Source organism: Bailinhaonella thermotolerans (assembly GCF_003594875.1).
GTDB classification, from domain to species: Bacteria; Actinomycetota; Actinomycetes; order Streptosporangiales; family Streptosporangiaceae; genus Bailinhaonella; species Bailinhaonella thermotolerans.
Genome location: NZ_QZEY01000013.1, coordinates 124,534 through 182,204 on the forward strand (window position 1 = coordinate 124,534; position 57,671 = coordinate 182,204).

The 57,671-nt window shown below is 73.0% G+C and carries 47 protein-coding genes (1 of these 47 running past the window's edge); 24 read left to right on the forward strand and 23 right to left on the reverse strand.

What is annotated here, in order from left to right; genetic code table 11:
* The 6 genes from D5H75_RS27655 to D5H75_RS27680 all read right to left on the reverse strand — a co-directional run.
* A protein-coding gene (locus tag D5H75_RS27655) for an alpha/beta fold hydrolase (RefSeq protein ID WP_119929476.1) crosses the window boundary here: on the reverse strand, positions 1–561 show its 5' portion. 216 nt of this gene lie to the left of the window's left edge; only the first 561 of its 777 coding nucleotides appear in the window; it begins with the start codon at positions 559–561; the stop codon falls past the left edge of the window.
* Between the two features lie 242 nt (positions 562–803).
* Entirely contained in the window at positions 804–1,385 is a 582-nt protein-coding gene (locus tag D5H75_RS27660; RefSeq protein WP_119929477.1) for a DUF3995 domain-containing protein, read from the reverse strand.
* Between the two features lie 57 nt (positions 1,386–1,442).
* Positions 1,443–3,677, reverse strand: coding sequence for a 1,4-alpha-glucan branching protein GlgB (gene glgB / locus D5H75_RS27665; RefSeq protein ID WP_242454553.1), 2,235 nt, complete (start codon positions 3,675–3,677; stop codon positions 1,443–1,445).
* A gap of 87 nt (positions 3,678–3,764) precedes the next feature.
* A complete protein-coding gene (locus tag D5H75_RS27670) occupies positions 3,765–5,135 on the reverse strand; it encodes a maltokinase N-terminal cap-like domain-containing protein (protein WP_119929479.1) in 1,371 nt (456 codons plus the stop codon).
* Positions 5,132–6,841 (reverse strand): maltose alpha-D-glucosyltransferase, encoded by a 1,710-nt coding sequence (gene treS / locus D5H75_RS27675; RefSeq protein ID WP_119929480.1) that lies wholly within the window; start codon positions 6,839–6,841, stop codon positions 5,132–5,134. The genes D5H75_RS27670 and treS overlap by 4 nt, the downstream gene beginning before the upstream one ends.
* Before the next feature lie 76 nt (positions 6,842–6,917).
* Positions 6,918–9,011 (reverse strand): alpha-1,4-glucan--maltose-1-phosphate maltosyltransferase, encoded by a 2,094-nt coding sequence (locus D5H75_RS27680; protein WP_119929481.1) that lies wholly within the window; start codon positions 9,009–9,011, stop codon positions 6,918–6,920.
* 557 nt (positions 9,012–9,568) lie between these two features.
* On the opposite strand from D5H75_RS27680, the gene glgP reads away from it, so the two are divergent.
* The 3 genes from glgP (at position 9,569) to D5H75_RS27695 (ending at position 14,718) form a co-directional block, all read left to right on the forward strand.
* Positions 9,569–12,163 (forward strand): alpha-glucan family phosphorylase, encoded by a 2,595-nt coding sequence (gene glgP / locus D5H75_RS27685; RefSeq protein WP_119929482.1) that lies wholly within the window; start codon positions 9,569–9,571, stop codon positions 12,161–12,163.
* A 297-nt stretch (positions 12,164–12,460) separates the two neighbouring features.
* Positions 12,461–14,152 carry a signal peptide peptidase SppA gene (gene sppA / locus D5H75_RS27690; protein WP_119929483.1) on the forward strand — a complete coding sequence of 564 codons (1,692 nt, stop codon included), beginning with the start codon at positions 12,461–12,463 and terminating at the stop codon, positions 14,150–14,152.
* Positions 14,137–14,718: a flavin reductase family protein gene (locus D5H75_RS27695; protein WP_340137778.1), complete on the forward strand. Its 582-nt coding sequence runs from the start codon at positions 14,137–14,139 to the stop codon at positions 14,716–14,718. Before sppA ends, D5H75_RS27695 begins: the two co-directional genes overlap by 16 nt.
* A gap of 117 nt (positions 14,719–14,835) precedes the next feature.
* Here the strand turns inward: D5H75_RS27695 and D5H75_RS27700 are convergent, their stop codons facing one another.
* Genes D5H75_RS27700 through D5H75_RS27715 form a run of 4 tightly spaced genes read right to left on the reverse strand, consistent with a single transcriptional unit; the run spans position 14,836 to position 18,354 of the window.
* Complete coding sequence (locus D5H75_RS27700) at positions 14,836–15,744, reverse strand: ABC transporter substrate-binding protein (RefSeq protein WP_119929584.1); 909 nt, start codon at positions 15,742–15,744, stop codon at positions 14,836–14,838.
* Between the two features lie 39 nt (positions 15,745–15,783).
* Entirely contained in the window at positions 15,784–16,461 is a 678-nt protein-coding gene (locus D5H75_RS27705) for an ABC transporter permease (protein WP_119929484.1), read from the reverse strand.
* Positions 16,458–17,117 carry an ABC transporter permease gene (locus D5H75_RS27710; protein WP_242454554.1) on the reverse strand — a complete coding sequence of 220 codons (660 nt, stop codon included), beginning with the start codon at positions 17,115–17,117 and terminating at the stop codon, positions 16,458–16,460. Before D5H75_RS27710 ends, D5H75_RS27705 begins: the two co-directional genes overlap by 4 nt.
* A complete protein-coding gene (locus D5H75_RS27715) occupies positions 17,110–18,354 on the reverse strand; it encodes an ABC transporter ATP-binding protein (protein ID WP_119929485.1) in 1,245 nt (414 codons plus the stop codon). The genes D5H75_RS27710 and D5H75_RS27715 overlap by 8 nt, the downstream gene beginning before the upstream one ends.
* Positions 18,355–18,742: 388 nt before the next feature.
* Between D5H75_RS27715 and D5H75_RS27720 the strand changes: the two genes are divergently transcribed.
* A complete protein-coding gene (locus tag D5H75_RS27720; protein ID WP_119929486.1) occupies positions 18,743–20,728 on the forward strand; it encodes a sigma factor-like helix-turn-helix DNA-binding protein in 1,986 nt (661 codons plus the stop codon).
* Positions 20,729–20,776: 48 nt separating this feature from the next.
* On the opposite strand, the gene D5H75_RS27725 is transcribed toward D5H75_RS27720, so the two are convergent.
* The 6 genes from D5H75_RS27725 to D5H75_RS27750 form a co-directional block, all read right to left on the reverse strand.
* Complete coding sequence (locus D5H75_RS27725; protein WP_119929487.1) at positions 20,777–21,946, reverse strand: lipid-transfer protein; 1,170 nt, start codon at positions 21,944–21,946, stop codon at positions 20,777–20,779.
* Entirely contained in the window at positions 21,943–22,365 is a 423-nt protein-coding gene (locus D5H75_RS27730) for a MaoC family dehydratase (RefSeq protein ID WP_242454555.1), read from the reverse strand. The genes D5H75_RS27725 and D5H75_RS27730 overlap by 4 nt, the downstream gene beginning before the upstream one ends.
* Positions 22,362–23,459, reverse strand: a complete 1,098-nt coding sequence (locus D5H75_RS27735) for a bifunctional MaoC family dehydratase N-terminal/OB-fold nucleic acid binding domain-containing protein (RefSeq protein WP_119929488.1) — start codon at positions 23,457–23,459, stop codon at positions 22,362–22,364. The genes D5H75_RS27730 and D5H75_RS27735 overlap by 4 nt, the downstream gene beginning before the upstream one ends.
* A 118-nt stretch (positions 23,460–23,577) precedes the next feature.
* Entirely contained in the window at positions 23,578–24,750 is a 1,173-nt protein-coding gene (locus D5H75_RS27740) for an acyl-CoA dehydrogenase family protein (protein WP_119929489.1), read from the reverse strand.
* A complete protein-coding gene (locus tag D5H75_RS27745; RefSeq protein WP_119929490.1) occupies positions 24,750–25,811 on the reverse strand; it encodes an acyl-CoA dehydrogenase family protein in 1,062 nt (353 codons plus the stop codon). Before D5H75_RS27745 ends, D5H75_RS27740 begins: the two co-directional genes overlap by 1 nt.
* 1 nt (position 25,812) lies before the next feature.
* Entirely contained in the window at positions 25,813–27,522 is a 1,710-nt protein-coding gene (locus D5H75_RS27750) for an AMP-binding protein (RefSeq protein ID WP_119929491.1), read from the reverse strand.
* A gap of 256 nt (positions 27,523–27,778) precedes the next feature.
* Here D5H75_RS27750 and D5H75_RS27755 point away from each other — a divergent pair, with 256 nt between their 5' ends.
* The 4 genes from D5H75_RS27755 to D5H75_RS27770 all read left to right on the forward strand — a co-directional run bounded on the left by D5H75_RS27755 (position 27,779) and on the right by D5H75_RS27770 (position 32,136).
* Entirely contained in the window at positions 27,779–28,378 is a 600-nt protein-coding gene (locus D5H75_RS27755) for a TetR family transcriptional regulator (protein WP_119929492.1), read from the forward strand.
* A 205-nt stretch (positions 28,379–28,583) separates the two neighbouring features.
* Positions 28,584–29,744: a steroid 3-ketoacyl-CoA thiolase gene (locus D5H75_RS27760; RefSeq protein WP_119929493.1), complete on the forward strand. Its 1,161-nt coding sequence runs from the start codon at positions 28,584–28,586 to the stop codon at positions 29,742–29,744.
* An 86-nt stretch (positions 29,745–29,830) separates the two neighbouring features.
* Positions 29,831–30,778, forward strand: a complete 948-nt coding sequence (locus D5H75_RS27765; protein ID WP_242454556.1) for an MBL fold metallo-hydrolase — start codon at positions 29,831–29,833, stop codon at positions 30,776–30,778.
* A gap of 161 nt (positions 30,779–30,939) precedes the next feature.
* The gene (locus D5H75_RS27770; RefSeq protein ID WP_202638570.1) at positions 30,940–32,136 is read left to right on the forward strand and encodes a cytochrome P450; all 1,197 of its coding nucleotides are present in this window, start codon (positions 30,940–30,942) and stop codon (positions 32,134–32,136) included.
* A gap of 214 nt (positions 32,137–32,350) precedes the next feature.
* On the opposite strand, the gene D5H75_RS27775 is transcribed toward D5H75_RS27770, so the two are convergent.
* Complete coding sequence (locus tag D5H75_RS27775) at positions 32,351–33,220, reverse strand: sigma-70 family RNA polymerase sigma factor (protein ID WP_119929495.1); 870 nt, start codon at positions 33,218–33,220, stop codon at positions 32,351–32,353.
* Between the two features lie 70 nt (positions 33,221–33,290).
* On the opposite strand from D5H75_RS27775, the gene D5H75_RS27780 reads away from it, so the two are divergent.
* Complete coding sequence (locus D5H75_RS27780) at positions 33,291–33,590, forward strand: hypothetical protein (RefSeq protein ID WP_119929496.1); 300 nt, start codon at positions 33,291–33,293, stop codon at positions 33,588–33,590.
* A 204-nt stretch (positions 33,591–33,794) separates the two neighbouring features.
* Positions 33,795–34,784, forward strand: a complete 990-nt coding sequence (locus tag D5H75_RS27785; protein ID WP_119929497.1) for a DUF559 domain-containing protein — start codon at positions 33,795–33,797, stop codon at positions 34,782–34,784.
* 32 nt (positions 34,785–34,816) lie between these two features.
* Here D5H75_RS27785 and D5H75_RS27790 read toward each other — a convergent pair whose 3' ends face one another.
* Complete coding sequence (locus D5H75_RS27790; RefSeq protein ID WP_119929498.1) at positions 34,817–35,839, reverse strand: GDP-mannose 4,6-dehydratase; 1,023 nt, start codon at positions 35,837–35,839, stop codon at positions 34,817–34,819.
* 288 nt (positions 35,840–36,127) lie between these two features.
* Here D5H75_RS27790 and D5H75_RS27795 point away from each other — a divergent pair, with 288 nt between their 5' ends.
* From D5H75_RS27795 to D5H75_RS27805, 3 genes are read left to right on the forward strand one after another with little or no spacing between them, the layout of a single operon-like run.
* Entirely contained in the window at positions 36,128–37,366 is a 1,239-nt protein-coding gene (locus D5H75_RS27795) for a glycosyltransferase family 4 protein (protein WP_242454557.1), read from the forward strand.
* A complete protein-coding gene (locus tag D5H75_RS27800) occupies positions 37,367–38,080 on the forward strand; it encodes a class I SAM-dependent methyltransferase (protein ID WP_119929500.1) in 714 nt (237 codons plus the stop codon).
* Positions 38,077–39,153, forward strand: coding sequence for a prenyltransferase (locus D5H75_RS27805; RefSeq protein ID WP_119929501.1), 1,077 nt, complete (start codon positions 38,077–38,079; stop codon positions 39,151–39,153). Before D5H75_RS27800 ends, D5H75_RS27805 begins: the two co-directional genes overlap by 4 nt.
* Positions 39,154–39,284: 131 nt before the next feature.
* On the opposite strand, the gene D5H75_RS27810 is transcribed toward D5H75_RS27805, so the two are convergent.
* Positions 39,285–39,917 carry a class I SAM-dependent methyltransferase gene (locus D5H75_RS27810; protein ID WP_242454558.1) on the reverse strand — a complete coding sequence of 211 codons (633 nt, stop codon included), beginning with the start codon at positions 39,915–39,917 and terminating at the stop codon, positions 39,285–39,287.
* A 77-nt stretch (positions 39,918–39,994) separates the two neighbouring features.
* On the opposite strand from D5H75_RS27810, the gene D5H75_RS27815 reads away from it, so the two are divergent.
* From D5H75_RS27815 to D5H75_RS27830, 4 genes are all read left to right on the forward strand, one after another.
* Positions 39,995–40,453, forward strand: coding sequence for a pyridoxamine 5'-phosphate oxidase family protein (locus D5H75_RS27815; protein WP_119929503.1), 459 nt, complete (start codon positions 39,995–39,997; stop codon positions 40,451–40,453).
* Between the two features lie 22 nt (positions 40,454–40,475).
* Positions 40,476–40,667, forward strand: a complete 192-nt coding sequence (locus tag D5H75_RS27820) for a ferredoxin (protein ID WP_119929504.1) — start codon at positions 40,476–40,478, stop codon at positions 40,665–40,667.
* A 27-nt stretch (positions 40,668–40,694) separates the two neighbouring features.
* A complete protein-coding gene (locus D5H75_RS27825) occupies positions 40,695–41,783 on the forward strand; it encodes a Zn-dependent alcohol dehydrogenase (RefSeq protein WP_202638571.1) in 1,089 nt (362 codons plus the stop codon).
* A gap of 259 nt (positions 41,784–42,042) precedes the next feature.
* On the forward strand, positions 42,043–42,231 hold the full coding sequence (locus tag D5H75_RS27830) for a hypothetical protein (RefSeq protein ID WP_119929505.1): 189 nt from the start codon (positions 42,043–42,045) through the stop codon (positions 42,229–42,231).
* Between the two features lie 111 nt (positions 42,232–42,342).
* Here the strand turns inward: D5H75_RS27830 and D5H75_RS27835 are convergent, their stop codons facing one another.
* On the reverse strand, positions 42,343–43,239 hold the full coding sequence (locus tag D5H75_RS27835; RefSeq protein ID WP_119929506.1) for an SDR family oxidoreductase: 897 nt from the start codon (positions 43,237–43,239) through the stop codon (positions 42,343–42,345).
* A 271-nt stretch (positions 43,240–43,510) separates the two neighbouring features.
* On the opposite strand from D5H75_RS27835, the gene D5H75_RS27840 reads away from it, so the two are divergent.
* A complete protein-coding gene (locus D5H75_RS27840) occupies positions 43,511–44,569 on the forward strand; it encodes an NAD(P)H-dependent amine dehydrogenase family protein (RefSeq protein ID WP_119929507.1) in 1,059 nt (352 codons plus the stop codon).
* A gap of 109 nt (positions 44,570–44,678) precedes the next feature.
* Here the strand turns inward: D5H75_RS27840 and D5H75_RS27845 are convergent, their stop codons facing one another.
* Positions 44,679–45,728 (reverse strand): MBL fold metallo-hydrolase, encoded by a 1,050-nt coding sequence (locus D5H75_RS27845; RefSeq protein WP_242454559.1) that lies wholly within the window; start codon positions 45,726–45,728, stop codon positions 44,679–44,681.
* A gap of 103 nt (positions 45,729–45,831) precedes the next feature.
* Between D5H75_RS27845 and D5H75_RS27850 the strand changes: the two genes are divergently transcribed.
* The gene (locus D5H75_RS27850; RefSeq protein WP_119929509.1) at positions 45,832–46,716 is read left to right on the forward strand and encodes a glutathione S-transferase family protein; all 885 of its coding nucleotides are present in this window, start codon (positions 45,832–45,834) and stop codon (positions 46,714–46,716) included.
* Between the two features lie 73 nt (positions 46,717–46,789).
* Here the strand turns inward: D5H75_RS27850 and D5H75_RS27855 are convergent, their stop codons facing one another.
* Positions 46,790–48,367 carry an MFS transporter gene (locus D5H75_RS27855; RefSeq protein ID WP_119929510.1) on the reverse strand — a complete coding sequence of 526 codons (1,578 nt, stop codon included), beginning with the start codon at positions 48,365–48,367 and terminating at the stop codon, positions 46,790–46,792.
* Positions 48,367–49,008 (reverse strand): helix-turn-helix domain-containing protein, encoded by a 642-nt coding sequence (locus tag D5H75_RS27860; protein WP_119929511.1) that lies wholly within the window; start codon positions 49,006–49,008, stop codon positions 48,367–48,369. Before D5H75_RS27860 ends, D5H75_RS27855 begins: the two co-directional genes overlap by 1 nt.
* 106 nt (positions 49,009–49,114) lie before the next feature.
* Between D5H75_RS27860 and D5H75_RS41960 the strand changes: the two genes are divergently transcribed.
* From D5H75_RS41960 to D5H75_RS27885, 5 genes are all read left to right on the forward strand, one after another.
* Complete coding sequence (locus D5H75_RS41960) at positions 49,115–51,235, forward strand: GAF domain-containing protein (protein WP_202638572.1); 2,121 nt, start codon at positions 49,115–49,117, stop codon at positions 51,233–51,235.
* Positions 51,236–51,560: 325 nt separating this feature from the next.
* Positions 51,561–52,229 carry a B3/B4 domain-containing protein gene (locus D5H75_RS27870; protein ID WP_206781968.1) on the forward strand — a complete coding sequence of 223 codons (669 nt, stop codon included), beginning with the start codon at positions 51,561–51,563 and terminating at the stop codon, positions 52,227–52,229.
* Between the two features lie 392 nt (positions 52,230–52,621).
* On the forward strand, positions 52,622–56,281 hold the full coding sequence (locus D5H75_RS27875) for a multifunctional oxoglutarate decarboxylase/oxoglutarate dehydrogenase thiamine pyrophosphate-binding subunit/dihydrolipoyllysine-residue succinyltransferase subunit (protein WP_119929513.1): 3,660 nt from the start codon (positions 52,622–52,624) through the stop codon (positions 56,279–56,281).
* Between the two features lie 276 nt (positions 56,282–56,557).
* The gene (locus D5H75_RS27880) at positions 56,558–56,737 is read left to right on the forward strand and encodes a DUF6104 family protein (RefSeq protein WP_119929514.1); all 180 of its coding nucleotides are present in this window, start codon (positions 56,558–56,560) and stop codon (positions 56,735–56,737) included.
* A gap of 150 nt (positions 56,738–56,887) precedes the next feature.
* Positions 56,888–57,565 (forward strand): PadR family transcriptional regulator, encoded by a 678-nt coding sequence (locus D5H75_RS27885; protein ID WP_119929515.1) that lies wholly within the window; start codon positions 56,888–56,890, stop codon positions 57,563–57,565.
* Positions 57,566–57,671 lie beyond the last annotated feature (106 nt).

Genomic DNA, 57,671 nt, shown 5'->3' on the forward strand with positions numbered 1-57,671 from the left:
GTCGCCCATGACCGCCGAGTCGTGCGCGAGCGCCGGGCCCATCCGCTCCATGGCCGGGGAGCGCATGCCCTCGATGGCGTGGTCCGGCATGCCCACGCCCTTCATGAACAGGGCGACGGCGTCCCAGTCGCGCCCCTCGGCCAGGATCCGCGTCAGCTCGGCGTGGTAGGCGAGCGTGTCGCGGACCATCGCGGCGTCGTCGGGGTTGTAGGGCGGCTCGTAGGCCGCGACCTTGGCCACCCCGACGCCGGCGGCGGCCGCCTCCAGGGCCAGCCCGCCGCCGGAGGAGATCCCGTAGACGAAGGCCGTGCCGCCGGCCTCCCGGACCAGCGCCGCGATGTCCTCGACCTCGGCCTCCCGGGAGACCGGCGCGGGGGCGGTGCTCTCGCCGCGCCCCCGGCGGTCGTGGTTGTAGACCGTGAAGTCGGCGGCCAGCCGCTCGGCCAGCGGCGTCTGGTAGTGCCGGTCGCACAGCGCCCCGCTCACCAGGATCAGCGGCGGCCCGTCCCCGGCCCTGTCGTAGACGATCCGCGTGCCGTCCCGCGACGTCACCTCACCCATAAGGGCCTCCTCATCGTGGCCGTGCCGTGGCCGTCTCGTCGCCGTGCCGTGGCCGTGTCGCCGTGAGGTCCCCCGCCAGGGCCTCGCGACCCCACCGCGCGCCACTCTGCCACCCGCCACCGACATTTCCGCCCCGCCTTCCCGCGGGGGCGCCGGCCATTCGGCTCCGTCCCCGCGACGGCCGATCCCGCGCCGCGGGCGACGCCCCCGTGTCGCGGGATCGACCGATCACACCGGCGAGGTCAGCCGATGCCGAGGACGAGCATGGAGGCGGAGACGACGGCCGCCCCCAGGGCGCCCAGGAGGGCGGCGTGGCGCGCGGCCCGCGGGTCGGGGAGCAGGGGGCGGTGGGCCCGTGCGGCGAGGGCCAGGAGGACGCCGCCGAGGATGAACCAGGGGCCCCAGAGGAAGGTGTACCAGCGGACGACGGAGTCGATCTCCGGCGGCACCTCGCTCACGCCCGCCGCGATCAGCGCGCCCTGCCCGATGAACTGCAGTCCGTGCCAGGCCAGGAGGACGGCCGCGCCCCAGGAGGCCAGTTCCAGCAGGAGACTGGCCAGGCGGCCCCAGCGGCGGAGCAGGGCCAGCCCCAGCAGGCCGCCCGCGACCTTGAGCGCCGCCGTGACCCACAGGGTCGCCACGAACCAGGGCACGCGCCGTTCGGCCAGGTCCACCAGGGCCGGCGAGATCGTGGAGGTGATCCCGGACGTGCCGCCCAAGGCCCAGTAGACGCTGGGGGCGGCGAAGAGGAAGCCCCAGGCCGCCGCGCCGTACCCGGGCCAGCGCCGCGTCCGTCCCGCACTCGTGTCAGTCGCCTCGTTCACCCCGTCATCGTCCCGGGACCCCCTGCCCGCGGGCCTCCCCCACGGGCAGGGACCGGCTCACCCGGAAGGGGGAACCGGTGGCGGGACCGGGACGACCGGCGGCGGGACCTGGGCGATCGGCTCGGCCTCGACGGCCGCGCCCGGGGTCCCGGCGGCGGCGCCCGGCTCCGGGCGGAGCCAGACCGCGCCCAGCGGCGGCACCCGCATCGTCACGGAGTACGGCAGGCCGTGGCACTCCTCCTCGACCGCCTCGACCGCGCCCAGGTTGCCCACGCCGCTGCCGCCGTAGTCGTAGGCGTCGGTGTTGAGCACCTCGCGCCAGACCCCCGGCAGCGGCAGCCCCAGCCGGTACCCCTCGTGCGGCCCGCCGGCGAGGTTCACCACGCAGGCCAGCGGGTTCCCGGCCGCGTCCAGCCGGAGGAAGGAGATCACGTTGCCCCGGGCGTCGTCGGCGTCGATCCAGCGGAACCCCTCGGGGCGGTTGTCCACCTCGTAGAGGCTGGGCGTCTCGCCGTACAGCCGGTTGAGGTCGCGCACGAGCCGCCGCACGCCCTGGTGGTAGTCGAAGTCCAGCACCCACCAGTCGAGCCCGCGCTCCTCGGACCACTCGTTGCCCTGCCCGAACTCCGAGCCCATGAACAGGAGCTGCTTGCCCGGATGCGCCCACATGAACGCGTACAGCGCCCGGAGCTGGGCGAACCGCTGCCACTCGTCGCCGGGCATCTTGCCCAGCAGCGACCCCTTGCCGTGCACCACCTCGTCGTGCGACAGCGGCAGCACGTAGTTCTCGGAGAAGGCGTAGAGCAGCGAGAACGTCAGCTCGTGGTGGTGGTACTGGCGGAAGATCGGCTCGTGCCGGAGGTACGACAGGGTGTCGTGCATCCAGCCCATGTTCCACTTGAACCCGAACCCGAGCCCGCCCAGGTGGACCGGCCGCGTCACCCCGGGCCAGGCGGTGGACTCCTCCGCCACCGTGATGATCCCCGGCGCGCGCCGGTAGCAGACCGAGTTCATCTCCTGCAGGAACGACACCGCGTCCAGGTTCTCGCGCCCGCCGTACACGTTGGGGGTCCACTCCCCCTCGCGGCGCGAGTAGTCCAGGTAGAGCATCGAGGCCACGGCGTCCACGCGCAGCCCGTCGATGTGGAACTCCTCCAGCCAGAACACCGCGTTCGCGACCAGGAAGTTGCGCACCTCGCGCCGCCCGTAGTCGAAGACGAACGTGCCCCAGTCCGGGTGCTCGCCCCGCGCCGGGTCCGCGTGCTCGTACAGCGGCGTCCCGTCGAACCGCGCCAGCGCCCAGTCGTCCATCGGGAAGTGCGCGGGCACCCAGTCCAGCAGCACCCCCACGCCCGCCTGGTGCAGGCGGTCCACCAGGTGCCGGAACTCGTCGGGGTTCCCGAAGCGCGACGTCGGCGCGTAGTACGACGTGACCTGGTACCCCCACGATCCGCCGAACGGGTGCTCGGCCACCGGCAGCAGCTCCACGTGCGTGAAGCCCATGTCGCGGACGTACTCCACGAGCTGGTCCGCCAGTTCCAGGTAGGACAGCCCCGGCCGCCACGACCCCAGGTGCACCTCGTAGACGCTCATCGGCTCGCTGATCGGGGTACGGCTCGCGCGCCGGTCCATCCACGCGCCGTCGCCCCAGGCGTACGACGAGGTGAAGACCACCGACGCGGTCGCCGGGGGGTGCTCGGTGGCCTGCGCCATCGGGTCGGCCTTGGTCCGCCACGTGCCGTCGGGCCCGAGGATCTGGAACTTGTACCGCGCGCCGTCCCCGACGCCGGGGACGTACAGCTCCCACACGCCGCTGGAGCCGAGCGAGCGCATCGGGAACCCGGTCCCGTCCCAGTGGTTGAAGTCGCCCACGACCCGCACGCCGCGCGCGTTGGGGGCCCACACCGCGAAGGCCGTGCCGCCCTCGTGCGCGTGCGCGCCGAGCACCTTCCACAGCTCCTCGTGGCGGCCCTCCCCGATCAGGTGCAGGTCCACCTCGCCCAGGGTCGGCCAGTGCCGGTAGGGGTCGTCGGTCTCGTGGGGCTCCGCGCCCTCGTAGGTCACGCGCAGCCGGTAGTCCGGCACCTTCTCGCCGGGGACCGTGGCCTCGAACACGCCGTTGTGCACGTGCTTCATGGGATACGCGTGCTCGCCGACGATCACCTCGACGGAGGTGGCCAGGGGGCGCAGCGCGCGGACGACGATCCCGCCGGGGCCCGGGTGGGCGCCGAGGATCGAGTGGGGGTCGTGGTGGGCGCCGCCGACTAGGCGGTCGATCTCCTCAGTGTTCACACCGGCGTTCACGGTCGAACGGATCCTCCCTGCCGCAGAGTCCGACGTTCTTACCCTCTCCGATAAGTGCCGTTACATGCGGACTGATCACGGCTGGCGGTATTCCTCCAGGGAGCCCAGCGGGATGCGCAGCCAGGAGGGCCGGTTGCGCGCCTCGTAGAGCACCTCGTAGACCGCCTTGTCCAGTTCCAGCGCGCGCAGCAGGACCGCGTGGTCGCGCGGGTCGGTGCCGCCCGTGGCGTACCCGTTCATGAAGGCCGCCCGGTTGTGCGCCGCCCACTCGGCGGCGCGGGCCTCCTCCAGCGCCTGGTCCGAGCCCGCCGCCGGCTCGGCCGCGCCCGCCTCGGGGACGAGCAGGTGCCGGGCGGCGTACTCGAACGAGCGCAGCATGCCCGCCACGTCGCGCAGCGGCGAGGACAGCGCGCGCCGCTCGGCCAGGGGCTGCCCCGGCTCGCCCTCGAAGTCGAGCACGACCCACCGGTCGGTGGTGCGCATGACCTGCCCGAGGTGGTAGTCGCCGTGCACCCGCTGCACCGTCTCGGCGCGCCCGAGCATCGCGAGCGCGTCGAACACCCGCATGATCCCCTCGGCGTACGGAGCCATCTCCGCGACCTCCGAGAGCGCGTGCTCCAGGCGCTTGTGCATGCCGGTGGCCAGCAGCACCAGGTCGTCGCGGTCGAGCTCCCCGGTGGGGAACGCGGCCGCGAGCTCCTGGTGCACCTCGGCGGTCGCCGCGCCCAGCCGCTCGGCCTCGGCCGCGAAGTCGCCGCCCACGTCCGCCGCCCCCAGCCCCTCGGGGGAGGCGTAGAAGTCGCGCACGCTGGTGGTGGCCAGCGACCATCCGTCGCTGGCCCCCGCCAGGAACTCCTGCAGGATCGCGCAGGTCGTCCCCTCCAGCTCGATGTGGCCGTACGGCCTGGCGACGTGCGGCGAGCCCCGCTCCGCCAGCGCCGAGACGATCTCCAGCTCGGGGTTCAGCCCCGCGTTGAGGCGGCGGAACAGCTTAAGTATGTAGATGTCCCCGAACACCAGCGAGGTGTTGGACTGCTCGGCGGTGACCACCAGGCTGCGCAGGTCGGTCCGGAGCCCGGCGTCGCCCCGGAACCGCAGGCCGCCGAAGTCCTCGCCACCGGACATGGCCCGCAGCAGCAGCCGCGTGAGCGCCGTGTCGTGCAGCCCGTCGTACGCCACGGCGGTCCGGCCGGCGAACTCCACCGGCCCGATCTCCACGTGGCGCAGCCGATCCGGCAGTTCCGCGCGCAGCCCCACCAGGAGCTGGTAGTGGTCGACGTTCTCGCCCTGGCGTACGGCCAGCACGAGGTGCCGCATCCCCGGGTCATCGTCGGTGAGCTCGATGTCGGAGATGACGGTGAGTTCGTCGATCGCGCGTCCCTTGCCCGCGAACCACCGTTGTCCCGAGATCCATCCGGCCAGGAGCGCTTGAAGGGAAGTCGTCACGTCTCCTCTGCACTGTGCTTGGTCTGCGGCAGGGTGAACCAGTAGAAGCCATGCCCCGGCAAAGTGAGCAGATACGGCAATTCACCAATTGCCGGGAACTGAACTCCGCCCATGCATTCCACCGGTGTCACCCCCTCAAACCGCCGCAGATCGAGTTCGACGGGCTGCGGGAACCGCGAGAGGTTGTTCACGCAGAGCACGCGGTCGCCGTCCATCTCCCGGACGTAGGCCAGAATGCTCGGGTTGGAGCAGGTCAGCTCCGTGAAGTCGCCCAGCCCGAAGACCGGGTGGCGCTTGCGGATCTGGATCATCTTCCGGGTGAAGTGCAGCAGCGATCCCGAGTGCTTCTGCTGCGCCTCGACGTTGATCGCCTGGTACCCGTAGATCGGATCCATGATCACCGGCAGGTAGAGGCGGCCGGGGTCGCAGTCGGAGAACCCGGCGTTGCGGTCCGGGGTCCACTGCATCGGCGTGCGCACGCCGTCCCGGTCCCCCAGCCAGATGTTGTCGCCCATCCCGATCTCGTCGCCGTAGTAGAGCACCGGCGAGCCCGGGAGCGACAGCAGCAGCGCGGTGAACAGCTCGATCTGATCGCGGTCGTTGTCCAGGAGCGGCGCCAGCCGCCGCCGGATGCCGACGTTGGCGCGCATGCGCGGGTCCTTGGCGTACTCCGCGTACATGTAGTCGCGCTCCTCGTCGGTGACCATCTCCAGGGTCAGCTCGTCGTGGTTGCGCAGGAAGATGCCCCACTGGCAGTGCTCGGGGATCTTCGGGGTCTGGGCGAGGATCTCGGAGATGGGGTACCGCTGCTCCCGCCGCACGGCCATGAAGATGCGCGGCATGAGCGGGAAGTGGAACGCCATGTGGCACTCGTTCCCGCCGGTCACCGGGTCGCCGAAGTACTCCACGACGTCCGCCGGCCACTGGTTGGCCTCGGCCAGCAGCACCCGGTCGGGGTAGAGCCGGTCCACCTCGGCCCGGACCCGGCGGAGGTACTCGTGCGTCTCCTTGAGGTTCTCGCAGTTGGTGCCCTCCCGTTCGTACAGGTACGGGATGGCGTCCATGCGGAACCCGTCGATGCCCAGGTCCAGCCAGAACCGCAGGACCTCCAGCATCGCGTCCTGAACGGCTGGATTGTCGTAGTTCAGGTCGGGCTGGTGGGAGAAGAACCGGTGCCAGTAGTACTGCCCGCGCACCGGATCGTGCGTCCAGTTCGACGTCTCCGTGTCCACGAAGATGATCCGGGCGTCCTTGTACGGCTCGTCGGTGTCCGACCAGACGTAGAAGTCGCCGTACGGGCCCGTCGGGTCGTGGCGCGAGGCCTGGAACCACGGGTGCTGGTCGCTGGTGTGGTTCATGACCAGGTCCGCGATGACCCGCATGCCGCGCTTGTGGGCCTCCTCGACCAGTTTCACGAAGTCGCCGAGGTCCCCGAACTCCGGAAGGATCTTCAGGTAGTCCGAGATGTCGTAGCCGCCGTCGCGCAGCGGGGACTCGTAGATGGGCAGCAGCCAGAGGCAGTCCACCCCGAGCCACTTCAGGTAGTCGAGCTTCTGGATCAGGCCGCGGATGTCCCCGGTCCCGTCTCCGCTGGAGTCGTAGAACCCGCGGATCAGGACCTCGTAGAAGACGGCGCGCTTGTACCAGTACGGGTCTCGGGGCTGCTCCTCGTCGAAGGTGTCCGGGACCGGTCCAGAGTCGGGCACTGTCGGATTCGCCACTGCGTCTCGCTCCGCTGGGTGAGTGGGCTTCTCAGCTCGCTCAGAGGCTCGCTGTCCGAGGTCAACGATGGTTCGAGAAGGGCGCTCGAACGGTGAACACGTGGGCGGGATGGGCCCTCGGGTCCAGGCGCACGTAATTCGACTGACGCCAGCGGTAGGACTCCCCCGACATCTCGTCGTCCACGACGAACTCCGAGTGCCAGTCGAGCCCCAGGGCCGGCATGTCCAGCGACACTGTCGCCTCGCGGACGTTGTGCGGGTCCAGGTTCACGACCACCAGGACCACGTCCCCGGGGGCCCGCCGCCGGGTCGCGGCGTCGTAGGCGCCCGGCAGCCGTTTGGAGTAACAGATGATCTCCGGCTGGTCGGAGCCGTGGAAACGTAGGTTACGCAGTTCCTGGAGGGCGGGGTGGGCCCTGCGGAAAAGATTGAGGTGGGTGATGAAGGGGGCGAGACTGCGGCCCTCGCGTTCGGCCGCCACCCAGTCCCGGGGTTTGTACTGATACTTCTCGCTGTCGAGGTACTCCTCGCTGCCGGGGCGAACCGGGACGTTCTCACACAGTTCATAGCCCGCGTAGACGCCCCAGGTGGGGGACATGGTGGCGGCGAGGACGGCCCTGATCTTGAAGGCCGGGGCGCCGCCGTGCTGAAGATACTCGTGCAGGATGTCGGGCGTGTTGACGAACAGGTTCGGCCGCATGAAATGCGCGGTGCCGTGCGCCAGCTCGCCGAGGTACTCCTCCAGCTCCTGCCGGGAGTTCCGCCAGGTGAAGTAGGTGTAGGACTGCTGGAAACCGATCTTGGCCAGCGTGTGCATCATCGCCGGGCGGGTGAACGCCTCGGCCAGGAAGATCGCGTCCGGGTCGGTGGTCCGGATCTCGCCGATCAGCCGCTCCCAGAAGGCCACCGGCTTGGTGTGCGGGTTGTCCACGCGGAAGATCCGCACGCCGTGGTCCATCCAGTGCCGCACGACCCGCAGGACCTCGGCGTAGATGCCCTCGGGGTCCCGGTCGAAGTTCACCGGGTAGATGTCCTGGTACTTCTTCGGCGGGTTCTCGGCGTAGGCGATCGAGCCGTCCGCCCGCTCGGTGAACCACTCGGGGTGCTCCTTGACCCACGGGTGGTCCGGGGAGCACTGCAGCGCCAGGTCCAGCGCCACCTCCAGGCCCAGTTCCCGCGCGCGGCCCACGAACGCGTCGAAGTCCTCGATCGTGCCCAGGTCCGGGTGGATCGCGTCGTGCCCGCCGTCCCGCGACCCGATCGCCCAGGGCGACCCCGGGTCGTACGGCTCGGCGTGCAGCGTGTTGTTGCGCCCCTTGCGGTTGGTCGTGCCGATCGGGTGGATGGGCGGCAGGTAGACGACGTCGAACCCCATCCGCGCGACCGCCGGCAGCCGGTGCGCGGCCGTGCGGAAGGTCCCGGACCTGGGCGGCGCGTCCTCCTCGACGATCGCGCCCTCCGACCGGGGGAAGAACTCGTACCACGAGCCGTAGAGCGCGCGGCGGCGCTCGACCAGCACGGGGAACTTCGCGGACTTGGTGACCAGGTCGCGCAGCGGGTGGGCGGCCAGCAGCGAGGCGGTCTCGGCCGACTGGGCGTAGGCCAGCCGGGCGCGCGGGTCCAGGTCGTCGTCGCGCAGGCGGGCGGCGACCTCCAGCAGCGCGGCGCGGTGACCGCACTCCCGGGTGCCCGCCCGCGCCCCGGCGCTCGCCGCCGCGCGGGGCTCCGCGGCGCTCTCGGGGTCCGCCGGGCAGTCCGCCGCGCGCACGGCCTTGGCCGCGCGTTCGAAGAGCAGGGCGCCCTCCTCGCACATGAGGTCCACGTCCATGCCCCTGGGGATCTTGATCCCGGCGTCGTGCAGCCAGGTGGCGATCGGGTCGCCCCAGGCCTCCACGTGGAAGCGCCAGGTGCCCTCGTCACGCAGGGTGACTTCGGCCGCCCAGCGGTCGGTGCCCTCGGCGACCTCGCGCATGAACGTCAGGCGTCCCCGTCCCCCCTCGGGGGACGTGAGGACCACGCCGGCCGCCACCGCGTCATGACCCTCGCGGAAGACTGTGGCGCTGATCTGGAAGGTCTCGCCGGCGGCCGACTTGGCGGGCCACCGGCCGCAGTCGACGACAGGCTGGATGTCGAGGATTGGTATACGTCCGATCATCGCTACTCACGGTAATGGCGGCGCGGGCACGCCGCCGCGGGTACGGGCAGGTGTTGATCTTCGGGGCACACGTCTCGTCGGGACCGGACCTCCCGGAGGACGCCCAATCGTCTCTCCTCATCTGCTTACCGCAAAGACGGCATCTCACACGCGACGCGCCGGGCGGGACGAGCGGGAGGAACCGGGGCAACCGGCGAAACCAGGAGAAGTAGCCTAAGTGTCCCCTTCACGGTCCGCCCAGACTCTCTTACGCTCTGTATGTAAGGACTACCTGTGCGAGAGGATCCTAGTCATGATCACGCCGGGCTGCGGGCAGTGTGACTGCTTCCTGTACGAGGAGAAGCAGGTCATTCTGAGCACCGCGCAGGATTGATCGTCGTTTTCCGGGGAACGCGCCCTCCGATCGCTTCGGCGGGCGCGTTCGAACGTCTGGCCGCCGGGCGATTTCAGCATGCCCTTTTCGCGGCGAATTCCAAGGATTTCCGGACCCCCGTGCCCCTGGCCTGAACCGTGTTTCGGTCGCCCGTGACGCGGGGGACTAACTAAGGTCGGGAAACGTGAGAGCTATCCGACGGTTCACGGTCCGCACAGTCCTGCCCGAACCGCTCGCCCCGCTCAGCGAGCTCGTGCTCAACCTGAGGTGGTCCTGGCACCCCGAGACGCTGGACCTGTTCGAGGAGGTCGATCCCGAGGTCTGGGCCCGGGTCGGCCACGACCCGGTCGCGCTGCTCGGCGCGGTCGAACCCGCGAGGCTGGAGGAGCTCTCGCGGGACCGCCGCTTCCTGCGCAGACTCGCCGACGCCGCCGACGACCTCCGCGACTACATGAGCGCCCCACGCTGGTACCAGACGCTGGACGACGGCCCCCGCGCCATCGCCTACTTCTCTCCCGAATACGGCATCACCTCGGCCCTCCCGCAGTACTCCGGGGGCCTGGGCATCCTGGCCGGCGACCACCTCAAGGCCGCCAGCGACCTGGGGGTGCCGATCCTGGCCGTGGGCCTGCTCTACCGGCACGGCTACTTCACCCAGTCGCTCTCGCCCGAGGGCTGGCAGCTCGAGCACTACCCCTCCCTCGACCCCGGCGGCCTGCCGCTGACGCAGCTCCGCGAGGAGGACGGCTCCGCCGCGCGCGTCCGCATCAGCCTGCCCGAGGGCCGTACCCTCACCGCCCAGATCTGGGTCGCGCAGGTCGGCCGCGTGCCGCTGCTGCTGCTCGACTCGGCCGTGGCCGACAACGACGCCGCCGCGCGCGACGTCACCGACCGGCTGTACGGCGGGGGCACCCACCACCGGCTCCTCCAGGAGATGCTGCTCGGCATCGGCGGCGTGCGGGCCATCCGCACCTACTGCCGGATCACCGGGCACGCCGAGCCCGAGGTGTTCCACACCAACGAGGGCCACGCCGGGTTCCTCGGCCTGGAGCGCATCCGCGAGCTCACCGAGTCGCGCATGACGTTCGACGAGGCCCTGGAGGCCGTGCGCGCGGGGACGGTCTTCACCACCCACACGCCCGTGCCCGCCGGCATCGACCGCTTCCCGCGCGACCTGGTGGAGAAGCACTTCGGCGGGGACAACTCCTGGCCGACCGTGCCGGTGGACCGCATCCTGGAGCTGGGCGCGGAGCCCGCCGAGGAGGGCGACCGCGACGTCTTCAACATGGCGGTCATGGGCATGCGCCTGGCCCAGCGCGTCAACGGCGTGTCCGAGCTGCACGGCGAGGTCAGCCGCGAGATGTTCGCCGGGCTCTGGCCGGGCTTCGACGTCCACGAGGTGCCGATCGGCTTCATCACGAACGGCGTCCACGCGCCCACCTGGGTCGGCCGCGAGGTGATGGAGCTGGCCGGGCGCGAGCTGCCGTCGGTGGTGTCGCGCGGCCAGGGCTGGGACGCCGTGGACCGGCTGTCCGACTCCGACATCTGGGAGATCCGCGGCCGGCTGCGCGAACGCCTCGTGCTCGCCGCCCGCGACCGGCTCCGCGCCTCCTGGCGGGCGCGCGGCGCCTCCCCGACCGAGCTGGGCTGGATCGACCAGGTCCTCGACCCGGGAGTGCTCACCATCGGCTTCGCCCGCCGCGTCCCGTCGTACAAGCGGCTCACGCTGATGCTGCGCGACCCCGAGCGGCTGCGCGAGCTGCTGCTCGACGAGGCCAAGCCGGTGCAGATCGTGATCGCGGGCAAGGCCCACCCGGCCGACGAGGGCGGCAAGAAGCTCATCCAGCAGATCGTCAAGTTCGCCGACGACCCGGCCGTGCGGCACCGCATCGTCTTCCTGCCCGACTACGACATGGCCCTGGGCCAGCTCCTCGTGCAGGGCTGCGACGTGTGGATGAACAACCCGCTGCGGCCCCTGGAGGCGTGCGGCACCTCCGGCATGAAGGCCGCGCTCAACGGCGGCCTCAACCTGTCCATCCGGGACGGGTGGTGGGACGAGTGGTACGACGGCAACAACGGCTGGGCGATCCCCACCGCCGACGGCGTCACCGACCCCGAGCGCCGCGACGAGCTGGAGGCGGCCGCCCTCTACGACCTGATCGAGCGCGAGGTGTCCGACCGCTTCTACGACCGGGACGGCGACGGCCCGCCGCGCCGCTGGCTGGAGATGGTCAAGCACACCCTGCGCTCCCTCGGCCCCAAGGTGCTGGCCGGGCGCATGCTCCGCGACTACGTCGTGGACCTGTACGCCCCGGCGGCGGCCTCGGCCCGGGCGCTCAGCGCGGACGCGTTCGAGCCCGCCCGCGCCTTCGCCGCCTGGAAGCTCCGCGTCAGCCGCGCCTGGCCGGGCGTCCGCGTGGAGCACGTGGAGACGAGCGGCCTCGGCGAGACCCCCCAGCTCGGCTCCTCCCTCCTCATGGAGGCGACCGTGAACCTGGGCGACCTCTCGCCGGACGACGTGGCCGTGGAGGCGGTCTTCGGCCGCGTCAGCGCGCAGGACGAGCTGATCGACCCCAGCTACTCGGCGCTGAAGCTCGAATCCGCCGGCGACGACGCCCGGGCCCACTACTCGGGCACCGTCCCGCTGGACCGGACCGGCTCCTTCGGCTACTCGGTCCGGGTGGTCCCCGCCCACCCGCTGATGGCCTCGCCCGCCGAGCTGGGCCTCATCACCCTCCCCGAGGAGCCGGCGGGCATGACCAACGGCACCCTCCGCTGAACCCCGCCCCGCCGTACCCCGAACCCTCGTACGGCGGGGCCCGCTCCCCCAGCCCCTGGCCCGCGCCCCGCACCCCGCGCTTCCGAAGCCCGCCACCCTGAGCCCCGCCTCCCGGAGCCCCGCCTCCCGGAGCCCCGCCTCCCGGAGCCCCGCCTCGCGGCGTACCGAGGACCGGCGTACCGGGGCCCTGCTCCGGAGCGCGGGAGCGGGGGGTGGAAGTCGGGTGTTGGGGGCGGGTTCGGAAGGGGATGCCGTATGGGTCGGCGGGGCGGGCGATGCGGAGAATAGGCTGATCTCATGGACGCGGTGAAGGTGATCAAGGAGCTGGGACTGCGGCGCGCGAGTCCGCTGGTCCTGGAGCTGGACCTGACCGAGGGGCTGATCGAGGGGCCGCCGGCCGATCCGCTGAGCGCGCTGCTCAGCATGCGCAAGCCCCGGCTGACCGACGTGCTGGACGCCCTGCGCAGGGCCCGGTCCGACGAGCGGGTGAAGGCGCTGATCGTCAAGATCGGCGGCCCGCGGGTCGGGCTGGCGAGCGTGCAGGAGCTGCGCGCCGCCGTGCGCGCCCTGCGCGACGCGGGCAAGCTGACCGTGGCGTTCTCCGAGTCGTTCGGGGAGTTCGGGCCCGGCACGATCCCCTACTACCTGGCGAGCGCCTTCGACCGCGTCTACCTCCAGCAGTCCGGCGACGTGGGGCTGACCGGCGTCGCGGTCGAGGAGAAGTTCTTCCACGACGCGCTGGCCAAGGCGGGCGTGCGGGTGCAGCTCGGGCAGCGCCACGAGTACAAGACCGCCGCCAACACCTACACCCGGAACCACATGACCGACGCGCACCGCGAGTCGGTGACGCGCCTGGCCGAGTCCGTGATCGAGCAGGTCGTGGAGGCCGTCTCCGAGGGGCGCGGGCTCACCCGGGAGCGGGTGCGCGAGCTGATCGACCAGGGGCCGCTGCTGGCCGAGGAGGCCAAGGACGCCGGGCTGGTGGACCGGCTGGCCTACCGCGACGAGGTCTACGACGAGGTCCGCTCGGCGGCGGGGCACGACAGCCGCCTGCTCTACGTGTCGCGCTACGCCAAGCTGCACGGACTGGGCCGCAAGCTGCCGCACCCGAAGGAGAAGGTCGTCGCGCTGGTCCACGGCACGGGCGTGATCCGGCTCGGCCGCAGCGGGCGCAGCCCGCTCGGCGGGCCCGGCGCGATGGGCTCCGACACGATCTCGGCGGCCCTGCGGGCGGCGCGGCGCGACGAGCGCGTCAAGGCGATCGTCTTCCGCGTGGACAGCCCAGGCGGCTCCTACGTCGCCTCCGACACCATCTGGCGCGAGGTCACCCTCGCGCGCCGGGCGGGCAAGCCGGTGATCGTGTCGATGGGCGACCTGGCGGCCTCCGGCGGCTACTTCGTGTCCGCCGGCGCGGACGTCATCGTCGCGCAGCCGGGCACGCTCACCGGCTCCATCGGGGTCTTCGGCGGCAAGCCGGTCATCAAGGACCTGCTCGAACGCCTCGGGGTGACCACCGACACCGTGGACCTGGGCGCGAACGCCGGGATGTTCTCCACCTCGCGCGAGTTCTCCGACGCCCAGTGGGACCGCCTGAACGGCTGGCTCGACCGGGTCTACGCCGACTTCGTGGGCAAGGTCGCCGCCGGGCGCGGCATGACCGCCGAGCGCGCCGGCGAGCTGGCCCGCGGCCGGGTCTGGACCGGCGCCGACGCCCGCGCGAACGGGCTGGTCGACGAGCTGGGCGGCCTGGAGGACGCGCTGAACCTCGCGCGCAAGCGGGCCGACCTGCCCGCCGACGCCCCGGTCCGGACATATCCGCGCATGCACCCGCTCGACCGGCTGCGCCCGGCCGAGTCCAGCGAGGACCGCACGGCCGCCGCCGCGAGCCTGCGCATCGAGGCGTGGGGCCCGCTCGCCGCCGTGGCCACCCGCCTGGGCCTGCCGTCCTACGGTCCCCTGGTGCTCCCCGGCTGGTGGACGATCCGCTGACGATGGACCACATGAACGGCACGGCGGGCGATGAGCCGGTCCCGGGCCCGGCGTCGGTCTCCCCCGGAGGCACGGGCGGCGGGCCGCCGGACGGCTTCGTGGAGTCGATGGCGCAGCTCGCCGCCGGGGTCGGGGTCGTGTGCGTCCGCGACGGCCGCGACGACCTCGGCGTCACGGTGACGGCGCTCACCTCGATCTCGCTCGACCCGCCCCTGTTCATGGTCAGCCTGGCCACCGCGTCGTACGTCAGCGAGGTGCTGGACCGCGTGGACCGCTGGGCGGTGTCCCTGCTCGGCGGCTCCCAGGCGACGATCGCGAGCCGCTTCGCCAGCAAGGGCCGGCCCGGCGCCCGCCTCCTCCTCGCCGGCACCCCGCACCACCGGGGCGCGGCCAGCGAGGCCCTGATCGTCGAGGGCGGGGTCGCGGCCCTCGAATGCGAGACCGTCCAGCGGGTGACCGCCGGCGACCACACCCTGTTCATCGCCCGCGTCCTCGCCGTGCCGTACGTCGAGGACACCCGCCCGCCCCTGCTCCGCCTCCGCTCCCGCTACCGCGCCCTCTCCTGACCGGAGGGAGCACCGCGCGGGCCCCTCGTACGGCCGCCGGGGCCGAGGGCGGGGCTCCCACCGCGGAAAGAGAGAAGGGGTACGACGTGCGCCGTACCCCTTCCGATCGACGGGTCTCTACAGGAGGCCGCTCTTGGTGAGCCAGTCCTTGGCGACCGCGGGCGGGTCCTCCTTGTCGATGGCGATGCGGCGCATCATGTCCACGAGCTGCTGGGTGTCGAGCTTGGCCGAGACCGCGTTCAGCGTGGTGCGCAGGGTGTCGTTCGCGCCGGCCTTGTGGACCAGCGGCGTGATGTTCTGCGAGCTGAAGACGTTCTTCGGGTCCTCCAGCGAGACCAGGTCGTTCGCGATGATCTTGGGGTCGGTCGTGAAGACGTTGCCCGCCTGGATCTCGTCGCTCTTGAGGGCGTCCGGGGTCGCGTCGCCGGTGGGCTTCCAGCTCTTGAAGGTCAACCCGTAGGCGTCCTTGAACTGGGCCTCGCGGCGCTGCTTGAACTCCGGCGGGCCGCCGACCACGAAGTCCTTGGAGACCTTGGCCAGGTCCGCGATGGACTTGAGGTTGTGCTTGGCCGCCGTGGCCTTGGTGACCGTCAGCGAGTCCTTGTCCTCGGCGGCCGAGGACTCCAGGATCTCCAGCTCGGCCGGGAGCTTGCTCTTGAGCGCGGTGTTGACCTCGTCCTTGGAGGTCGCGGTGGCGGTCTTGTCTATGTAGGCGAGCAGGGCCCCGTTGTACTCGGGGAGCACCGTGAGGGCGCCGCTCTTCACCTGGTCGTAGTAGTTCTCGCGGGTGCCGATGTTGAACTTCTCCTCGACCTGCACGCCCTTGGCCTGCAGGGCCTGGGAGTAGATCGAGGCGAGAAGGACGTTCTCGGGGAAGTTGGCCGAGCCGACCACGACCTTGCCGGGAGCGGCCTTGGCGGTGTCGGCGGGCTTCTGCAACGGGTCCTTGCCGGACTGGCCCCCGCACGCGGACAGCGTCATCGCGGCGGCGATCAGGAGCGCCGCTCCACGGAGGACGCGCTTCATGAGCATTCATTCCCTTCCGTACTAGGGGGTAAGCCGACCCTATCCGGCCTTACCGACAGGAACGCGGCCGCTCACCCCCGGCGAGACGATCACGCGCTGCAGGACGGTGAAGATCCCCTGTACGAGGAGCGCCAGCAGGGCGACGAGCACGGCGCCCCCGGCCGTGCTGGGGTACTGCTTGGTGGCCAGGCCGTCCACGATGAACCGGCCCAGCCCTCCCAGCCCGACGAACGCGGCCACGGTCGCGGTGGAGACCACCTGGATCGCGGCCAGCCGCAGGCCGAGGAGGATCAGTGGCAGCGCCACCGGGATCGAGACGCGGAAGAGCACCTGGGGCCCGCGCAGCCCCATGCCCCGGGCGGCGTCGCGCAGGTCGGCGTCCACCCCGCGCAGCCCGGCGTAGGTGTTCACCAGGATGGGCGGGATCGCCAGCACCACGAGCGGGATCAGGACGGGCGCGACGCCGTACCCGATCAGGAGGATGACCAGCACGAGCAGGCCCAGGGTGGGCAGCGCGCGGGCGGCGTTGGCCGCGACCAGGGCCACGATCCCGCCGCGGCCGGTGTGGCCGATCAGCAGCCCGAGGGGCAGCGCGATGGCCGCCGCGAGCAGCAGCGAGACGCCGGAGTAGGTCAGGTGCTCCAGCAGCCGCGCGGGGATGCCGGAGGGCCCGGACCAGTTGGCCGGGTCGGAGACGAACTCCCAGAACCAGGTCACGCCGCGCTCCTCGCCCGCGACCAGGGGGTCAGCACCCGCTGCGCGAAGATGATCACCCCGTCGGCGAGGACGGCGAGCAGCACGGTCAGCACGATGCCCACCACGATCGGCGTCGGGAAGGTGCGCTGCCAGCCGTCGATGAACAGGTAGCCCAGCCCGCCGCGGCCGATCAGCGAGCCGATGCTGACCAGGCTGATGCTGGAGACCGCCGCGACGCGCGTGCCCGCCAGCACGACCGGGACCGCGATCGGCAGCTCGACCTGGACCAGCCGCCGCAGCGGCCCGAAGCCCATCGCGGTCGCCGACTGCCGCACCGACTCGGGCACCGCGGCCAGCCCGTCCACGACCGACGGCAGCAGCACGGCGAGCGAGTAGAACGTGAGCGGGACGATCACCGTGCCCGGCTCGGCGAGGCCGGTGATCGGGATGAGCAGGCTGAACACCGCCAGCGACGGCAGCGAGTAGACGACGTTGGTGACCCCGACCGTGGGCTGGTAGAGCCAGCGCCAGCGCGAGCACAGCAGCCCCAGCGGCACCGCGACCAGCAGCGCCACGACCACGGGCACCAGCGACATGACCATGTGGTCGCCCAGCAGCCCGCCGATCGTGCCGGCGTTGCGCGCGATCCAGTCCCACCGGACCAGGGGCTCATCCACGCGACGCCTCCCGGCCGTCCCCCATGCTCCCCGGCGGCGCCTCCCGTACGCCTCCGGCGTGCTCGCCGTCGCGGTGCGCGCCCGAGGCGTCCGGGCGGAGGCCGGGCGAGACGGGTCTCGGCGGCGGCGCGGTGAGCGCGGCGGCCTCGGCCAGCGCCTCCGACAGGGCGCGCTGCGTGGCCACGCCCGCGATCGCGCCGTCGCCGTCCAGCGCGACCGCGTGCCCCGTCGGGGACAGCAGCGCGGCGTCGAGGGCCGCGCGCAGCGAGTCGGCGTCGCGGTCGTAGGAGCCGAAGGCCAGCAGCGGCGTCTCCGCCAGCGTGCCGGCGCGCGGCAGGTCCAGCGGGGACACCCACCCGCGCGGGGTCCCGTCGTCGCCGACCGCGAGCAGCCAGTCCTCCCCCGCGTCGCGGGCCGTACGGCGGGCCTCGTCCACGTCGGCGGACAGCGACACGGTGGTCACCGGGCGGAGCCGTACCGACCTGGCGGGCACGAACGACAGGCTGCGGATGCCGCGGTCGCGGCCCAGGAACCCGGCCACGAAGTCGTCGGCGGGGCGCGCGAGCAGCTCGGCCGGGGAGGCGAGCTGGGCCAGGCGCCCGCCCACGCGCAGCACGGCGATCGAGTCGCCGAGCTTGATCGCCTCGTCGATGTCGTGGGTGACGAACACGATCGTCTTGTGCAGCTCCTCCTGGAGGCGGAGCAGCTCGTCCTGGAGGCTGGCGCGCACGACCGGGTCCACCGCGCTGAACGGCTCGTCCATGAGCAGGATCGGCGGGTCGGCGGCGAGCGCGCGGGCCACGCCGACGCGCTGCTGCTGGCCGCCGGAGAGCTGGAAGGGGTACCGGGACGCGAGGCCGGCGTCCAGGCCCACCAGCTCCATCAGCTCGGCGGCGCGGTCGCGGGCGCGGCGCTTGTCCCAGCCCAGGAGGTAGGGGACGGTGGCGATGTTGTCGAGCACGCGGCGGTGCGGGAAGAGGCCCGCCTGCTGGATGACGTATCCGATGCCGCGCCGCAGCTCCGCCGGGTCCACGCCGCGGACGTCGCGGTCGTCGATCAGGATGCGGCCGGAGCTGGCGTCGATCATCCGGTTGATCATGCGGAGCGAGGTCGTCTTGCCGCAGCCCGAAGGGCCCACGAACACGGTGATGCGGCCGGTGGGCGCCTCCAGGCTGAGGTCCGAGACCGCCACCGTGCCGTCGGCGTACCGCTTGGTGACCTGCTCGAAAGTAATCACGCCGCGGATGTCCTCTCGACTGTCATGATCCTCGCCCAGACTACGCGGGGGCCCGGCGTGCCCGTTACCCGGTGGGTGAAAAACCGGGGATAGGATTTCACTCCCGCGCGCGCCTTAGCATGCGATGACGCGCCGGTATTTGGCATCATTGGCTTGTTTCCCGGCGCTCCTCCAATGACTTGGCGAACCCCCAGCGGAGCATTTTGTGATCTCCAAGCTCACCCACAACCGCCCACGCCGCGAGCTCGTCGGCGAGCTTTTCGACCGGCACGCGGGGGAGCTTTACTCGTTTTGCCATGATCAATTGGGAAGCGCCGAGATCGCCGCGAGCTTGATCATTTCCGCGTTTCTCGCGGCGACGAAGCAAGACGATCTACCCGACCGGCGTGTGGCGCTCTTCACACACGCGCGCCGCGAGATCGACAAGCACGCCCCCGTCTCAGGGCCGCCCGCGCCGCCCCCCGCCGACCCGGCCGCCGAGATCGTCGAGCGCGTCGTCCGCGAGCTCCGTCCCCACCAGCGCGAGGTCCTCCTCCTGTCCGAGGCGTACGGCTTCGCCCCGGCCGACCTCGCCAAGGTGCTCGACGTCGCCGCCGACACCGCCGCCCAGCTCGCCGACCGCGCCCGCAGGCACTTCGAGCAGGCCCTGACCACGGCCCTCATCTCCGCCGAGACCGACGACGCCGCGATCCGGCTGGCCGACACCCTCCTCACCTCCGGCCTCGGCTGGGTCCTGGCCGTGCTGCCCGTCCCGCCCCTTCCGCCCGACCTGCGCGAGCGGGTCCTCAACGAGGTCTCCGGCCCGGCCGGCTCCCCCCTCCCGGCCAAGCGCCTGGACCTCGCCCCGTCCCCAGACCCCGTCACCCCGCCCGCGGCCGACGCCATGACCGAGCCCATCCCGAAGTACCGAGGCCCCGTCCTCGCCGCCCCCGTCCCGCTCTCCTCGCCGGCCCCCGAGAAGGACGCCGAGCAGGACTCCGCGCGGGACTCCGCGCGGGACTCCGCGCCGGAGGACCGCGCCGGCACGCCCACCTCCGCCGCACCCGCCGGCCACCCGGAGACCAGGGGCGGCAGACACGCGCGCCCGGCGGACGAGACGCGGCGGCCCTCCGCAGAGCAGTCCCGGGACGACGCTCCCGGCGCCCGCGCCGCCACCGGCGGCGGTGACGTCACGGCGGGCGGCGCCGGACGCTCCCCCGCCCCGGCGGACGCCACGGATGAGACGGCGGCGGAGTCGAGTACGGCGGGGCCCGACGCCCTCCGGCCCACCGCCGGTGGTCTCGCGATTCCGCATGACGCCGGCTCGGCCTCACGCCTCGGCGGCGGTGAGCCCGGCGCCGAATCGCAAGATCACGGGGAGGGTGACCGCACCCGCGACGCGGACGAGGCGACCGGCGACGACGCGAAGGCGCGCCCGGAGACGGACGCCGCCGGCGCGGACGGCACCGCGGACACGCGGCTCGGAGCGACACCGGACGGCGAGACCTCCGCGACCGGTGCGGACGCGACGGAGAGCGGCCACACGGGCGCGTCCGAGCCCGCCACCGCGTCCGCTGCCGGGGCCGCCGGGGCCGCCGGGCCCGAGGCCGCGAACGCCAGGTCCGACGCCGGTGCGACCGTGTCCACCGGATCCGCCGTGTCCACCGCATCCGCCGTCTCCACCACATCCGCCGGGGCCAGCGAATCCACCGAATCCACTGAATCCGCCCGGGTCACCGAATCCGCACCGTCCGAGGAGACCGCTGGGGCCGAAGGGGCCGGCGCCGGGGCTGACGGCGTGCTCGCTCAGCCGATCGACGAGGCGTCGTACATCCTGCCGCTCGCGGAGCCGGACGACGGCGACGCCGGGGTACGGCTCACGGACGACGGCGTGGTGCCCGCCGCGCCCTCCCCCGCCGGCCGCTCCGCTCCGGAGGGCCCGGCCCGCGAGCGCGGGCAGGCCGGGAGCGGCGACGGGGACACGGCCGGTGAGACCGCGCGCGCGGGCGTCCTGCCCGGCGGGGAGACGCGGCCGGACGCGGGCGGGGAGGCCGAGACCGGCCCCACCTCTGAGACCGTCGCCTCCGCGACCGCCGCCGCCGAGCCCGCCACCGAGGTCGCCGTCCCCGGGGACGCCGCGTCCGAGATCGCCACCTCCGGGAGCGCCGCCTCCGAGGCGACCGGCGCGGAGGCCGGCGCTTCCGGGACCGTCGCGGAGCCCGCCCACGTGCGGGTGTCGCGGCGGGCGGCTCCCGTGCGGGGCAGGCGGCGGCGCGCGGCGGCGAGGCCGCACCCGGGCCGGCCCGGAGACCAGCACCACGACTGGATCTGGGAGGTCATCGGCCTCGTGCTGTGCGGCGTGATCGTCGCCCTCATCGTGCTCATCCTCAGCTAGCCGCCGCCCCCGGCCGTGCGGACCGCGGGCGGGGACCGTGGGCCGGGGTCAGTCGCGGGTGAGGATGAGGCCGCTCGTCGGGACGCCGGTGCCGGCGGTGACCAGGATGTTGGTGACGTCCTGGAGCTGGTTGACCGAGGTGCCGCGGAGCTGGCGGACCGCCTCGGCGATGCCGTTCATGCCGTGGATGTAGGCCTCGCCGAGCTGGCCCCCGTGCGGGTTGACCGGGAGGCGCCCGTCGAGCTCGATGCCGCCGTCCGCGATGAAGTGGCGGGCCTCGCCCCGCCCGCAGAAGCCCAGCTCCTCCAGTTGCGACAGGACGAACGGGGTGAAGTGGTCGTAGAGGATCGCCGCCTGGACGTCCGCCGGGGTCAGGCCCGATTGGGCCCACAGCCCGCGCGCCACCACGCCCATCTCGGGCAGGCCGCTCATGTCGTCCCGGTAGTAGCTGGTCATCATCGCCTGCCCGGCGCCCGCCCCCTGCGCGGCGGCGGCGATCACGGCCGGAGACCTGCGCAGGTCGCGGGCCCGCTCCAGGGACGTGACGACCAGCGCCACCGCGCCGTCGCTCTCCTGGCAGCAGTCGAGCAGGTGCAGCGGCTCGACGATCCAGCGGGAGGACTGGTGCTCGTCGAGGGTGATCGGCTGGCCGTGGAACCAGGCGGCGGGGTTCGTGGCGGCGTGGCGGCGCATCGCCACCGCGACCCGCCCGAAGTCCTCCGATGTCGCGCCATAGGTGTGCATGTACCGCCGGGCGAACATGGCCACCCACGCCGCCGGGGTCATCAGCCCGTACGGCACGTGCCAACTCATCTCCAGGCCCTGTGAGCTGGGCTCGCCGCCGAGGCGGGCGTCGGGCTGGCCGAAGCGGCGGCCGGAGCGCTCGTTGAAGGCGCGGTAGCAGACGACCACGTCGGCCACGCCGGTCGCCACGGCCATCGCCGCCTGCATGACCGTGCCGCAGGCCGCGCCGCCGCCGTAGTGCACGCGGGAGAAGAACGTCAGGTCCCCGACGCCGACCTCGCGGGCGACCGAGATCTCCTGGTTCGTGTCCTGGGTGTACGTCACGAGGCCGTTGACGTCGGCCGGGGTGAGCCCGGCGTCGTCGAGGGCGGCGCACACGGCCTCGGCGGCCAGCCGCAGCTCGGACCGGCCGGAGTTCTTGGAGAAGTCGGTGGCGCCGACGCCCGCGACGGCCGTACGACGGACGAAGGTCATGACCGCCCCCCTGCCGGGAGGGTGAGGCGCACGGTCGCGGTGGCGTGGTCGCCGAGGCTGTCGGTCCCGCGCACCTCCACGGTCACCTCGCCGCCCTCCGCCTCGACCACGCGGCCGCTGAAGACGAGCGTGTCCCCGGCGTACGCCGGGACCCCGAGCTTGACCTTGATCCCGCGCAGGATCGCCTCCGGTCCGGCCCAGTCCGTGACGTACCGCTCGACCAGGCCCATCGTGGTCAGGATGTTGAGGAAGATGTCCTTGGACCCCTGCGCGCGGGCGCGTTCGGGGTCGTGGTGCACCGGCTGGAAGTCCCGCGTCGCCAGCGCGGTCGAGATGATCAGCGTCGGCGTCAGCTCGATCGCCAGCTCGGGGAGCACGGTGCCGGCGGGGGCGTCGGCCTCGGTCAGCGTTCTCGTCACCGGGTACCTCCCGCGGGCTCGTCCAGCGGCGTCCACATGGGCAGGGTCAGTTCGTCGTCCATCGCCTGGAACGTCACCCGGACCGGCAGGCCGATCCCGACGTCCTCCGGCGCGCAGTCCACGACGTTGCCCACGACGCGCACCCCTTCCGGCAGCGCGACGACCGCGACGACGAACGGGGTCTCGCGCCCGGGCACCGGCGGGTGGTGGTGCACGACGTAGCTGTACACCTCGCCGGTCCCGGCCGCCACGGTGTATCCGGTCGCGGTGGACCGGCAGGCCAGGCACATCGGCCCGGGCGGGTGCCGCAGCGCGCCGCAGTCGCCGCACCGCTGGATCCGCAGCTCACCGGCCGCCACGCCCTCCCAGAAGAACTCCGTGTCCTGGTTCTTCGCGGGCTTCAGCGGGTACGGCCGCCGCCCGCCGCCTGACCCCGGCCCGGCGGAGCCCTTCGCCGGACCGCCGCCCTCCGCCTGAGCGGTGGCCCCCGGCGCGGCGGGGCGGGACGCGGCCTCACGCGCGGCGGTCGCGGCGGCCTCGCGGGAGGCCGCGCCGTTGCCGGACTCGCCGCGGGTGCGCGGGCGGAACTTCAGCACGCGGAACAGCATCTCGGTCACCGGCTCGCCGTCGGCGTCGTACCAGGTGACGTTCCAGGTCACGAAGTACCCCTGGCCGAGCGCGGTCAGCTTGGGCCCGATCATCGAGGTGAGCCGGGTGGCCGGGGTGAGGAGGTCGCCGAGGCGGGCGTACCGGTGGTAGGTCTGCTCGCAGTTCGTCGCCACCACGCCGGTGTACCCCGCCGCGTTCACCGCCGCCAGCAGGTCGTCCACGGTGGAGCGCGTCGTCTTGCCCCCGCGCGGCCCCGGCATCGTCCAGACCTGGGCCATCGCGGGCGGCGCGACGATCTCCCCGTGCACGCCGGCGGCGGCGAACACGGGGTCGGTGTAGATCGGGTTGGTGTCCCCCATCGCGTCCACCCAGTGCCGGATCATCGGCAGGTTCACCGGGTCGGCGGCCGGCTCGCCGCGCACCTCGCCCTCGGCGATCAGCCGCTCGGCGAGCGCCTCCAGGTCGCCATCCGAAACCGTCGTCATCCCTCTCCTTCGCGAAAGCGCCTCCGCGCCCCTCCCCAAGGTCCCCTCCGGCCGCGCCGCCCCGGGCGTACGGCGGCCCGCCCGCGTCGCCGTACGGCGTGGGCGGGCGGCGCGCGGGTCAGCGCGGGGGGCGGGGGAGCTGGAGGCCCAGCATGGTGATCAGCTCGCGTTGCACCTCGTTGACGCCGCCGCCGAAGGTGAGCACGATCGCGCCCTTCACCCCGTGGTCGAGGCGGTCGATGAACTCGGCGGTCTCCGGGTCGGACGGGTCGCCGTACCGCGCGAGCACGTCGCCGACCACGCGGCCGACGTCCTGCATGCGCTCCGAGCCGTAGATCTTGGTGGCGGACGCGTCGGGGGCGCCCAGCCAGCCCAGGTCCATGTTGGCCGCGACCTGCCAGTTCAGCAGCTCGTTGACGCGCAGGTAGGCGTAGACCCGCCCGATGGCCCGCCGTACGGCCGGCTCCTCGATGAGCGGGCGGCCGTCGCGGCCGGGCTTGGCCGCGGCCCAGCGGACGAAGCGGTCGTAGGTGTGGCCGATGTTGCCGGCGGGGCCGAGCGTGACCCGCTCGTGGTTGAGCTGGTTGACGATCAGGTCCCAGCCCTTGTTCTCCTCGCCGACCAGCATGTCCGCGGGCACGCGCACGTCGGAGTAGTAGGTCGCGTTGGTGTGGTGGCGGCCGTCCATGGTCACGATGGGGGTCCAGGAGAAGCCCGGGTCCTTCGTGCTCACGATGAGCATGGAGATGCCCTTGTGCTTCTTGGCCGCCGGGTCGGTGCGCGCGGCGAGCCAGATGTGGTCGGCGTAGTGCGCGCCCGAGGTGAACGTCTTCTGGCCGTTGACGACGTAGTGGTCGCCGTCGCGGACCGCCGTGGTGCGCAGCGAGGCCAGGTCGGTGCCCGCGTCGGGCTCGCTGTAGCCGATCGCGAAGTGGCACTCGCCGGCCAGGATGCGCGGCAGGAAGTACTCCTTCTGCGCCGCCGTGCCGTACTGCATGAGCGTGGGGCCGACCGTGTTGAGCGTGATGATCGGGTACGGCACCTCGGCCCGGGCGATCTCGTTGGCGAAGATCTGCTGCTCCAGGGGGCCGTAGCCGCGCCCGCCGTACTCCTTGGGCCAGGCGATGCCGAGCATGCCGTCGCGGCCGAGGCGTCTGCAGTGCGCCATGTAGTGGTCGCCGAACGGGTCCTTGGCGATCTTCTTGCGGTCCTCGTCGGACAGGCAGGTCGTGAAGTACTCCCGCAGCTCGGCGCGGAGCTTCTTCTGCTCGTCGGTCAGGTCGATGAACATCAGGCGAGGGCTCCGATCATGTCGAGCTGGGCCTCGGCGCCGCCGAGCAGGTGGGCGCAGTGCTTGCCGAGGGCGAAGTACCGGTGCAGCGGGTAGGTGACGTCCAGGCCCATGCCGCCGTGCAGGTGCTGGCAGGTGTAGAGCGCCTTGAGCGCCGGGTCGCACACGTTGTAGGCGGCGATCGCGAGCACCTCGCCCGCGTCCTCGTACCCCTCGGCCAGCCGCCACGCGCCCGCCCACATCGCCACGTCGAGCGCGCGCTTGGCGATGTAGACGTCGCCGATCTGCATGGTCACGGCCTGGAACTCGGCCAGCGCCCGCCCGAACTGCCGCCGGGACCGGGTGTACTCGGTGGTCAGCCTGAGCGCGCCGTCGAGCACGCCGGAGGCGGTGGCGGTGATCGCGGCGTAGGAGACGGCCCGCAACGCCGGCCCCGCGCCCTCGCCCAGGCGGGCCCCGGCGGGCACGCGCACGCCGTTCAGGTCGAAGGCGGACATGGGCTCGCCGGTGGCGGCCGGGTGCGGGTTCAGGTCCACTCGCCCGGGTTCGACCAGGAACACCCCCCGCCGGGTCGGCACGAGGATCGCCTCGGCCTGCTCGGCGTACGACGCGAACGCCTTGCGCCCGGTCAGCCGGAAGCCGTCGCCGTCGGGCTCGGCGTCCGCCGTCACCCCGTCGCCGCCCGGCTCCCGCATGGCCACGCTCAGCACCAGTTCGCCGGTCCCCAGCCCGGCCAGCCGCTCGCGCTGCGCCGCCGTGCCGTACCGGCCGATGACCAGCGCGGCCACCAGGGTCGGCAGCGCGGGCACCGGGGCGACGTGCGCGCCCACCTCGCGCAGCACCACGGCCATCTCGACCGGCCCCAGCCCGGCGCCGCCCACGTCCTCGGGGGCCACCGCGCCGAGCAGCCCGGCCCGCGCCATCGCCGTCCAGGTCTGGGCGTCGTACGGCGCGCCGCCGCGCTCGTGGGCCTCCAGGCGGTCGGTCGCCGCCTCCTTGGCGAGCAGGCCGGCGGCGAGCGTCCTGAGCTCCTCCGCGGTCTCGTCGAGGTTGAAATCCACGTCAGCTCCCGCTCTCTAGGAAATGTGCCCGGCCGTGCGCCGCGAACTCGCTCGCGATGGCCGCGCGGTCGTCGTCGTCCATCCGGCGGTAGGCCAGGTCGCGGCCGGGCCGCCACCAGACCGGGTCGGCGCAGGTCCACCCCTCGGCGGCCAGGGCGCGCTTGATCACCTTGTGGGAGGCGGTCTGCGGCAGGTCCCCGGCGATCCGGACATACCGGGGTACGGCCTTGGGCCCGAGGTCCGGGCGGGCGGCCAGGAACGCGGCGAGGTCCGCGGGGAACGCCTCGGGGTCCACGGTCCCGGCGAGCACCAGCGCGGCCATCACCTGGTCCCCGGCCGCGGCGTCGGGCACCGGGTAGACGGCGGCCTCGACCACGCCGGGGCACTCGCGGATCACGGCCTCGACGGGTGCGGCGGCCAGGTTCTCGCCGTCCACGCGGAGGCGGTCGGTGCCGCGACCGGCGAAGAACACGTATCCCGACTTATCGGCATAGGCGTAGTCGCCGCTCCAGTACCAGCCGTCCCGGACGCGCTCGGCGTCGGCCTCGGGGTCGTTGTAGTACCCGTCGAACAGGCCCAGGCCCGAGGTGTTCACCAGCTCGCCGACCGCCTCGCCCGCGTTGGCCAGCCGGCCGTGCTCGTCGTACTCGGCCGGCGGGCAGTCGCGGCCGGTGGCCGGGTCGAGGACGCGCACGCCTTCCGGGAGCCGGCCGAGGCTGCCGGGCGGGCCAGCGGGGTCGGGCGGGATCGCGATGGCGGTCTCGCTGGAGCCGAAGGCGTCGATCACGTGGCAGCCGAAGCGCTCCCCGAAGCGGCGGGTGGCGGCGGCGCTCCCCTCGTTCCCGAAGGCGATCTTGAGCGGGTTGTCGCGGTCGTCGTCGCGCTCGGGCGTCGCGAGGACGTACGACAGGGCCTTGCCGACGTAGTGGAGGTATGTGCAGCCGTACGCGCGCGCGTCGGGGATCAGGCCCGAGGCGGAGAACCTGCGGCGGAGCACGACGCTCGCGCCGCTGACGACCGCCGGGGCGTACGCGGCCATGATCGCGCCGGAGTGGAAGAGCGGCATCGAGCAGTAGACGACGTCGTCCGGGGCGAGGACGCGCGCCAGCGAGGCCCCGGGCACGACGATCTTCCGCTGGGTGACCTTGACCGCCCGGGGGCGCCCCGACGTCCCCGAGGTGAAGATCAGCATCACGAGGGTGCCGGGCTCGACGGCCGGGTCCGGCGGCGCGGGCGCGAGCCGGGCGGCCTCGGCGGCCACCTCTCCCGCGTCCAGCGCCGGGATCCCGGTCTCCGCGCTGACGGCGGCGGTGGCGACCGCGTGGGCGGGCTCGCCGACGAGCACGTCCACGTCGGTGGCGGCGGCGTCCCTGGCCAGTTCGGCGGCGGTGCGCGTGGTGTTGAGCCCGACGATCACGTGCCCGGCCAGCGCCGCGCCGCCGAGCAGGAACAGCAGCTCGGGCACGTTGTCGAGGAGCACCCCGACGTGCAGCGCCCGTCGCCCGGGACCGGCCCGGCGTACGGCCGCCGCCCGCAGGTCGAGCCAGGCGGCGCGGCGGCCGCACTCGGCGACGTACTCCCGCCAGGTCCAGCGACGGTCCTCGAAGGCCAGGCAGGGACGGTCGTCCTCGGCCCGCGCCCAGATCAGCCCGGCCAGCGTGCCCGGATCGGGGGCGGGTCCGACCTGCGCTTCACCACCGGACGCGGTCATCGCGGCTCCTCGTGTACGGGTCGGCCCGATCCGCAAACTAGAACAGATTCTATTCCGTGTCCAGGGATCACGCGGGACGAAGACGATCTAGAACGGCGCTCCACTCGAAGCCGTGCACACGCAGGCAGGTTAGTGACCGGTGAGTAACAGGGCGCGAAGGCGGCAGATCAGATAACGTGTTCTCATACCGTTCTCATACGGGCCCGCCGCCCGCGACCCGGGCGAGGCGGGGCACGACCTCGAGGGGGCACCGCACGTGAACACCGACGCGACCACGGTCGCCCCTGCCGGCGCGCGGTCGCGCAGCCAGCACCAGCGGCGCAAGCGCATCGTCCAGGCCGCCGCGGCGCTCGCCTCACGGGGCGGGGTCGAGGCCATGCAGATGCGCACGGTCGCCGAGCGCGCGGGCGTCGCCCTCGGCACTCTCTACCGCTACTTCCCGTCGAAGATGGACCTGGTCGTGGCGGTGGTCGGCGAGGAGATCGACCTGCTGGAGGGCAGCATCGAGCGCCGCCCCCCGCGCGCCGCCACCCCGGCCGGCCGCGCCGTGGACGTCCTCATGCGCGCCACCCGCGGCCTCATGCGCGAGCCCGAGCTGGCCGACGCCCTGATCCGCTCCCTCATCATGGCCGAGGTCGAGACCCCCTTCGGCGACCGGATGGCCACCCTCCTCCTCCGCGTCAGCACCGCGGGCCTCTCCCCCGAGGACGCCACCGAGGAGCAGTACGACGTGGTCGCCAGCCTCGCCAGCGTCTGGGTCCACGAACTCCTGGAGATGCTCCGCGGCCGCCGCACCCTCGACCAGATCCAGCGCCGCATCGAAACCGCCGCCGACAAGCTCCTCGCCGCCTTCTGACCCCGGCACCCGGCCCATGCCGTGATCTCGCGATCCCGCGCCGCCGCCGGCACCACCCCGAGCCACGGCGACCACACCCCGCCCTCGCGGAGTCGCGAGATCACGAGGCGGGAGGAGGAGCCGGGCCGGGCGGGACGGCCTTCCGCTGGAAAGTAGAACGGGTTACAGTCTCGGCTGAGTCGGGATTCGGAAAGGGGTGGCGGGTGTGGGTTCGGCGGTGATCGTTGAGGCGGTGCGGACGCCGTTCGGGAAGCGGAACGGGTGGCTGGCGGGGCTGAAGCCGCAGGCGCTGCTGGCGGAGGCGCTGCGTGGCGTGTTCGCGAGAACCGGTTTCGATCCGGGGCTCGTCGGCCAGGTGTTCGCCGGGTGCGTCTCGCAGGCCGGTGAGCAGGGCGGGCACGTGGGACGGTACGCCTGGCTCTACGCGGGCCTGCCGTACCGGACCGGGGTCACCACGATCGACGCGCAGTGCGGCTCGTCGCAGCAGGCGGTGCACCTGGTGGCGGCGATGATCGAGGCGGGCGTGATCGACGCGGGCGTGGCCTGCGGGGTCGAGGTGATGAGCCGCGTGCCGCTGGGGAGCAACGTGCTGCCCGCGCGGCCCCGGCCGGACGACTGGCCGATCGACCTGCCCAACCAGTTCGAGGCGGCCGAGCGCATCGCCCAGCGGCGCGGGCTGACCCGTGAGCGGCTGGACGAGTTCGGGGCGCGGTCGCAGCGGCTCGCGGCCAAGGCGTGGGCCGACGACCGCTTCGCCCGCGAGATCGTCCCGGTGGACGCGCCCGTGCTCGGCGAGGACGGGACGCCCACGGGCGAGAGCCGTACGGTGACCCGCGACCAGGGGCTGCGGGAGACCACGGTCGAGGGGCTGGCGGCGCTGAAGCCGGTGATGGGCCCGGACGCGCTGCACACGGCGGGCACGTCGTCGCAGATCTCGGACGGGGCGTCGGCGGTGCTGCTGATGCGCGAGAGCCTGGCCCGCGCGCACGGGCTGCGGCCCCGGGCCCGGCTGGTCGCGCAGGCGCTGGTCGGCGCGGAGCCGTACTACCACCTGGACGGGCCGGTGGACGCGACCTCGCGGGTGCTGGAGCAGGCCGGGATGACCATGGGTGACATCGACAGGTACGAGGTGAACGAGGCGTTCGCGTCGGTCGTCCTCTCCTGGGCGTCGGTGCACGAACCCGACCTGGACAAGGTGAACGTGAACGGCGGCGCGATCGCCCTCGGGCACCCGGTCGGCGCGACCGGCGCGCGGCTGATCACCACCGCGGTGAACGAGCTGGAGCGGTCGGACTCCTCCACCGCGCTCGTGTCGATGTGCGCGGGCGGGGCCCTGGCCACCGCGACGATCCTGGAGCGGCTCTGAACCCCCGGCGCGCCGCCGGCGGTGGGCGCAGGCCGTACAGCGAGCTGAGCCCGGCGGACCTGGGCGGCGGGGTGTGGAGCGTCCCGGTGCCCATCCCGGGCAACCCGCTCGGATACACCCTGGTGTACGCCCTGGAGAGCGCGGGCGGGCCGGTCCTGGTGGACGCGGGGTGGTCGCATCCGGACGCGTGGGCGGCGCTCTCCTCGGGTCTCGCCGCGATCGGGATGGACGTGGCCGGCGTGCGCGGGGTCGTGGTGACGCACCACCACCCCGACCACGCGGGGCTGGCCGGGCGGGTCCGCGAGGCGTCCGGCGCGTGGATCGCGATGCACGAGGCGGACGCGCGCATCGTGCGGCTGTTCCGGCAGGTGGTCGCGGACGGCACGCACCGGGGATTCCAGGCCGGGATGCTGCGGCGCGCGGGCGCGGACGAGGACGAGACCGCCGAGGTGCTCGGGGAGGTGGTCGACCCGCCCGCCGCCCCGGACCGTGACCTGGCCGACGGGGAGCTGGTGGACCTCCCGGGGCGGCGGCTGCGGGCGATCTGGACGCCCGGGCACTCCCCCGGGCACATCTGCCTGCACCTGGAGGACGCCGACCGGCTGTTCACCGGCGACCACGTGCTGCCGGGGATCACGCCGCACATCGGGCTCTTCCCGCTCGACGACCCCGACGCCGACCCGCTGGGCGAGTTCCTGTCCTCGCTGGCCAGGATCGCCTCGCTGGGCGAGCTGGAGGCGCTGCCCGCGCACCAGTGGACGTTCCACGGCACCGCGGCGCGGGCCCGGGAGATCGCCGACCACCACGAGGAGCGGCTGGCCGAGCTGCTGGACGTGCTGGGCGAGGCGGCGCGCCCGCTGACGCTGTGGGAGACGGCCCGGGGAATGCGCTGGAACAAGCCGTGGGAGGAGCTGCCGCCGGTGCTCCGCCGCCTGGCCGCCGCCGAGGCCGCCGCGCACCTGCGCCTCCTGGAACGGCGGGGCCGCGCCAGCCGTACGGACGGCGACGGGACCCTGTTCTACTCGCTGACCTGAGCCGCGCGGACGCCATCGGCGGTCACGAGGGGATCGGGGCGCAGTTTCGCGCCGGCGCCTCGACCGACCGGCTGAAACGTGTTCTACTCAAAGTGCCCGGCAGTCCCGGCCGGGCGCTCCCGGGCGCGGGGAGCACGCCGGACACCTCCCGAGGAACCGCCGTGAACCTGGTCGATCCCGACGTGTACGCCCGCGACGGCGCCCCGCACGAGTGGTTCGCGCGGTTGCGCCGTGAGGACCCCGTGCACCGGCACGAGGGCGACCCCGAGCGGGGCTGGCCGCCGTTCTGGGCCGTGACCAGGTACGACGACGTCGTCCACGTCTCGCGGCACTCCGAGCTGTTCTCGTCGCACCGGCGGCTGGCGCTGTTCCCCGAGCTGCCGTCCGAGCAGATCGAGATGCAGCGCCTGATGATGCTCAACCAGGACCCTCCCGAGCACACGCGGAGGCGGGCCCTGGTCAACCGGGGCTTCACGCCGCGCACGATCGGCCGGCTCGAACAGCACGTCCGGGAGATCTGCCACGACCTCGTGGACCAGGTGCGGGAGCGGGGCGAGGCGGACTTCGTCCGGGACATCGCCGCGCCGCTCCCGCTCTACGTCATCTGCGAGCTGATCGGCGCCCCGGTGAGCGACCGCGACCTCCTCTTCGACCTGTCCAACTGCCTGATCGGCGGCGACGACCCCGAGTACCAGCCCACCCCCGACCAGGGCAGGGACGCCGCCCTCGCGATCCACGCGTACGCCGACGCCCTCGCCGCCGAGCGCCGCGCCCGGCCCCGCGACGACCTGGTCACCCGGCTGCTCCAGCCGGACGAGAACGGCGACGTGCTCTCCCGGGACGAGTTCGACCTGTTCTTCCTGCTGTTGATCGTCGCGGGGAACGAGACGACCAGGAACGCCGCGTCCGGGGGCATGCTCGCGTTCTTCGACCACCCGGCGCAGTGGGAGCGGCTGCTGGCCGACCGTTCCCTGCTGCCCGGCGCCGCCGACGAGATCGTGCGCTGGGTCACCCCGGTCAACCTCTTCCGCCGTACGGCCACGCGTGACACGGTCCTGCGCGACGTCAAGATCGCCGAGAACGACAAGGTCGTGGTCTTCTACGCCTCCGCCAACCGGGACGAGGCGGTGTTCCGCGACCCGGGCGCCTTCGACATCGGCCGCGACCCCAACCCCCAGATCGGCTTCGGCGGCGGCGGGGCCCACTTCTGCCTCGGCAACCACCTGGCCAAGCTCGAACTCCGCGTCCTCTTCGAGGTCATCGCCGAGAAGCTCCCCGGCATCCGCCAGACCGGCCCCGCCCGCCGCCTGCGCTCCAACTTCATCAACGGCCTCAAGGAACTCCCCGTCGCCTTCTGACCCCCGTCCGGCCCCCGGGTACGGCGGGCCCCCTCGCGCTCCGGGGCCCGCGGCGGGCGCCCGGCCCGCCGTACAAGCCGAACCGGGACCGCGGCGCCTCCCCCGCCCGCCGTACCCGCCGCGCTGGGACCACCATCGCCTCCCCCACCCGCCGTACTCACGTCACCAGGGGGCGGCCGATATCACCCGCTCCTGCCTCGGAGGGTCAGGTGGTTCAGCGGGGTGGGAGGGACAGGTTCAGGGCGGCCAGGTCGTCGGGCGCGGTGATGACGGCGATCTCGGTGACGCGGGAGCCGGTGATCTCCAGGCGGAGGGCCAGGAGGAGGCGGCCGTGGGGGGCCAGGAGGAGGCCGGGAGCGCCGTCGATGAGGGCGGGGTGGGCGTAGCGGGCGCGGTGGCGGTTGCCGACGGTCTCGCGGGCCACGGCCTCGGCGCCCCGGAGCTCGGCGCGGAGGGCGGGGCCCCGGCGGCGGACCACGTCGGGCGAGAGGACCGCCAGGAGGGCGTCCAGGTCGCCCTCGCGGGACGCCGCGAGGAACGCCTCCACCACCCGGTACTGGCGGGCCAGCTCGGGAGCGGGTACGGCGGGGGCCCCGTGGAGCCGCGCCCGGGCCCGGCTGGCGAGCTTCTTGGCCGTGGCCGGGGTGCGGCCGACGATCTCGGCGATCTCGGCGAAGGGGACCGCGAACATGTCGTGGAGGACGTAGGCGACCCGCTCGTCGGGGCCGAGGGTCCCGAGGACGACCAGGAGCGCGGCCCCCACGGAGTCGGCGAGCTCGGCCTCGGCCTCCGGGTCCGACCCGATCCGGGGCCCCTCGGGCAGGTCCAGCTCGGCCAGATCCACCGGGGACTCGGGCCGCCGGCCCCGGGCGCGCAGCATGTCGAGGCAGATCCGGCCGACGATCGTGGTGAGCCACGCCTCCACGTTGGCCACCTCGCGGGCGCCGGCCCGATCGGCCCGCAGCCAGGCCTCCTGCACCGCGTCATCGGCCTCGTCGAGCGAGCCGAGCATCCGGTAGGCCACCGCCCGCAACCGCCCGCGCTCCCCGCTGAACCGCTCGGCCAGCCGATCCCGCTCGTCCATCGGTCACCTTCCGCCCGTACGTGTCGTCGTAGAGGTGAGGACCCATCCGACACGAGGCGAGGAGACGCGCATGCCCGTGATGATCATCCAGTTCCGGGTGAACGACGAGAGCATCCCCGAGGTGGAGAAGGCCGTCGCCGCGACCTTCGCCGCGCTGAACGCCGGCCGCCCCGAAGGCGTACGTTTCGGATACTACCGCCACCCCGAAAACCCCGAGTTCACAGCGCTCCTGGAGCCGGCGGAGGGCGTGGAGAACCCCCTCCCCCACCTGGAGGAGGCAAGACTCCTCCAGGCCACCGTCGCCCGCCTCTCCGACGGCCCCCCGCCCACCCCCACCCCCCTCATCCCCCTCGCCACCTACCCCGCCTAACCCCTCCCACCGCCCCCATCCCCCAACCCCAGGCCGCGTGACGCCGTGAGCGCGGCGACCCGCGCCTCTCCCTCGCCGTGATCATGCGGTTTTGCGCACAGGTTGTGATTAAAACTGCATGATCACGGCGAGGGGAGGGCGGGGTTATCCACAGGCGGGGGCTGGAGGCTCCGGGGACGGGGGCCGCGGGGGCAGCATCGGGGTATGGAGATCGGCGAGAACGTTCTTTCCGGCGGAGAGCGGGGCGGGGCGGGCCGGCGGCGGGGGCGGTCGCTCACCGCGCGGGAGCCGGCCCGGCTCACGAACGGCGGGTATCTGTTCGCCGACGCGCGGCGGGACCTGATCAGCAGGGCGGGTCTCTACGCGCGGGTGAGCCGCCCGCCCGCGGTGGTGTGCCGCCGCACCGCCGCTTTCGTGTGGGGGGTGGACGTGCTTCCCCCGGGCCGCCACCCCGACGCCTGGGACGTCGAGCTGATGGTGCCGCGCGGGCACACGCCCGCCCGGCGGCCCGGCTGCGCCGTCTACCAGGGCGAGCTCCCGGCCGGCGACGTCACCAGGGAGAAGGGGATGTGGGTGACGACGAAGGCACGGACGGCGCTGGACTGCGGGCGCTGGCTGCCCCGGATGGAGGCGCTGGCCGCGCTCGATCGGTTCCTCCGGATCGGGGTGGACCGGGAGGACCTCCTGCGGCGTGCCCAGGGGCTCTCGGGCCGGCGCAACGCGCGGCGGCTACGCGACCTGATCGAGCTGGCGGACCCCCGGGCGCAGTCCCCGAGCGAGAGCTGGACGCGGGCGCTGCTCACGGAGTACGGCCTGCCACGGCCGGAGCCCCAGATCCACGTGCCGCTGCCGGACGGGCGGTGGGTCTTCATCGACATGGGCTGGCGGAAGTACCGGGTGGGGGTCGAATATGACGGCGCCGCGCATCACACGACCCCCCGCCAGCGCGAGCACGACGAGCGGCGGCGCCGCGAGCTGGCGGAGGCCGGATGGCTGATCATCCCGGTGCGCAAGGGGGACATCCTCGGCAGCCCTCACCGCCTCATCGAGCACGTCACGGAGAAGCTGATGGACCGCGGCTGGGCACCGGGCACGGACGAGGCCCAGGAGATCCGCAAGGCCCTGCTGCGCGCCGCAGCGAGGCATGCCCCGGGGACGCGCCGGCGCGACCGCCCGCGGGGATCGTGGTCATGACCCGCGGCCCGCCGGAAGACGGCCGAGGACGTCTACCAGCCGTATTCCTCGTCGGCGCTGCCGCCTTGGGAGAGGAGTTGGATGTCGCTCTCCACCATCATGGTGACGAGGCGCTCGAAGGAGACCTCGGGCTCCCAGCCGAGCTGGTCCTTGGCCTTCTTGGGCTCGGCGCAGAGGAGGTCCACCTCGGCGGGGCGGGTGAGGGCCTGGTCGTAGGTGACGTGGTCGCGCCAGTTGAGGCCGGCCGCGGTGAAGGCCGCCTCGACCAGTTCGCGGACCGAGTGCGTGCGGCCGGTGCCGATGACGTAGTCCTCGGGGGCGGCGGCCTGGAGCATGAGGTGCATCGCGCGCACGTAGTCGCCGGCGTAGCCCCAGTCGCGGCGGGCGTCGAGGTTGCCCAGGCGGAGCTCACCGGCCAGGCCGAGCTTGATCCGCGCGACGCCCAGGGACACCTTGCGGGTCACGAACTCCGCGCCCCGGCGGGGGGACTCGTGGTTGAAGAGGATGCCGGACACCGCGAACATCCCGTAGGACTCGCGGTAGTTCTGGGTGAGGAAGTGCCCGTACGCCTTGGCCACGCCGTACGGCGAGCGGGGGTGGAAGGGGGTGCGCTCGGTCTGCGGGGTCTCGCGGACCTGGCCGAACATCTCCGACGACGACGCCTGGTAGAACCGGATCTGGCCGGAGCCGGGGGTGCGCGAGGCAGAGATGCCGGAGTAGACGCGGATGGCCTCCAGCATGCGCAGCACGCCCATGCCGGTGACCTCGGCGGTGAGCTCCGCCTGCTCCCAGGACATGGGGACGAACGAGATCGCGCCCAGGTTGTAGACCTCGTCCGGCTGGACCTTCTCCACCGCCGAGATCAGGGAGCCCTGGTCGAGGAGGTCGCCGCGCGCGAGCCGTACGTCCTCCAGGAGGGCGCGGACACGGCTGACGCGGGGATTGGCCTGGCCGCGGACCAGGCCCCAGACCTCGTAGCCCTGCGCCAGCAGGTGCTCCGCGAGGTAGGAGCCGTCCTGCCCGGTGATGCCGGTGATCAGCGCACGCCTGGCCAACGGGGCCTCCCTACAAAGTGCGGTGAAATTGGTCTTGAGCGCCGAATGTACCCCGACCAGGGCAGGCTGGTGCACTATGACCTAGAACACGTTTCATACATCCAGTCTCATAGCGTGACATAGACGCAGCTCAGCGCATATAAGACCTATCGGGGGAACAACCTACACATCTCCGTACCCCCCGGACTGCCCAATGGTAAGGTCCGCAAGCTAAGGTCAAGTTCTCCGAGCCCGTGATCAAGGCTCGGATCAGAAGGCGTGTGGCGTGTCGAGAGGGGGTGCCCGCAAGTGTCACTCCGGATCGCCCTGCTTTCCTACCGGAGCAAGCCCACCTGCGGCGGCCAGGGTGTGTACGTCCGTCATCTCAGCAGGGAGCTGGTCGCGCTCGGCCACCACGTCGAGGTGTTCAGCGGCCAGCCGTACCCCGAGCTGGACGAGGGCGTGATCCTCAACAAGGTGCCGAGCCTGGACCTCTACCGCGACGAGGACCCGTTCCGCACGCCGAGCCTGCACGAGTACCGCGACTGGATCGACGTCCTGGAAGTCGCCACGATGTGGACGGCCGGCTTCCCCGAGCCGCTGACCTTCAGCCTGCGCGCGCTCCGCGAGCTCAAGAAGCGCCGCCGCGACTTCGACGTGGTCCAGGACAACCAGGTCCTCGGGTACGGCCTGCTGGGCCTGAAGCGGCTGGGCCTGCCGGTCGTGGGCACCATCCACCACCCGATCAGCGTGGACCGCCGCATCGAGCTGAAGGCCGCCAAGGGCCTGAAGAAGATCAGCATGCGCCGGTGGTACGGCTTCGTGCGCATGCAGAGCATCGTCGCGCCCCGGCTGAACCCGATCCTGACGGTGTCCGAGTCCAGCCTGGACGACATCCACCGCGACTTCCACGTGCCCCGGGAGAACATGCGGCTGATCCCGCTGGGCGTGGACACCCGCTTCTTCCACCCGCGCCCCGAGCTGCCCAAGGTCAAGGGCCGCATCGTGGCCGTGGCCAGCGCCGACTCCCCGATGAAGGGCGTGGCCACCCTCCTGCGCGCGGTCGCCAAGCTCGCGACCGAGCGCGACGTCACGCTGACGGTCGTCAGCAAGCCCACCCCCGGCGGCCCCACCGACACGCTCGTGGACGAGCTGTCCCTGCGCGACCGCGTGAGCTTCGTGCACGGCATCAGCGACGAGGAGCTGGGCGAGCTGATCGCCACCTCGGAGATCGCCGTGGTGCCGTCGCTGTACGAGGGCTTCTCGCTCCCGGCCGTCGAGCACATGGCCAGCGGCACCCCGCTCGTCGCCAGCCGCACCGGCGCGCTCCCCGAGGTCGTGGGCGACGCCGCGATCCAGGTGCCCCCGGGCGACGTGGAGGAGCTGGCCGCCACCCTCAAGCGCCTGCACGACTCGCCTGAGCTGCGCGAGGAGTACGCCGCCAAGGGCTACGAGCGGGTCCAGGAGCGCTACACGTGGCGGGCGGTCGCCGCCCGCACCGCGGAGATCTACGAAGAAGCGATCCGGAAGAACAAGGGAGCGGCATAAGTGCTGACCGTCGACTTCGGGCGGCTGCCCGTGGGCCCCGGCGACCGCGTGCTCGATCTCGGCGCGGGCGGGGGCCGGCACGCCTTCGAGGTGCTGCGCCGCGGCGCCGACGTCGTGGCCTTCGACATGAACGCGGACGAGCTGGCCGGGGTGGCCGACATGTTCGCGGCGATGGACAAGGCGGGCGAGGTGCCCGAGGGCGCGACCGGCGAGACCGTGGTCGGCGACGCGCTGGACATGCCGTTCCCCGACGGGGAGTTCAGCAAGGTGATCGCCTCGGAGGTGCTGGAGCACATCCCGGACGACATGGCCGCGATGCGCGAGCTCTACCGCGTGCTCAAGCCCGGCGGCATGGCCGCGATCACCGTGCCCAGCTTCCTGCCCGAGCGCATCTGCTGGGCGCTGTCGGAGGACTACCACACCGCCCCCGGCGGCCACATCCGGATCTACACGCTCGCCGAGCTGTCGGCCAAGCTGAAGTCCACCGGGTTCCGCGTCGGCCCCCACCACCACGCGCACGGGCTGCACGCGCCGTACTGGTGGATCAAGTGCGCCGTGGGGGTGAACAACGACGAGCACCCGCTCGCCAAGGCGTACCACCAGATCCTGGTCTGGGACATCATGAAGCGCCCGCCGGCGACGAGGATCGCCGAGGCCGTGCTCAACCCCTTCATCGGCAAGAGCGTCGTCCTGTACGTGCGGAAGCCCGGATGACGGTTCCGCAGATCCCCGCGGTACCGGGCGTGATCACCGCCGAGCAGGTGATCCAGACCGCACGCAGCATCGCCGCCATCCAGGAGCCCGACGGGGGCGTGCCGTGGCCCGGGGGCCACGTGGACGTCTGGAACCACGTCGAGTGCGCGATGGCCCTCAGCGTCGCCGGCCTGCGCGAGGAGGCCCGCGCCGCGTACGCCTGGGCACGCGCGACCCAGCGCGCCGACGGCTCGTGGCCGATGAAGCTGGTCAAGGGCGAGGCCGTGGAGGCGAACGGCGAGAGCAACCACGCCGGATACCTGGCCGTCGGCGTCTGGCACGAGCTGCTGCTCACCGGGGACGACGAGTTCGCCGCGCTCATGTGGCCGCACGTACGGCGGGCGCTGGACTTCGTCGTCGATCTCCAGACGACGCGCGGGGAGATCGTCTGGGAACGGTCCGCGGCGGGCGTGCCCTCGGCGTACGCGCTGCTCACCGGCTGCTCGTCGATCTACCAGGGCCTGCGCTGCGGGGTCATGCTGGCCGACCACCTCGGCGAGCCGCAGCCGGACTGGGAGGTCGCGGCCGACCGCCTGGGCCACGTGCTCGTGGCGCACCCGGAGGCGTTCGCCGACAAGAGCCGCTTCTCGATGGACTGGTACTACCCGATCCTCGGCGGCGCCCTGCGCGGCCCGGACGCGGAGAAGCGCCTGGCCGGCGAGTGGGACACGTTCGTGGTGCCGGGCCTGGGCTGCCGCTGCGTGTCCGACCAACCCTGGGTGACCGGCGCGGAGACGTGCGAGCTGGTGCTGGCCCTGGACGCCCTGGGCGACCGCGAGCGCGCCCTGCGCCTGTTCACCTGGATGCAGCACCTGCGCCACGAGGACGGCGGCTACTGGACCGGCTGGCAGTACGCCAACCGCAAGCACTACCCGCACGAGCGCAGCGGCTACACGGCCGCCGCCGTCATCCTCGCCGCCGACGCCCTGTCGGACGCCACCCCTGCCGCGTCGCTGTTCCGTACGGCGGGAGCCCGCTCCCACCTCCTGGAACCGTCGGAGGCCTGCGGCTGCTCCCCGGTACGCGTGAGCTGACGCCGCCGGGACCGCGGGCCGCCGGTGCCGGTGATCTCGCGATCCCGCCCCGCCCCCTCCCTCGGCCGGAGCCGGAGGCGGCGCGGGAGCGGAATCGCGGGATCACGGCGAGAGGGAGGCGGCCACCGAGGTCAGAGGCGTTCCAGGACCCGGAGGGAGCCGGTGTGGCGGACCTCCTTGTAGGCGCCGGTGGCCAGGGCTTCGAGGTAGACGCGGTAGGGGGCCTGGCCGCCGTCGGCGGGGTCGGGGTAGATGTCGTGGAAGACGAGGGCGCCGCCGGGCATGACGTGCGGGGACCAGCCCTCGTAGTCGGCGCGCACCGGGTCCTCGGAGTGGCCGCCGTCGATGAAGAGCATGGCCAGGGGGGTGTTCCAGAGGCGCGCCACCGTCTCGGAGCGGCCCACCACGGCGACGACCTCGTCCTCCAGGCCGGCGTGGGCGATCGTCTGGCGGAAGGTGGGCAGGGAGTCCATCTTGCCGACGCAGTGGTCCATGAGGGACGGGTCGTGGTGCTCCCAGCCCGGCTGGATCTCCTCCGAGCCGCGGTGGTGGTCCACGGTGACGACGACGGTGCCCGCGAGCCGCGCCGCCGCGCCCAGGTAGACGGCGGACTTGCCGCAGTAGGAACCGATCTCGCAGAGCGGCCCGCGCGAGCCGTACTCACACGCCGTCTCGAAGAGCGCCAGGCCCTCGTCCGCGGGCATGAAGCCCTTGGCCTTGACAGCCGCGCGGAGCAGGTCGGGGGGCATCTGCCAGGTACTCATCCGCCGATACTAGCCACTGCCGAATACAGTTCTGTCAACCCTTGCCACCCTTGGTGGAACGTGTTCTACTTTGCTGCGTGAATCAGCGCGCTCGCATAGTCATGAGCCCCGACGAGGCCGACGCGTTCATCGCAGGCTCGCGCAAGCTCCAGCTCGGGACGATCAACCCGGACGGCACCCCGCACCTGGTCACGATGTTCTACGGGCTCGTCGAGGGCAAGATCGGCTTCTGGACGTACGCCAAGGCGCAGAAGACGCTCAACATGGCCCGCGACCCGCGCGTCACCTGTCTCATCGAGGCCGGCGAGGAGTACTTCGACCTGCGCGGCGTCCTGCTGTACGGCACGGCCAAGCGGGTCGAGGACCCCGGGGCCGTGTTCGACATCGGCATGGCGGTCGCCCGGCGCATGGCGGACCTGCGCGACGCGCCCGAGGAGAACCTGCGGAGCTACGTCGAGCAGACCGCGCGCAAGCGGGTCGGCTTCGTCGTCGAACCGGCGCGCGTCGTGTCCTGGGACCACCGTAAGCTCGCCTGAGCCCACGCGAGGAGGACACCCGATGGAAGTCAAGGTCGATCCCCTGGTCTGCGAGGCCAACGCCGTCTGCGTGGGGCTGGCGCCCGAGGTCTTCGAGCTGGACGACGACGACGAGCTCCACATCCTGCTGCCCGAGCCGCCCGCGGAGCTGCACGAGAAGGTCCGCCAGGCGGTGAGGTCCTGCCCCAAGGCCGCGCTCACGCTCAAGGAGTGACGGCCAGGAACTCCCCTGGAGGTTTCGATGGTGCGAGCCGCTCTGTTGCACGCGGTCGGCGACGACAAGCTGGACATCCGCGACGACGTCACGGTGGCCGGGCCCGGCCCCGCCGAGGTCCGGGTGAAGATCAGGGCCACGGGCGTGTGCCACTCGGACCTGTCGGTCATGACCGGGGTGCTGCCGGCCACGCTGCCCTGCGTGATCGGCCACGAGGGCGCGGGCGAGGTCGTCGAGGTCGGGGACCACGTCACCGGCCTGGAGCCGGGCGACCGCGTGGTGATCAACTGGACCCCCGCCTGCGGCACGTGCGCGAGCTGCGTCCGGGGCGAGCCGTACCTCTGCGTCACCTACGTCATCCGCGGCTTCACCGAGTCGCGGTTCACCTTCGACGGCGGCAAGGCCGCGTTCGGCATGGCCGGGTGCGGCACGTGGTCGGAGGAGGTCACGATCCCGTTCCAGGGCGCGATCAAGATCGACCCGGCGGTGCCGTACGAGGTGGCGGCGCTGATCGGCTGCGGCATCACCACCGGCCTCGGCTCGGTGTTCAACACCGCCAAGGTACGGCCGGGCAGCACGGTCGCGGTGATCGGCTGCGGCGGGATCGGGCTGTCGATCATCCAGGGGGCGCGCATCGCGGGCGCCACGAAGATCCTGGCGGTGGACCCGCTGGAGTCCAAGCACACCCTGGCCAAGAAGGTGGGCGCGACGGACGCGTGCACGCCGGACCAGCTCGCCGAGGCGATCGGCCTGGTCACCGGGGGCGAGGGGTTCGACTACGCCTTCGAGGCGGTGGGCAGGTCCGCCACCATCCAGGCGGCCTGGCAGGCGGCCCGGCGCGGCGGCGACGTGGTGGTCGTGGGCGCGGGCGCGGCCGACGACAACTTCCAGATGAGCGCGTTCAGCCTGCTCTTCGAGGGCAAGAACATCCTCTCCTCGCTGTACGGCAACGCCGACACGCGCCGGGACTTCCCCTTCTACGCCGAGCTCTACAAGGCGGGCAAGCTGGACATGGACAGCATGATCAGCCGCCGCATCCGCCTGTCCGAGGTGAACGACGCCGTCGCCGCGCTGCGCTCCGGCGAGGCCCTGCGGCAGATCGTGCTCTTCGACTGATCACAGGCTCAAGGGTTCAACGGTGCAACGGCTCCACGGCGCCCTGGCACCACGGGCCCCGGCTCCACGGCGCCCTGGCACCACGGGCCCCGGCTCCACGGGCGCATCGGCTCAGCCGTACATGCCGACAAATCATGGTATGTACGGCTGAGCTGCCGGAAGTTTCACCTTTCCGGCAAGGGGCACCCTGGCGGCACGCCGAGTGACGTCGCCCCGCGGGCAGGCGCGGGGCGAGGCGGGCGCTCGCTAGGAGACGACGATGGCTCGCTTGTACCGCCGGGGCATCAGCCTGGTTTTCCTGATCTACATCCTCGTCGGCATCTACGTGGCCTGGGTCCACGACTACATCACGCCGGCCCTGCTCAGGGACGTCGCGGAGGCGCTGCTCGCGGTGTTCCTGTGGTTCCTCGTCCTGCTCGGGGTGGACCTCCACCTCGGCGGCGACTGACCGCCGCCCGCCGCGCCCAGGAGACGGACGTCCCCGGGGCGCGGCGGGCGCGTCCCGGGGGGCGCGCGGGATCAGCGGATCGCGCTCCCGGGGACGCACGGGATCAGCGGGTCAGAGCATGGCCTTCATGGATGCGCCGGCCTGCTGGCCCAGCGTGGTCGGCGTGAGGTACGGCGTCTCGGCCAGGATCGCGTCCCAGTTGTCCCGCACGGCCTCGGGGGTCAGGTCGTCCTGGCGGAAGCCCGGACCCTCCGCGACGAACACGCGGGCGACCCGGCCGCCGCCGACCGAGAAGACCTCGCCGCTGGTCTCGCAGGACTCGTGGACGAGGTACGTCACGAGGGCGGTGACGCGCTCCGGCGTGAACTTGCTCTCGAACTCGGCCGGCAGCAGGGACTCGGTCATCCGGGTCCAGGCGATCGGGGCGATCGCGTTGGCCTTGATGCCGTTCTTGGCGCCCTCGATGCCCAGCGTCTTGGCCAGGCCGACCAGGCCCATCTTGGCGGTGGAGTAGTTGGCCTGGCCGAAGTTGCCGAACAGACCGGCGGGCGAGGACGTCATGAGCACGCGGCCGTAACCCTGCTCCTTCATGTGCGGCCAGGCGGCGCGGCTGACGAGGTAGGACCCGCGCACGTGCACGGCGAGCACGGCGTCGAACTCCTCGACGCTCATCTTGCCGAACGACTTGTCCCGCAGGATGCCCGCGTTGTTGACGACGATGTCCACCCGGCCGAACCGCTCGATCGCGGCGTCCACGAGCGCCTGGGCGCCCTCGGGGGTGGCGACGTCGTGCGCGTCGGCGATGGCCTCGCCGCCCTCCTTGGCGATCAGCTCGGTCACCTCGGCCGCGGGCGTGGTGGACGCGCCGCTGCCGTCGAGCGCGCCGCCCAGGTCGTTCACGACCACCTTGGCGCCCCGCCGGCCCAGCTCCAGCGCGTGGGAGCGCCCGAGGCCGTGGCCGGCCCCCGTGACGATCGCGACCTTGCCGTCGAACCGCAGCTCACTCATGCCGCCTGCCTTCCTGCGTACGGTTGTGCATCCGGTGTGCGTCCGCGCCTGTGACAACCAAACAGTAGCTTGTTCTGTGCGGCTCGCCGCTCACCGGGTAGGACCCTGAAATGTCGATAGCGCATAGTGATCGGACGAGTGCGCTTCTGCTAGGGTGTCGGGTCCCGCATCCCGGCGCCGCCCCGCGCACGCCCCCTCGCGAGACCCCGCGGGCACTCCCCCGCGCACACCTGAACAACGGCTGAGCGACACTCCGGGCTGGAGGCCTCCTATGCCCGTCTCCCCCTCCCACCGGGTCATCCAGTGGGCCACCGGCGCGGTCGGCGGCTACTCCCTGCGCTCGGTGATCTCCCGCCCCTGGCTCGAACTCGCGGGCGTGCTCGTCTTCGACCCCAAGAAGGCGGGCCGCGACGCCGGAGAGCTGGTCGGGGCCGGGCCCACCGGCGTGGTTACCACGGCGGACGTCCACGAGATCATGGCCATCCCGGCCGACTGCGTGCTCCACATGCCGCTGCCCGCGCCGTTCGCGGGCGGCAGCCGTACCGACGACGTCGAGACGATCTGCGCGCTGCTGCGCTCCGGCAAGAACGTGATCACGACGACCGGCTTCGTCTACCCGCAGGCGTACGGCCGGGGCCTGGTCGAGCGGCTGGAGGAGGCGTGCCGCGAGGGCGGGACCAGCCTGCACGGCACGGGCATCAACCCCGGGTTCATGTGCGACCTGCTCCCGCTGGCGCTGTCGGGGCTGTGCGTGCGGCTGGACCACATCTACGCCCGCGAGTGCTCGGACTTCAGCGGGCATCCGTCGGCGCGGATCGTCGGCGACCTGATCGGCTTCGGCCGCGCCCCCGAGGAGTACGTCCGCTCGGTGCGGCCGTTCCGGGCGTTCCAGCGGGGGCTCTTCGCCGAGAGCGTGCACCTGGTCGCCGCCGCGCTGGGCGTGGAGCTGGACGAGGTGGAGGAGCGCGACGAGTACGACCTGGCGCGGGAGGACTTCGAGGTCGCGGCCGGAGTCGTGCGGCGGGGCACGGTCTGCGCGTCGCGGTGGCTCTTCTCCGGGCTGGTGCGGGGGCGGCCGTTCATGACGATCGAGTGCGTCTACAAGTCCGACGCCGCGCGGGTGGGGCGCTGGCCCTCCCCCGGGTTCTCGGCGCACATCGAGGGCGTCCCCCAGCTCATGCTCTCGGTGGACGAGGTCACCCAGGGCCTCGCGGGGGCGGCCGCGCACGCGGTCAACGCCGTCCCCGCGGTCTGCGCCGCGCCCCCGGGCGTCCGCACCCTCCTCGACCTGCCCCTCACCACCGGCCGGGGCACCGCCCGCCTGGCCTGACCGAGCCGTACGGCTGGCGCCGGGTCCGTCGTACGGCTCTCGCCGGCCCCGCCGTACGGCGCGCGGGGCGCGGGAGGCGCGGGGGCGGCGGGCGGCGGGCGGCGGAAGGTCAGGTCGCGGGGCTCCAGAGGTCGGGGGTGCCGGGGGTGCGGCGGACGCGGCCGCGGGCCTCCAGCCAGACGAGGTGGGCCAGCGTCTCCCCGTTGGCGGCGCGGCGCATGAACAGGGGGATCGTCTCCCAGGGACGGGACCAGGTGAGACGGGTGGCCAGGTCCCAGCAGGCGATCTCGCCGGCGGCGGCGACCGTCTTCTCGATCTCGTCGAGGCGCTCGTGGTGGTGGGCGATCACGTGGTCCACGCGGTCGGCGAGCCCGGCGAACCGGTACTCATGCGCGGGCAGCACCTCGTCCGCCTCCAGCGCGCGGATCGAGGCCAGCGAGTCCAGGTAGTCGGCCAGCGGGTTCGCCGGGGCCTGCGGGTGCACGGCCACGATCGGGGTGATCCTGGGCAGCACGTGGTCGCCGGACAGCAGCAGGCGGCGGCCGGGCTCGGCGAAGCACAGGTGCCCCGGGGAGTGCCCGGGCGTCCAGATCGCGCGCAGGTCCCAGCCGGGCAGGTCCAGGCGGTCGCCGTCCTCGATGAGCACGTCGGGCTCGGCCAGGCGCACGAAGTGCCGTACGGCCATCGAGGCCCCGGCCAGCTCGTCCGCGGACGCGGGCGGGACGCCGCACCGGTCGAGGAGGGCGCGCTCACGCCGTACGAGACCTTCGGCGAAGCCCTCGTCGTAGCGGTCGGGGATGAGCCGGGCGTCGGCCGGGTGCAGGCCGACCCACGCGCCGGACTCCTCGCGCACCCGCCCGGCCAGGCCGTAGTGGTCGGGGTGGATGTGGGTGACGAGCACGGCCCTGACGTCGGCGATGGTGTACCCGGCGACGGCCAGGCCCGCGGTGAGCCCGGCGAACGCCTCGGGGGTGTCCCAGCCCGCGTCCACGATGGCGACGCCGTCCGGCAGTTCCAGGGCGTAGACCAGGACGTAGCGCAGCGGGTTGATCGGGATGGGCACGGGGATCGACCACAGGCCCGGCCGCACCCGCTCGACCTCGGGAAGCCGCCCGCCGAGCCACGCGGCCCGCTGCTCTTCGTTCGTCGCAGTCACCACGTCTGGCATTCTGCCCTGTCCACAGAATCGCGTTCTATTCAGGGCTGTCCACAGAATCGTGTTCGGCCTCGGTCCGGGGTCGCGCCGGGGTTACGGTCGGGGCATGGATCTGAGTCGTGAGACCACGGACGACGGGCGGTTCCGGCGCCAGCCGAACCGGTTCACCGACCACATCACGCCTGAGGCGGGCAGATACCAGCTCTACGCGTCGCTGGCCTGCCCCTGGGCCCAGCGCGCGCTCATCGTGCGGCGGCTGCTGGGCCTGGAGGAGGTCATCGGCGTCACGATCGTGGACCCCATCCGCGACGAGAAGGGCTGGCGCTTCTTCGGCAAGGACCCGGTGACGGGCGCGGCCTACCTCTCGGAGCTCTACCTGGCGAGCGACCCGTCCTTCACCGGCCGCTACACGGTCCCCTGCGTCTGGGACACCAAGGCGAACCACCTCACCACCAACGACTATCCGCAGATCACCCTGGACTTCGAGACGATCCTCGCGCCCTTCCACGCGCAGGGCGCGCCCGACCTCTACCCGGAGCGGCTGCGGGCGGAGATCGACGAGCTGAACGACCGGCTCTTCCACGGTCTCAACAACGGCGTCTACAAGGCCGGCTTCGCCCGCTCCCAGGAGGCCTACGACGAGGCCGTGGGCGAGGTCTTCCGCACGCTGGACTTCCTGGAGGAGCGGCTGGGCGGGCGGCGGTTCCTGTTCGGCGACGACCTGACCGAGTCCGACGTCCGCCTCTACACCACGCTCGCCCGCTTCGACGCGGTCTACCATTCCCACTTCAAGTGCATGGTCCGCCGCCTGGTCGACTACCCCCGCCTGTGGTCCTACGCCCGCGACCTCTACCGGGTCCCCGCCTTCCGCGAGACCACCGACTTCGACCACATCAAGCGCCACTACTACGTCACGCAGACCAACATCAACCCGACGGGGATCGTCCCCTGGGGCCCCGACGTGGACTGGGAGGCCCCGCCCGCCCGCTGAGTCGGGCGGGGCCTCGTCCTGGGGGCCGGCGCGCTCGCGCCGCCGTCCGGGCGCGCGGCGGGCGCGCCCGGGATCATCCCGCGCCGGACCGCGCGGGCACCCGCTCCGGGGCGGTCCGCGCGGCGCGCCCACCGATCCCGAGGTAGAGCAGCGCCGACAGCAGGAGCAGGCCGGCGGCGCCCCACCAGACGGAGGCGACGCCCGCCCGGGCCGCGAGCATGCCTCCGGCCAGCGCACACAGTGTGCCGCCGAACTGGAGCTGAAGCGACATCACCGAGACGACGGTCGCGCGCTCCCCGGAGGACACCCGGCGATGGGTCATCTCCTGCCGCAGCGGCGAGGTGATCCCGAAGCCGATGAACATCACGACGTACGCCAGGGCGGCCGCGACCACGGCGGGGAAACCGGCGAGCGCGGTCCCGGCGGCGAGGCCGGACAGCGCGAGCGCGGCGACGATCACGCCGGCCGCGGCCGCCCGCGCCGCCCCGCGCATCGACCGCTCCGACCCGGGCGCCGCCCGGTCGCCCGCCGCGCCGCGATCCCCCGCCGCGCCGCCGTCCGCCTCCGTGTGCGCCGCCGGAGCGGCGTTCTGGGCTTGGCCGGTGCGGGCGGCTTGGCCGGTGCGCGCGGCCTGAGCGAGGGCGGCGCCCGCCTCGGCGTGGGCGGCCTCGGTCTCGGTCTCGGCGGCCCCCGTCTCCAGCGGCCGTCCGGGGACGGGCGGCCCCTCGGGCACGGGCGGCGGCCCGCCGGCCGCGCCGCCGTCCCCGCCGCCGTCGCGCGGGGTCAGGACGCGGGCGGCGAGCGGGCTGAGCCGCTGGCCGAGCGAGAACGCCAGGAACCCGGCGGAGACGACGATCGCGTAGACCAGGCCGCCCTTCTCGCCCCCGCCGGTCAGGTCCGCCAGGCGGCCCGGCGTGAGCATCTCGATGGCGTTGAGCGCCACCCCGAGCACGAACATCGTGCCGAGCACGCGCACGAGCACGCTGTCGCGCAGCCCCAGCCGGAAGCCCGTGCCGATCGTGCGCGGCACGTCGCGCAGCACCGATCCCGGCGTGGCCCGGGGACGCGGCGGCTCGGGCATGCCGAACATCGCCGTCAGCAGCAGCGCCACCGACGCGACCGCGCTCAGGGCGACGGGCACGGACAGCGGGATCAGGCCCAGCGGCAGGTCCCGGGGCATCAGGAGCGGGATCACGCCGCCCACGAGCGTCCCGGCGGCCAGCGCGAGGGAGCCCACCGACTCCCCGCGCGCCAGCCCGCGCCGCAGGTCGGCCTTCTCGCCCGCCCTGTCGACGTACCACGCCTCGGCGGGGCCGCTGGACAGCGCCCGCGAGACGCCCTTGAGCAGGGAGGTCAGCGCGAGCTCCCACAGCGTGGTCGCCACGGCCATCCAGGCGAGCGCGATCACGCCGACCGCCGCCGAGATGGCGAGCACCGTGCGCCGGCCGATCACGTCGGCCAGCCCGCCGGTCGGCAGTTCCAGGGCGACCACGGTGCCGCCGTAGATGGCGAAGACCAGCCCGACGCCCGCCAGGTCCAGGCCGCGCGCCTGGTACAGAAGGACCATCGGGGTCATGTACAGCCCGGTCGCCAGCCACACGAGGAAGTTCAGCAGGGCGAACCGGCGGGCGGGGTCGATCGTCGTGCCCATCAGGCGTACCCCCTCGCGGGGAAGGCGGCCAGGGTCAGCATGATCAGCTCGCTGCCGTCGCCGGGGTCCCCGGGATCGGCGGCGAGTTCGTGGACCATCTCCTCCAGGCGGCGGCGCACCTCGTGCAGGGCCGCGGGCGTGAGCCGCACCACCTCGTCGCTCAGGCCGAGGGTCTCGACCCACTCCGGGCTCCAGTCCTCGATCTCCGCCTCGAAGCGCTCGGCCGTCTCCACGACGGACTGCAGGTGGCGGCGGCGCATGAAGGCCGTCGCCTCGCGGCCCTCCGGGGTCTCGCGCATCTCGGCGTTGCTCCAGGAGGTGAGGGCGTGCAGGGCCCGCCAGCGGCGTTCGCGGGCGTTGCGCTGCTCGGGGTCCTGCTCGATGAAGCCGTACCGCTCGAGCTGGCGCAGGTGGTAGCTCGTCGAGCCGGAGCTCTCGCCGAACCGCCGGGCCAGCTCGCTCGCGGTCGCGGGGCCGTCCACCCGCAGGGACGCCAGGAGCCGGGTCCGCAGCGGGTGCGCCACGGCCTTCAGCGTCTCCACGTCGGTGACCCGGCGCACGTCGTCCCGCCGCGGCCGTTCGCGATGCGGCGGGAGTCCCGCGCCGCCCCCGGCGCGCGCGGGGTTCGTCTCGTCTGACATGGCTCACACCCTAGACCGCAAAGAGTTCTTTGCAAAGACTTCTTTGCGATTATCCGGATTCGCCGGGAACTGGACGGTGCGCGGTGATGAGCACCACGATGGTCAGGTGCGCGTGCGCGACGGGCAGGGCGGCTGGGCGGTCGCCACGGCGATCGCCGGCGGTCTGGCGCTCGCCCTCGCGATCACGCTGGCCGCGACGAGCGTCCCCCGGCTCTGGTGGATCGCCGCGATCCCCGCGCCCTTCTACGCCGCCGGGCTGTACGCCGCGCGCGCCGCCCCGCGGAACCTGACGGCGCTGCGGCTCCTCGTGCTCGGCGCGCTCTTCGCCGCCCACTCGGCGCTGCTGACCGTGGTCGCCGCCGTCGCGGCGTACTCCGGCGAGGAGCCCTGGTTCACGCCCGCGCTGCGCGTCGCCGACGCCGCCGAGTGGGCGCTGTACGTGCTCGGCGCGCAGACGTTCGCGCTGCTCCCGGACGGCCGCGCCGGTCGCGCCGCCCGCTGGGCGCTCCGGCCGGCGTGGGTCCTCGTGGCCGTCCCCGCGATCCCCGCCCCGCTCGCCGGGTTCCCGGTCCCCGGCCTGGAACCGTGGCGGCCGCTCGTCCTGGTGTACGGCGCGGCGATCCTGCTCCTGCGGTACGGCCGCGCCCCCGAGCCGGTGCGGCTGCCGCTGCGCCGCCCGCTCGTGGCGCTCGCGGTCACCGCGGTCGGCGGGATCACGCTCGCGCTCGGCCTGGCCACCGGCCTGATCCCGGCCGGGAACACCCCGCCCGCGACGGCCCCGTTCCAGGTCGCCGCGCTCCGGATCGCCCTGGACCCGGGCCCGGGCGCGCTCCCCGCCGCGCCGGTCCTGTGGGCCGGGTTCTACGCCGCGCTGCTGGTCTGGCTGGCCGCCGCGCTGCTCGCGGCCCTCCGCCCCGGCTCGTACGGCACGGCCGCCACCCTGCGGCGCGTCCTCGTGTACGGCGGCGCGTGGCTCCTCGCGTGCGGGGTCGCGGTCGCGCTCGCCCTGGCGTACGGCGTGGACGCGGACGTGCGGCTCGGGGTCGCGGCGCTGCTGGGGCTGGCGGTGATGGCCTTCGCGTGGCCGCTGCGGGAGCGGCTGGACCGGCTCGCGATCGGGCGACCGGGCGAGCCGGGCCTGCTGGAGTGGCTCGGCGAGACGCTCGCCGGGACCGGCGACCAGCGCGTGGTGGCCAGGGTCGCCGCCGAGGGGGTACGGCGGGGCCTGGGCGTGCGGTGGGCGCTGGTCCGCCTGGGGCCGCTGCCCCGCGAGGCGATCGGGCCCGAGCCGATGGCCGCGGGCGCCCCGCCGTACCAGGAGATCACGGTCGCGCTCCCGCTGCGGCAGGCGGGCGAGCACCTGGGCCGCGTCGAGGTCGGGCCCCGGCCGGGGCGCCGGCTGAGCGAGCGGGAGCACGCGCTGCTGCGGGTGTTCGCCGACCGCACGGCGCGGGCGGTGCGGAACGCCCGGCTGGTCGCGGAGGAGAGCAGGCGGCTCGGCCTGGCCAGGGAGCGCGCCGACGAACTGGCCGGGGACGTCGCGGCGCTGCGGGAGTCGCGGGCGCGGCTGGCGGCCGACGGGACGGCGCTGCGGCGGGACGTGGCGGCGTGGCTGCGGCAGGACGTGCAGCGCGACGTGGCGGCGCTGGCGGCCCGGGTGAGCATGCTGCGCCACGCGTACCCGTTCCCGGAGCTGGACCGCCTGCACCGGGACGCCCGCGACGCGCTCCTCGGCGTGCGCGCCCTCGCGACCCGGGTCTGGCCGGCCGAACTCGACGCCGAGGGCCTGGCGGCCGCCGCCGCCACCCTCGCCCCCGCCCTCACCGCCGAGATCGACCTCGACCGGCGGCTCCCGGCCGTCCTGGAGCACGCCGCGTTCGACTGCCTGCGCACGGCCGCCGCCCACGCGCACCCGTCCCCGGTCACGGCGTGCGTCCGCCTGCGCGATGACGCCCTGGTCGTGGACCTGACCCTCCCCCCGCCCGGTACGGCCGAGGGCCCCGACGACCCCACCGCCCTCGACGACGCCGCCGCCTGCCCGGACGACGCGATAGGCGACGAGTACGCCGAGCCCCCGCGGACCCCGCCCCCGCCCGACCCGGACGCCCACCTCCCGCCCTGGCCCTGGCTGACCCCTCTCTCCGACCGCATGGCCGCGGCCGGCGGCACCCTGGACCACGACGACCGAACCGTCACAGCCCGCTTCCCCCTCCCCCCGCCTCCCTGACCCGCCCTCCGAACCTCAACCCGCCGTCCCGAGGCGGCGGCCACCACCTCACGGGCCGTGATCTTGCGATTCCGCGCCACGCCGACCCCACCGCACACCTCGGGTGCCGCGAGCGGCGTGCGCGATCGCCAGATCACGGCGAGGGGAGGCGAGGGGAGGCGAGGGAATGGGGCGCGGGCAGGTTGGGGGCGCGGGCAGGTTGGGGCGCGGAGCGGGTGCGGGCGCGGCGACGGGTGCGGGCGTGGCGACGGGGGTGGGGCGTGCGGTGGGGTGGGCGGGTGAATCGGTAATCTTTGGGGGGCAGGGCGAGGTGTTGGGGGGCGGCGTGATCGAGCGGGTGGGGGTCGACGAGGCGGTCTGGGAGCTGCGCCCGGACTTCGCGGTGCTGGTGATCTCGGCGCGGGGGCTGGCGAACTCCGGCTCGGACGACCGGTCCCGGGAGTGGCTGGCGGAGGCGGCGGCCGCCGTGGTGGACGACGGGCATCCGCACGTGAAGGCGTGGCAGGACGCCTACCGAGCGTTCGGCTCCAAGCCGCAGCGCACGCGGCCCTCGGTGGACGCGCTCCTGCGGCGGCGGGACGCGCTGCCGGAGATCAACAAGGTCGTGGACGCCTACAACTCGGTGAGCGTGCGCCACGTGCTGCCGATCGGCGGGGAGGACCTGGGCCACTACGCGGGCGCGGCGCGGCTCGTGCGGGCGACCGGCGAGGAGACCTTCGACACGATCGCGGCGGGCGAGCCGGCGGTGGAGCACCCCGACCCCGGCGAGGTCGTCTGGCGCGACGACGAGGGCGTGACGTGCCGCCGCTGGAACTGGCGCCAGTGCGTCCGCACCCGGATCACCGAGGACACCACCGACGCGCTGTTCCTCCTGGAGCGCCTGGACGGACTGTCCCTCGACGAGCTGGACGCCGCCGGCGACGACCTCGAACGCCTCCTCCGCGAGATCACCCCGGGGGTGGCCGTGGAGCGCCGCCTCATCCGCCGCGACTGAGAAAACCCCGTCCGCAAAGCCGTTTCCGCTCCGGCCGTACGGCGTCGCCGGGCCGAGCGGGCGCGAGCCGTACGGCGAGCCGGACGAGGCCCCGCGGAACCGGGCGGAACCCGCGCGATCTCCGTACGGCACGGCGGCGCGGAGGCGGCGGAAGCCGCACCACCTGCGGGCGGGACCGGGCGCGGGAAGATCGGCCACACCCGGCGCGTTGAATTGATTGGATCATCCGAACCGGTCGTCTCGGGGGTCGAGGTGACCGGAATGGAGGGTTCTGGGAGGATCGGAACCCGAGGTTGTCGCCTGGGCGGGCTCATGTGGCCAACCAGGGCGAGTAGCCTTGGACCGGTTCTCATTTCAACAACGCCGATCTGCGGAAGAGGGCGATTTCCGCCGTGTCGTCTGAGTCGTCGCGGACAAACCCAATGGCCGACTTTGGCCCTAACGAGTGGCTTGTCGACGAGCTGTACCAGAAGTACCTCCAGGACCCCGAGTCAGTGGACAAGGCCTGGTGGAACTTCTTCGCTGACTACAACCCCGAAGCCGGGGCGAAGCGGCCACCGGGCAACGGCACGGCGTCAGCCGCGCCCGCCGCCCCCGCCGCGGCTCCGGCCCCCGCCGCCGCCCCCAGCGCGACTCCGACGACGGCCCCCGCCGCCCCGGCTCCGCAGAAGGCCGCTCCGGCCCAGGCCCCGCCGCAGGGCGCCGAGGAGGTGCGACTGCGCGGCGCGGCCGCCCGGACGGCGGCCAACATGGAGGCGAGCCTCGCGGTCCCGACCGCGACGAGCGTGCGCGCCGTCCCCGCCAAGTTGCTGATCGACAACCGCATCGTGATCAACAACCACCTCAAGCGGGGCCGCGGCGGCAAGGTCTCCTTCACCCATCTCATCGGCTTCGCCATCGTCAAGGCGCTCGGCACGATGCCGGAGATGAACTGGTCGTACGCCGAGGTGGACGGCAAGCCGGTGCTGGCCAAGCCCGAGCACGTCAACCTGGGCCTGGCGATCGACGTGCAGAAGAGCGACGGCACCCGCCAGCTCCTCGTGCCGTCGATCAAGGCCGCCGAGACGCTCGACTTCCGCCAGTTCTGGATGGCCTACGAGGACATCGTGCGCAAGGCGCGCGCCGGCAAGCTCGGCGTGGAGGACTTCGCGGGCACCTCGATCAGCCTGACCAACCCCGGCACGATCGGCACCGTGCACTCGGTCCCGCGCCTCATGCCGGGCCAGGGCACGATCATCGGCGTCGGCGCGATGGAGTACCCCGCCGAGTACCAGGGCGCCTCGGAGGAGACGCTCGCCCGGCTGGCCATCAGCAAGGTCATGACGTTGACCTCGACCTATGACCACCGGATCATCCAGGGCGCGCAGTCCGGCGACTTCCTGCGCCAGATCCACCGCCTGCTGCTGGGCGAGGACGGCTTCTACGACGAGATCTTCGAGGCCCTGCGCATCCCCTACGAGCCGGTGCGCTGGGTCAAGGACATCTCGGCCTCCCACGACGACGACATCTCCAAGGCCGCCCGGGTCCTGGAGCTGATCCACGCCTACCGCGTGCGCGGCCACCTCATGGCCGACACCGACCCGCTGGAGTACCGCCAGCGCAAGCACCCCGACCTGGACATCAAGTCGCACGGCCTGACGCTGTGGGACCTGGAGCGGGAGTTCGCGACCGGCGGGTTCGGCGGCAAGCCGCTGATGAAGCTGCGCGAGATCCTGGGCGTGCTGCGCGACTCGTACTGCCGCACGATCGGCGTCGAGTACATGCACATCCAGCACCCGGAGGAGCGGGCCTGGCTCCAGCAGCGCATCGAGGTCCCGCACTCCAAGCCGTCGCGTGACGAGCAGCTACGGATCCTGTCCCGGCTGAACACCGCCGAGGCGTTCGAGACGTTCCTGCAGACCAAGTACGTCGGCCAGAAGCGGTTCTCGCTGGAGGGCGGCGAGTCCCTGATCCCGCTGCTCGACTCGGTGATCAGCTCGGCCGCGTCCGACGGGCTCGACGAGGTCGTCATCGGCATGGCCCACCGCGGCCGCCTCAACGTCCTCGCCAACATCGTCGGCAAGTCCTACGGGCAGATCTTCGGCGAGTTCGAGGGCAACCTCGACCCGCGCAGCGCCCACGGCTCCGGCGACGTGAAGTACCACCTGGGCGCGGAGGGCGACTACCCGACCGCCGACGGCGCCAAGATCAAGACTTCCGTGGTGGCGAACCCGTCCCACCTGGAGGCGGTCGACCCGGTCCTGGAGGGCGTCGTGCGCGCCAAGCAGGACCTCCTGGACGTCGGCGAGGAGGGCTTCACCATCCTCCCGGTCCTGGTCCACGGCGACGCCGCGTTCGCCGGCCAGGGCGTGGTCGCCGAGACGCTGCACCTGTCGCAGCTCCGCGGCTACCGCACCGGCGGCACCGTCCACGTGGTCGTCAACAACCAGGTCGGCTTCACCACCTCGCCCGCCTCGTCGCGGTCGAGCGTCTACGCCACCGACGTCGCCCGGATGATCCAGGCGCCGATCTTCCACGTCAACGGCGACGACCCCGAGGCCGTCGTCCGCGTGGGCCAGCTCGCGTTCGAGTACCGCCAGGCGTTCCGCAAGGACGTCGTGATCGACCTGGTCTGCTACCGCCGCCGGGGCCACAACGAGGGCGACAACCCCTCGTTCACCCAGCCGCTGATGTACGACCTGATCGACGCCAAGCGCTCGGTCCGCAAGCTCTACACCGAGGCCCTGATCGGCCGCGGCGACATCACGGTCGAGGAGGCCGAGCAGGCCCTCCGCGACTACCAGGAGCAGCTCGAGCGGGCCTTCACCGAGACGCGCGAGGCGGCCAAGAAGCCGCTGGAGCCCGGCTCGGTCGTCAGGCCGGAGCCCGAGGAGGTCGTGCCCTGGTCGCACGACTCGACGCAGACCGCGATCTCCGAGGAGACCGTCAAGCGCGTCGTCGAGACCCAGCTCAACCTGCCCGAGGGCTTCACCGTGCACCCGCGCCTGGCCCCGCTGATCCAGCGGCGCTCGGCCATGGTGCAGGAGGACGCCATCGACTGGGCGATGGGCGAGACGCTCGCGTTCGGCTCCCTGCTGATCGACGGCCACCCGGTCCGCCTGGTCGGCCAGGACTCCCGCCGCGGCACCTTCGGCCAGCGCCACGCGGTGCTCGTGGACCGGCAGACGGGCGAGGAGCACACGCCGCTCAAGACGTTCAACAAGGGCAACACCAAGTTCTACGTCTACGACTCGCTGCTCAGCGAGTTCGCGGCGCTGGGCTTCGAGTACGGCTACAGCGTGGTCCGTCCCGACGCCCTGGTGGCCTGGGAGGCGCAGTTCGGCGACTTCGTCAACGGCGCCCAGTCGATCATCGACGAGTTCATCTCGTCCGGTGAGCAGAAGTGGGGCCAGCGCTCGGCCGTCACGCTGCTGCTGCCGCACGGCTACGAGGGCCAGGGCCCGGACCACTCCTCGGCCCGGATCGAGCGGTTCCTCCAGCTCTGCGCGCAGGACAACATGACCGTCGTGCAGCCCACCACCCCGGCGAACTACTTCCACCTGCTGCGCTGGCAGGTGCTGTCGGACCGCCGGAAGCCGCTGATCGTCTTCACGCCCAAGTCGCTCCTGCGGCGCAAGCAGGCGGCCTCGGCGGCGTCGGAGTTCACCAGCGGCTCCTTCCAGCCGGTGATCGGCGACACCACGGTGGACCCGTCCGGCGTCCGCAAGATCGTGCTCACCACCGGCAAGATCTACTACGACCTGGCCGCCGCCCGCGAGAAGTCGGGCGACCAGAGCGTGGCGATCGTCCGGGTCGAGCGCCTCTACCCGATCCCCGTCGAGGAGCTGCGCGCCGAACTGGCCCGCTACGCCCCCGACGCCGAGCTGGTCTGGCTGCAGGACGAGCCGGCCAACATGGGGGCCTGGCCCTTCATGGCCCTCAAGCTCCCGCACCTGCTGGACGGCCGCCGGCTCAGCCGCGTCTCCCGTCAGCCCAACTCCTCCCCCGCGGTCGGCTCCCACGCCGCCCACGAGGCCGAGCAGGAAGAACTCATCAAGCAGATCTTCGGCTGACGCCCGACCCGCGACGCAGGGCTCCCCGGCCCCCCGGGGAGCCCTGCTCCTTTTCCGCCCCCTTCCGGTACGGCGACGGCCTGCCGCGCCCTCCCGGGCGTACGGCGGGCGCCGCGCCCTCCCCGGGCGTACGGCGGATGCCGCCCTCGCCCGGGCTCGCCGGGTACGGCTCTCGCGATCTTGATCACCTCATCGGGGCGCCGCGATCGCGGGTCCGTCCAGACCTGGTCCCGGGCCTGGCTAAAGTTGCGCGGGAACGTCGAACAGGAGAATGGGATGTACTTCACGGACCGGGGGATCGAGGAGCTCGTCGAGCGCCGGGGCGGCGAGGAGATGTCGATCGACTGGCTGGCCGAGCGGCTGCGGGAGTTCGTGGACCTCAACCCCGAGTTCGAGACGCCCGTGGAGCGGCTGGCGACGTGGCTGGCGCGGCTGGACGACGAGGACGACGAGTAGGCCGCGGTTCGCGGGCCCGGGCGGAACGCGATACATCTTGGATCGTGGCGGCGCGCCGCATAGCGTGGTGACGGAACGTCGGAGCACGGGAGGGCGCACGCCGCGGCAGGCGCGTGCGTCCGTTTCCCGGCTGGTGTGAGAGGTGGGGTCGTGAGTCCGGTCTTCGGGCATGGGAGGTTACGGCTCTACCTGCTCAAACTGCTCGACGAGAGCCCCCGGCACGGATACGAGGTCATCCGCCTGCTCCAGGACCGCTTCCTCGGGGTCTACTCCCCCTCGCCCGGCACGATCTATCCCCGGCTGGCCCGCATGGAGGCCGAGGGGCTGGTCACGCACGAGGTGGAGAAGGGGCGCAAGGTCTTCCGGCTCACCGACGCCGGGCGGGCCGAGCTGCGCGACCGCGGGGACGAGCTGGCGGACCTGGAACGGGAGGTCGCCGACTCGGTGAGCGGCATCACCCGCGAGATCCGGGAGGACGTGCGCGAGACGGTCCGCTCGCTGCGCGAGGAGCTGACCCGGGTGGCCCGCGACGTGCGCCGCGGCGAGGAGTCCCCGCTCGCCGCCGCCGAGGACATCAAGCGCGAGTGGCGCCGCCACAAGGAGCAGTGGCGGGAGGACCGCGACCGCTGGCAGCACGCCTGGGAGAACGTCTGGTCCGGCGGCCGCCGCCGCGACCCCCGGACCGAGCTGCACGTTCTCCTCGACGAGTTCGCCGGCGAGGTCCACCGGCTGGCCGACGAGGCCGACGTCAGCCGCGATTCGGTCCGGGAGGTCCGCCGCGCCCTCGCCCGGGCCGGCGCCGAGATCCGCCGCGCCCTCGACGCCTGACCCCGCGCGAGCCGTACGGCGTCACGCCCGCCGAGCCGTACGGCGTCACGCCAGGAAGAGCCGTGCGGCGAAGGCCCGCGGAAGCCGCACGTGCCGCCGGGCGGGC

Coding starts and splice junctions, on each gene's coding strand:
- D5H75_RS27680 (WP_119929481.1), bottom strand. CDS start 9,011: ATGATCGGACGTATACCAATCCTCGACATCCAGCCTGTCGTCGACTGC.
- sppA (WP_119929483.1), top strand. CDS start 12,461: ATGGACGCGGTGAAGGTGATCAAGGAGCTGGGACTGCGGCGCGCGAGT.
- D5H75_RS27700 (WP_119929584.1), bottom strand. CDS start 15,744: ATGAAGCGCGTCCTCCGTGGAGCGGCGCTCCTGATCGCCGCCGCGATG.
- D5H75_RS27725 (WP_119929487.1), bottom strand. CDS start 21,946: ATGACCTTCGTCCGTCGTACGGCCGTCGCGGGCGTCGGCGCCACCGAC.
- D5H75_RS27735 (WP_119929488.1), bottom strand. CDS start 23,459: ATGACGACGGTTTCGGATGGCGACCTGGAGGCGCTCGCCGAGCGGCTG.
- D5H75_RS27740 (WP_119929489.1), bottom strand. CDS start 24,750: ATGTTCATCGACCTGACCGACGAGCAGAAGAAGCTCCGCGCCGAGCTG.
- D5H75_RS27750 (WP_119929491.1), bottom strand. CDS start 27,522: ATGACCGCGTCCGGTGGTGAAGCGCAGGTCGGACCCGCCCCCGATCCG.
- D5H75_RS27775 (WP_119929495.1), bottom strand. CDS start 33,220: ATGGACGAGCGGGATCGGCTGGCCGAGCGGTTCAGCGGGGAGCGCGGG.
- D5H75_RS27780 (WP_119929496.1), top strand. CDS start 33,291: ATGCCCGTGATGATCATCCAGTTCCGGGTGAACGACGAGAGCATCCCC.
- D5H75_RS27785 (WP_119929497.1), top strand. CDS start 33,795: ATGGAGATCGGCGAGAACGTTCTTTCCGGCGGAGAGCGGGGCGGGGCG.
- D5H75_RS27805 (WP_119929501.1), top strand. CDS start 38,077: ATGACGGTTCCGCAGATCCCCGCGGTACCGGGCGTGATCACCGCCGAG.
- D5H75_RS27810 (WP_242454558.1), bottom strand. CDS start 39,917: ATGAGTACCTGGCAGATGCCCCCCGACCTGCTCCGCGCGGCTGTCAAG.
- D5H75_RS27820 (WP_119929504.1), top strand. CDS start 40,476: ATGGAAGTCAAGGTCGATCCCCTGGTCTGCGAGGCCAACGCCGTCTGC.
- D5H75_RS27825 (WP_202638571.1), top strand. CDS start 40,695: ATGGTGCGAGCCGCTCTGTTGCACGCGGTCGGCGACGACAAGCTGGAC.
- D5H75_RS27830 (WP_119929505.1), top strand. CDS start 42,043: ATGGCTCGCTTGTACCGCCGGGGCATCAGCCTGGTTTTCCTGATCTAC.
- D5H75_RS27835 (WP_119929506.1), bottom strand. CDS start 43,239: ATGAGTGAGCTGCGGTTCGACGGCAAGGTCGCGATCGTCACGGGGGCC.
- D5H75_RS27840 (WP_119929507.1), top strand. CDS start 43,511: ATGCCCGTCTCCCCCTCCCACCGGGTCATCCAGTGGGCCACCGGCGCG.
- D5H75_RS27850 (WP_119929509.1), top strand. CDS start 45,832: ATGGATCTGAGTCGTGAGACCACGGACGACGGGCGGTTCCGGCGCCAG.
- D5H75_RS27855 (WP_119929510.1), bottom strand. CDS start 48,367: ATGGGCACGACGATCGACCCCGCCCGCCGGTTCGCCCTGCTGAACTTC.
- D5H75_RS27860 (WP_119929511.1), bottom strand. CDS start 49,008: ATGTCAGACGAGACGAACCCCGCGCGCGCCGGGGGCGGCGCGGGACTC.
- D5H75_RS27880 (WP_119929514.1), top strand. CDS start 56,558: ATGTACTTCACGGACCGGGGGATCGAGGAGCTCGTCGAGCGCCGGGGC.